The 57,671-nt window shown below is 34.9% G+C and carries 60 protein-coding genes and 3 pseudogenes (1 of these 63 running past the window's edge); 50 read left to right on the forward strand and 13 right to left on the reverse strand.

The genetic code is table 11. From position 1 onward, the window contains the following. The 3 genes from U860_RS0115185 to U860_RS0115195 all read left to right on the forward strand — a co-directional run. A partial coding sequence (locus tag U860_RS0115185) for a hypothetical protein (protein WP_025149214.1) occupies positions 1-1,285 on the forward strand: 1,285 nt, incomplete at its 5' end. Positions 1,286-1,458: 173 nt separating this feature from the next. Further along, complete coding sequence (locus U860_RS0115190; RefSeq protein ID WP_025149215.1) at positions 1,459-4,809, forward strand: glycosyltransferase; 3,351 nt, start codon at positions 1,459-1,461, stop codon at positions 4,807-4,809. 263 nt (positions 4,810-5,072) lie between these two features. Next, positions 5,073-5,348, forward strand: coding sequence for a metalloregulator ArsR/SmtB family transcription factor (locus tag U860_RS0115195; RefSeq protein ID WP_025149216.1), 276 nt, complete (start codon positions 5,073-5,075; stop codon positions 5,346-5,348). A gap of 278 nt (positions 5,349-5,626) precedes the next feature. Here U860_RS0115195 and U860_RS0115200 read toward each other — a convergent pair whose 3' ends face one another. Then, a complete protein-coding gene (locus tag U860_RS0115200; RefSeq protein ID WP_025149217.1) occupies positions 5,627-6,829 on the reverse strand; it encodes an ankyrin repeat domain-containing protein in 1,203 nt (400 codons plus the stop codon). Positions 6,830-7,089: 260 nt separating this feature from the next. Between U860_RS0115200 and U860_RS36445 the strand changes: the two are divergent. Both U860_RS36445 and U860_RS35160 read left to right on the forward strand, forming a co-directional pair. Continuing rightward, a pseudogene (locus U860_RS36445) lies at positions 7,090-7,221 on the forward strand (hydantoinase/oxoprolinase family protein); the annotation flags it as partial. Between the two features lie 80 nt (positions 7,222-7,301). Further along, on the forward strand, positions 7,302-8,102 hold the full coding sequence (locus U860_RS35160; protein ID WP_025149218.1) for a hypothetical protein: 801 nt from the start codon (positions 7,302-7,304) through the stop codon (positions 8,100-8,102). A 297-nt stretch (positions 8,103-8,399) separates the two neighbouring features. Here the strand turns inward: U860_RS35160 and U860_RS0115215 are convergent, their stop codons facing one another. Then, positions 8,400-8,723, reverse strand: coding sequence for a helix-turn-helix domain-containing protein (locus U860_RS0115215; RefSeq protein WP_025149219.1), 324 nt, complete (start codon positions 8,721-8,723; stop codon positions 8,400-8,402). 124 nt (positions 8,724-8,847) lie between these two features. Between U860_RS0115215 and U860_RS0115220 the strand changes: the two genes are divergently transcribed. The 4 genes from U860_RS0115220 to U860_RS0115235 all read left to right on the forward strand — a co-directional run bounded on the left by U860_RS0115220 (position 8,848) and on the right by U860_RS0115235 (position 12,639). Further along, the gene (locus U860_RS0115220; RefSeq protein ID WP_025149220.1) at positions 8,848-9,381 is read left to right on the forward strand and encodes an NAD(P)H-dependent oxidoreductase; all 534 of its coding nucleotides are present in this window, start codon (positions 8,848-8,850) and stop codon (positions 9,379-9,381) included. A gap of 135 nt (positions 9,382-9,516) precedes the next feature. Then, a complete protein-coding gene (locus U860_RS0115225; protein WP_025149221.1) occupies positions 9,517-11,019 on the forward strand; it encodes a class I adenylate-forming enzyme family protein in 1,503 nt (500 codons plus the stop codon). 144 nt (positions 11,020-11,163) lie between these two features. Next, positions 11,164-11,727 carry a GNAT family protein gene (locus U860_RS0115230; RefSeq protein WP_025149222.1) on the forward strand — a complete coding sequence of 188 codons (564 nt, stop codon included), beginning with the start codon at positions 11,164-11,166 and terminating at the stop codon, positions 11,725-11,727. A gap of 12 nt (positions 11,728-11,739) precedes the next feature. After that, entirely contained in the window at positions 11,740-12,639 is a 900-nt protein-coding gene (locus tag U860_RS0115235) for a PhzF family phenazine biosynthesis isomerase (protein ID WP_025149223.1), read from the forward strand. A 31-nt stretch (positions 12,640-12,670) separates the two neighbouring features. On the opposite strand, the gene U860_RS0115240 is transcribed toward U860_RS0115235, so the two are convergent. Next, positions 12,671-12,880 carry a hypothetical protein gene (locus U860_RS0115240; protein WP_025149224.1) on the reverse strand — a complete coding sequence of 70 codons (210 nt, stop codon included), beginning with the start codon at positions 12,878-12,880 and terminating at the stop codon, positions 12,671-12,673. Between the two features lie 84 nt (positions 12,881-12,964). On the opposite strand from U860_RS0115240, the gene U860_RS0115245 reads away from it, so the two are divergent. The 6 genes from U860_RS0115245 to U860_RS0115270 all read left to right on the forward strand — a co-directional run bounded on the left by U860_RS0115245 (position 12,965) and on the right by U860_RS0115270 (position 17,208). Then, positions 12,965-13,714, forward strand: coding sequence for a Nif3-like dinuclear metal center hexameric protein (locus U860_RS0115245; RefSeq protein WP_025149225.1), 750 nt, complete (start codon positions 12,965-12,967; stop codon positions 13,712-13,714). 5 nt (positions 13,715-13,719) lie between these two features. Further along, a complete protein-coding gene (locus U860_RS0115250; RefSeq protein ID WP_025149226.1) occupies positions 13,720-14,211 on the forward strand; it encodes an NUDIX domain-containing protein in 492 nt (163 codons plus the stop codon). A 110-nt stretch (positions 14,212-14,321) separates the two neighbouring features. Beyond that, positions 14,322-15,188 (forward strand): phosphotransferase, encoded by an 867-nt coding sequence (locus U860_RS0115255; RefSeq protein WP_025149227.1) that lies wholly within the window; start codon positions 14,322-14,324, stop codon positions 15,186-15,188. A 27-nt stretch (positions 15,189-15,215) separates the two neighbouring features. Further along, positions 15,216-15,773 carry a hypothetical protein gene (locus tag U860_RS0115260; protein WP_025149228.1) on the forward strand — a complete coding sequence of 186 codons (558 nt, stop codon included), beginning with the start codon at positions 15,216-15,218 and terminating at the stop codon, positions 15,771-15,773. Positions 15,774-15,801: 28 nt separating this feature from the next. Further along, positions 15,802-16,626, forward strand: a complete 825-nt coding sequence (locus U860_RS0115265) for an MBL fold metallo-hydrolase (RefSeq protein ID WP_025149229.1) — start codon at positions 15,802-15,804, stop codon at positions 16,624-16,626. Between the two features lie 15 nt (positions 16,627-16,641). Then, positions 16,642-17,208, forward strand: coding sequence for an SGNH/GDSL hydrolase family protein (locus U860_RS0115270; protein ID WP_025149230.1), 567 nt, complete (start codon positions 16,642-16,644; stop codon positions 17,206-17,208). A gap of 48 nt (positions 17,209-17,256) precedes the next feature. Here U860_RS0115270 and U860_RS0115275 read toward each other — a convergent pair whose 3' ends face one another. Together U860_RS0115275 and U860_RS0115280 are read right to left on the reverse strand one after the other, a co-directional pair. Next, the gene (locus tag U860_RS0115275; protein WP_025149231.1) at positions 17,257-17,673 is read right to left on the reverse strand and encodes an SRPBCC family protein; all 417 of its coding nucleotides are present in this window, start codon (positions 17,671-17,673) and stop codon (positions 17,257-17,259) included. 120 nt (positions 17,674-17,793) lie between these two features. Further along, entirely contained in the window at positions 17,794-18,804 is a 1,011-nt protein-coding gene (locus tag U860_RS0115280) for an aldo/keto reductase (protein WP_025149232.1), read from the reverse strand. 458 nt (positions 18,805-19,262) lie between these two features. Between U860_RS0115280 and U860_RS0115285 the strand changes: the two genes are divergently transcribed. The 5 genes and pseudogenes from U860_RS0115285 (at position 19,263) to U860_RS0115305 (ending at position 22,811) form a co-directional block, all read left to right on the forward strand. Then, entirely contained in the window at positions 19,263-19,607 is a 345-nt protein-coding gene (locus U860_RS0115285; protein ID WP_025149233.1) for a winged helix-turn-helix transcriptional regulator, read from the forward strand. A gap of 219 nt (positions 19,608-19,826) precedes the next feature. Then, on the forward strand, positions 19,827-20,153 hold the full coding sequence (locus tag U860_RS0115290; RefSeq protein WP_025149234.1) for a helix-turn-helix domain-containing protein: 327 nt from the start codon (positions 19,827-19,829) through the stop codon (positions 20,151-20,153). Positions 20,154-20,186: 33 nt separating this feature from the next. After that, a pseudogene (locus tag U860_RS0115295) lies at positions 20,187-20,618 on the forward strand (class I SAM-dependent methyltransferase); the annotation flags it as partial. Positions 20,619-20,980: 362 nt separating this feature from the next. Then, the gene (locus tag U860_RS0115300) at positions 20,981-22,042 is read left to right on the forward strand and encodes an oxidoreductase (protein ID WP_025149236.1); all 1,062 of its coding nucleotides are present in this window, start codon (positions 20,981-20,983) and stop codon (positions 22,040-22,042) included. A gap of 31 nt (positions 22,043-22,073) precedes the next feature. Beyond that, positions 22,074-22,811, forward strand: a complete 738-nt coding sequence (locus tag U860_RS0115305) for a GntR family transcriptional regulator (protein ID WP_025149237.1) — start codon at positions 22,074-22,076, stop codon at positions 22,809-22,811. Between the two features lie 79 nt (positions 22,812-22,890). Here the strand turns inward: U860_RS0115305 and U860_RS0115310 are convergent, their stop codons facing one another. Continuing rightward, positions 22,891-23,235: a helix-turn-helix domain-containing protein gene (locus U860_RS0115310; protein WP_025149238.1), complete on the reverse strand. Its 345-nt coding sequence runs from the start codon at positions 23,233-23,235 to the stop codon at positions 22,891-22,893. Positions 23,236-23,912: 677 nt separating this feature from the next. On the opposite strand from U860_RS0115310, the gene spxA reads away from it, so the two are divergent. The 4 genes from spxA (at position 23,913) to U860_RS0115330 (ending at position 25,618) form a co-directional block, all read left to right on the forward strand. Then, entirely contained in the window at positions 23,913-24,308 is a 396-nt protein-coding gene (spxA, locus tag U860_RS0115315; protein ID WP_025149239.1) for a transcriptional regulator SpxA, read from the forward strand. A 49-nt stretch (positions 24,309-24,357) separates the two neighbouring features. Beyond that, positions 24,358-24,492: a BA3454 family stress response protein gene (locus U860_RS0115320; protein WP_025149240.1), complete on the forward strand. Its 135-nt coding sequence runs from the start codon at positions 24,358-24,360 to the stop codon at positions 24,490-24,492. Positions 24,493-24,708: 216 nt separating this feature from the next. Continuing rightward, entirely contained in the window at positions 24,709-25,122 is a 414-nt protein-coding gene (saiR, locus tag U860_RS0115325) for an Rrf2-family transcriptional regulator SaiR (RefSeq protein ID WP_025149241.1), read from the forward strand. Between the two features lie 163 nt (positions 25,123-25,285). Next, on the forward strand, positions 25,286-25,618 hold the full coding sequence (locus U860_RS0115330; RefSeq protein WP_025149242.1) for an IDEAL domain-containing protein: 333 nt from the start codon (positions 25,286-25,288) through the stop codon (positions 25,616-25,618). Between the two features lie 211 nt (positions 25,619-25,829). On the opposite strand, the gene U860_RS0115340 is transcribed toward U860_RS0115330, so the two are convergent. After that, complete coding sequence (locus tag U860_RS0115340) at positions 25,830-26,312, reverse strand: VOC family protein (RefSeq protein ID WP_025149244.1); 483 nt, start codon at positions 26,310-26,312, stop codon at positions 25,830-25,832. A 629-nt stretch (positions 26,313-26,941) separates the two neighbouring features. Here U860_RS0115340 and U860_RS0115345 point away from each other — a divergent pair. Both U860_RS0115345 and U860_RS0115350 read left to right on the forward strand, forming a co-directional pair. Further along, the gene (locus U860_RS0115345; RefSeq protein ID WP_115610320.1) at positions 26,942-27,457 is read left to right on the forward strand and encodes a heme-degrading domain-containing protein; all 516 of its coding nucleotides are present in this window, start codon (positions 26,942-26,944) and stop codon (positions 27,455-27,457) included. A 43-nt stretch (positions 27,458-27,500) separates the two neighbouring features. Beyond that, positions 27,501-27,974, forward strand: coding sequence for a tautomerase family protein (locus U860_RS0115350; protein WP_025149246.1), 474 nt, complete (start codon positions 27,501-27,503; stop codon positions 27,972-27,974). Between the two features lie 56 nt (positions 27,975-28,030). On the opposite strand, the pseudogene U860_RS33415 reads toward U860_RS0115350, so the two are convergent. Then, positions 28,031-28,266 (reverse strand): annotated as a pseudogene (locus U860_RS33415) (hypothetical protein). A gap of 486 nt (positions 28,267-28,752) precedes the next feature. On the opposite strand from U860_RS33415, the gene U860_RS0115355 reads away from it, so the two are divergent. The 5 genes from U860_RS0115355 to U860_RS0115375 all read left to right on the forward strand — a co-directional run bounded on the left by U860_RS0115355 (position 28,753) and on the right by U860_RS0115375 (position 33,584). After that, complete coding sequence (locus U860_RS0115355; RefSeq protein WP_205206319.1) at positions 28,753-29,916, forward strand: MFS transporter; 1,164 nt, start codon at positions 28,753-28,755, stop codon at positions 29,914-29,916. Between the two features lie 16 nt (positions 29,917-29,932). Continuing rightward, positions 29,933-30,772, forward strand: a complete 840-nt coding sequence (locus U860_RS0115360) for an aldo/keto reductase (protein WP_025149248.1) — start codon at positions 29,933-29,935, stop codon at positions 30,770-30,772. A 237-nt stretch (positions 30,773-31,009) separates the two neighbouring features. After that, entirely contained in the window at positions 31,010-31,429 is a 420-nt protein-coding gene (locus tag U860_RS0115365; protein WP_025149249.1) for a MarR family transcriptional regulator, read from the forward strand. A gap of 143 nt (positions 31,430-31,572) precedes the next feature. Then, positions 31,573-32,646, forward strand: a complete 1,074-nt coding sequence (locus tag U860_RS0115370; RefSeq protein WP_025149250.1) for a hypothetical protein — start codon at positions 31,573-31,575, stop codon at positions 32,644-32,646. Between the two features lie 338 nt (positions 32,647-32,984). Then, positions 32,985-33,584 (forward strand): nitroreductase family protein, encoded by a 600-nt coding sequence (locus U860_RS0115375; RefSeq protein ID WP_025149251.1) that lies wholly within the window; start codon positions 32,985-32,987, stop codon positions 33,582-33,584. Positions 33,585-33,888: 304 nt separating this feature from the next. Here U860_RS0115375 and U860_RS0115380 read toward each other — a convergent pair whose 3' ends face one another. After that, positions 33,889-34,887, reverse strand: coding sequence for a zinc-dependent alcohol dehydrogenase family protein (locus U860_RS0115380; protein WP_025149252.1), 999 nt, complete (start codon positions 34,885-34,887; stop codon positions 33,889-33,891). A gap of 6 nt (positions 34,888-34,893) precedes the next feature. Continuing rightward, positions 34,894-35,190, reverse strand: a complete 297-nt coding sequence (locus U860_RS33420) for a MerR family transcriptional regulator (RefSeq protein WP_345840340.1) — start codon at positions 35,188-35,190, stop codon at positions 34,894-34,896. Positions 35,191-35,650: 460 nt separating this feature from the next. Here U860_RS33420 and U860_RS0115385 point away from each other — a divergent pair, with 460 nt between their 5' ends. The 9 genes from U860_RS0115385 (at position 35,651) to U860_RS0115425 (ending at position 47,007) form a co-directional block, all read left to right on the forward strand. Next, positions 35,651-36,604, forward strand: coding sequence for an LLM class oxidoreductase (locus U860_RS0115385; protein WP_025149253.1), 954 nt, complete (start codon positions 35,651-35,653; stop codon positions 36,602-36,604). A 13-nt stretch (positions 36,605-36,617) separates the two neighbouring features. After that, on the forward strand, positions 36,618-37,571 hold the full coding sequence (locus U860_RS0115390) for an NADP-dependent oxidoreductase (protein WP_025149254.1): 954 nt from the start codon (positions 36,618-36,620) through the stop codon (positions 37,569-37,571). 89 nt (positions 37,572-37,660) lie between these two features. After that, the gene (locus U860_RS0115395) at positions 37,661-38,209 is read left to right on the forward strand and encodes a glucose-6-phosphate dehydrogenase (RefSeq protein WP_025149255.1); all 549 of its coding nucleotides are present in this window, start codon (positions 37,661-37,663) and stop codon (positions 38,207-38,209) included. A 487-nt stretch (positions 38,210-38,696) separates the two neighbouring features. Beyond that, on the forward strand, positions 38,697-40,181 hold the full coding sequence (gene zwf / locus U860_RS0115400; RefSeq protein ID WP_025149256.1) for a glucose-6-phosphate dehydrogenase: 1,485 nt from the start codon (positions 38,697-38,699) through the stop codon (positions 40,179-40,181). A gap of 39 nt (positions 40,182-40,220) precedes the next feature. Then, positions 40,221-42,215: a transketolase gene (gene tkt / locus U860_RS0115405; protein ID WP_025149257.1), complete on the forward strand. Its 1,995-nt coding sequence runs from the start codon at positions 40,221-40,223 to the stop codon at positions 42,213-42,215. A 127-nt stretch (positions 42,216-42,342) separates the two neighbouring features. After that, complete coding sequence (gene gnd / locus U860_RS0115410) at positions 42,343-43,236, forward strand: phosphogluconate dehydrogenase (NAD(+)-dependent, decarboxylating) (RefSeq protein ID WP_025149258.1); 894 nt, start codon at positions 42,343-42,345, stop codon at positions 43,234-43,236. Between the two features lie 50 nt (positions 43,237-43,286). Continuing rightward, the gene (gene fsa / locus U860_RS0115415) at positions 43,287-43,955 is read left to right on the forward strand and encodes a fructose-6-phosphate aldolase (RefSeq protein WP_025149259.1); all 669 of its coding nucleotides are present in this window, start codon (positions 43,287-43,289) and stop codon (positions 43,953-43,955) included. 311 nt (positions 43,956-44,266) lie between these two features. Continuing rightward, positions 44,267-45,808, forward strand: a complete 1,542-nt coding sequence (gene gntK, locus U860_RS0115420) for a gluconokinase (RefSeq protein WP_025149260.1) — start codon at positions 44,267-44,269, stop codon at positions 45,806-45,808. A 137-nt stretch (positions 45,809-45,945) separates the two neighbouring features. Next, the gene (locus U860_RS0115425; RefSeq protein WP_025149261.1) at positions 45,946-47,007 is read left to right on the forward strand and encodes a lactonase family protein; all 1,062 of its coding nucleotides are present in this window, start codon (positions 45,946-45,948) and stop codon (positions 47,005-47,007) included. 129 nt (positions 47,008-47,136) lie between these two features. On the opposite strand, the gene U860_RS0115430 is transcribed toward U860_RS0115425, so the two are convergent. Beyond that, positions 47,137-47,313 (reverse strand): DUF1272 domain-containing protein, encoded by a 177-nt coding sequence (locus U860_RS0115430; protein ID WP_002172718.1) that lies wholly within the window; start codon positions 47,311-47,313, stop codon positions 47,137-47,139. A 195-nt stretch (positions 47,314-47,508) separates the two neighbouring features. Between U860_RS0115430 and U860_RS0115435 the strand changes: the two genes are divergently transcribed. After that, positions 47,509-48,363 (forward strand): pentapeptide repeat-containing protein, encoded by an 855-nt coding sequence (locus U860_RS0115435; RefSeq protein WP_025149262.1) that lies wholly within the window; start codon positions 47,509-47,511, stop codon positions 48,361-48,363. Positions 48,364-48,446: 83 nt separating this feature from the next. On the opposite strand, the gene U860_RS0115440 is transcribed toward U860_RS0115435, so the two are convergent. After that, positions 48,447-49,346: a DMT family transporter gene (locus U860_RS0115440; RefSeq protein ID WP_025149263.1), complete on the reverse strand. Its 900-nt coding sequence runs from the start codon at positions 49,344-49,346 to the stop codon at positions 48,447-48,449. A gap of 204 nt (positions 49,347-49,550) precedes the next feature. Between U860_RS0115440 and U860_RS0115445 the strand changes: the two genes are divergently transcribed. The 6 genes from U860_RS0115445 to U860_RS0115470 all read left to right on the forward strand — a co-directional run bounded on the left by U860_RS0115445 (position 49,551) and on the right by U860_RS0115470 (position 53,724). Further along, positions 49,551-49,901, forward strand: a complete 351-nt coding sequence (locus U860_RS0115445) for an SH3 domain-containing protein (protein ID WP_025149264.1) — start codon at positions 49,551-49,553, stop codon at positions 49,899-49,901. Between the two features lie 209 nt (positions 49,902-50,110). Continuing rightward, on the forward strand, positions 50,111-50,518 hold the full coding sequence (locus tag U860_RS0115450) for a MerR family transcriptional regulator (protein WP_025149265.1): 408 nt from the start codon (positions 50,111-50,113) through the stop codon (positions 50,516-50,518). A 119-nt stretch (positions 50,519-50,637) separates the two neighbouring features. After that, positions 50,638-51,960: a hemolysin family protein gene (locus U860_RS0115455; protein ID WP_025149266.1), complete on the forward strand. Its 1,323-nt coding sequence runs from the start codon at positions 50,638-50,640 to the stop codon at positions 51,958-51,960. A gap of 53 nt (positions 51,961-52,013) precedes the next feature. Then, positions 52,014-52,427, forward strand: coding sequence for an ATP synthase subunit I (locus U860_RS0115460; protein ID WP_002172713.1), 414 nt, complete (start codon positions 52,014-52,016; stop codon positions 52,425-52,427). 231 nt (positions 52,428-52,658) lie between these two features. Next, positions 52,659-53,207 carry a DUF2179 domain-containing protein gene (locus tag U860_RS0115465; RefSeq protein WP_025149267.1) on the forward strand — a complete coding sequence of 183 codons (549 nt, stop codon included), beginning with the start codon at positions 52,659-52,661 and terminating at the stop codon, positions 53,205-53,207. Between the two features lie 193 nt (positions 53,208-53,400). Then, positions 53,401-53,724 carry a VOC family protein gene (locus tag U860_RS0115470; RefSeq protein WP_240184476.1) on the forward strand — a complete coding sequence of 108 codons (324 nt, stop codon included), beginning with the start codon at positions 53,401-53,403 and terminating at the stop codon, positions 53,722-53,724. Between the two features lie 222 nt (positions 53,725-53,946). Here U860_RS0115470 and U860_RS0115475 read toward each other — a convergent pair whose 3' ends face one another. After that, a complete protein-coding gene (locus tag U860_RS0115475; protein ID WP_025149268.1) occupies positions 53,947-54,816 on the reverse strand; it encodes a cation diffusion facilitator family transporter in 870 nt (289 codons plus the stop codon). A 253-nt stretch (positions 54,817-55,069) separates the two neighbouring features. Here U860_RS0115475 and U860_RS36450 point away from each other — a divergent pair, with 253 nt between their 5' ends. The 3 genes from U860_RS36450 to U860_RS0115485 all read left to right on the forward strand — a co-directional run. Beyond that, positions 55,070-55,213: an HAD hydrolase family protein gene (locus tag U860_RS36450; RefSeq protein ID WP_275887053.1), complete on the forward strand. Its 144-nt coding sequence runs from the start codon at positions 55,070-55,072 to the stop codon at positions 55,211-55,213. A 261-nt stretch (positions 55,214-55,474) separates the two neighbouring features. Next, positions 55,475-56,554: an endospore germination permease gene (locus U860_RS0115480; RefSeq protein ID WP_025149269.1), complete on the forward strand. Its 1,080-nt coding sequence runs from the start codon at positions 55,475-55,477 to the stop codon at positions 56,552-56,554. A 56-nt stretch (positions 56,555-56,610) separates the two neighbouring features. Next, positions 56,611-57,671, forward strand: partial view of a spore germination protein gene (locus U860_RS0115485; RefSeq protein ID WP_025149270.1) — the 5' portion only. The gene runs 418 nt beyond the window's last position; the window shows 1,061 of its 1,479 coding nt (coding positions 1-1,061); it begins with the start codon at positions 56,611-56,613; its stop codon lies beyond the right edge, outside the window.

A 57,671-nucleotide genomic window follows, 5' to 3' on the forward strand; every position in this document is an offset into this window, starting at 1 on the left:
GCTGTTTTTCTACAACCAACCTGAAGAAAAAGTATTTGCTTATGTCTCAGTTGATATAAATCCAAGTTTAGAGGTGAGCGTAACAAAGGATCTTCGTGTTATAGATTTGCGAGCTTGTAATGATGATGGAAGGCGTATTTTAAATGAAATGAAGCGATGGGAAAATAAACACCTGCAAGACGTAATACGTACTATTATAAAGAAGAGTCAAGAGGATAAGTACTTAACGAATGATAAGCAAGTTATGCTAACAGCTGTTACAAAGGACAAGTCGCTAGAACCACAATTGGAAAAGGCTATGCAAGAATTAAAGAAAGAGTATGAGATAAAACATATTACAGTCGTATATCAAACCAGTACGATGCAAATGCGAGAGAATGCCAAGAAAGCAGGGGTTGGCACAGGTGTTTATATAAAACAAGAGAATGAGAAGCGGAAATCACTTACTCCTCCTGCGCCGCCGTCTAATCAAGAGGAGCGCGATGAGGAGATACATTCGCAACAAAAGTCATCTCCTGATACATCATCGAATTCGTCACCTGTAAAAGAAGAAGGATACGAGAAGCAAAAGTATATAGAACAAAAGCAATCCAAGGAACAGCAACCTAAGCAAATAAAAGAAAATAATAGATATCAGGAAGAAAACAACGGTAGAGGGTCTCAGCAAGGAAGTAATGGAAACCAGCAAGAAAACAACGGTAGAGGGTCTCAGCAAGGAAATAATGGAAACCAGCAAGAGAACAACGGAAGAGGATCTCAGCAAGGAAGTAATGGAAACCAGCAAGAAAACAACGGTAGAGGGTCTCAGCAAGGAAATAATGGAAACCAGCAAGAGAACAACGGAAGAGGATTTCAGCAAGGAAATAATGGAAACCAGCAAGAGAACAACGGAAGAGGATCTCAGCAAGGAAATAATGGACATCAGCAAGAGAACAACGGTAGGGGATCTCAGCAAGGAAATAATGGGAACCAGCAAGAGAACAACGGAAGAGGATCTCAGCAAGGAAATAATGGACATCAGCAAGAGAACAATGGTAGGGGATCTCAGCAAGGAAATAATGGGCATCAGCAAGAGAACAATGGAAGAGGATCTCAGCAAGGAAATAATGGACATCAGCAAGAGAACAATGGAAGAGGATTTCAGCAAGGAAATAATGGACATCAGCAAGAAAACAACGGTAGGGGATATAAACAAGAAAATAATGAGAATCAGCAAGGAAATAAAGGTAATATAAACGAAAATAACGGGTCTGCAAATGAGGACGAAAACATTCCTGCCACATAACATCAAGGGAATGGAAAGAAGAATCCATAAAATGTTGAAGATGGGGATTCGTTTAATTTCAAAGCTAAAAGGAATTTATTATTCTATATTCCTATTAAGCTATTTTCGTATCCTATTAATATAGTTTGCGTTTGTACTTAGAATAAGGCGAAAAGGAGTATGTAGAAGATATAATGGAGAAAAAAATTCAACAAGAGAAAGATAAATCAAAACCTGTTTTTTATGATCCTAAAGGAAGAAGAAAAATAGCTTTTAGTTGGTTTCTATGTATCTCAATAGTTAGCATAAGTATTGTATTTTATTTTTTCTTTCAAAGTATTTTTTCAACACCAGAAATTCCAAATATGAATCCTACTGTAAAAGAGGATACTAAACTTGTACCTATTAATCAAAAACTTAGCGACCAGCAGTTAAAGAAAGAAGAATTCAAACCTAATACCGAAATGAAAAACGATGAAAGTTCGGTGAATTCAACGAACGATAGCAAACAACCTAAAGAAGTTTATGGTTTTTATGTAAACTGGGATGAAAATAGTACAGCTTCTTTAAAAGAAAATATCGATTCATTAACCACGTTAGTACCGGAATGGTATCACTTAAAAGCAGACTTAACAATTAGTAGTGAGATAAAAACTGAGATTGTAAAGTTAGCAGAAAAAAATCAAGTGAAAATTATGCCTTTACTTACTAACTATACAGAGGAAGCTTCTGGTCCTGATGGTGGGCTTATTCATAAGTTATTGAATTCCCCAGGTGGTGTAAAGACAAAGTTTATTAATGATTTAGTAAAGCAAGTTGAAAAGAATCAATTTTCGGGTATTAATATTGACTTTGAGGCAATACCTGAGGGCGATAGAGAAAACTTAACAAATTTCATGAAAGAACTTACTACGGTCTTTCATAAACATCATTTGCTCGTTACGCAAGATGTTCCTGCTAATGATAAAGCTTTTGATTATGGTGCGTTAGCCAAAGTGATAGATCGAATGATTGTAATGATGTATGACGAGCACTATGGAGCAGGGGAACCAGGACCAATTGCTTCAAATAAATGGTTCGAACATACGCTTAATGAACTAGATATTCCGTCTGAGAAACTTATAGTCGCTTTCGGTAACTATGGATATGATTGGAAAGTAAATAGTAAAGAACCTGCGAAGCCTTTAACTTTCTCAGAAGTTATGACAATGGCTCATGATTCGAATATAAAAATTCAATGGGATAAGATTAGTGGAAACCCTTATTTTAGGTATAAAACAGAGGGGGAAGAACATAATGCTTGGTTCTTAGATGGTGTTACTCTTTATAATCAAGTAAAAATCGCAATGAACAACAATGCAAAGGGGTTTGCATTATGGAGATTAGGAGCAGAAGATCCTACTATATGGAAAGTGTTAAAAAATCCTATTGAGGTACAAAATAATCATGATGCATTACATAAAATCGCTAGTTTGGATGAAGTGAATTATTCTGGACAAGGTGAAATTTTACAGATTGAGAATGAAAGAAAAAATGGATTGAGAGATTATAAAGTAGATAAAAATGGTTATTTTACAGATGAAGTATATCAATCACTATCATCTGCATACGAAGTGCAACGTTATGGAAAACCAAAAGGAAAACAAGTAGTATTAACATTTGATGATGGACCAGATCCTAAATACACACCGGAAATTCTAGATATATTAAAAGAGAATAAAATAAAAGCAGCCTTTTTTATACTTGGTGAAAACGCTCAGCTAAATGCTAGTATTGTAAAAAGAATATACGATGAAGGGCATGAAATTGGTAATCACACCTTCAAGCATCCTAACGTAGCTAATACGTCTTTACTACGAACAAAAGTAGAACTGAATACGACACAACGTTTAATTCAGGAAATAACTGGACATTCTACTGTTTTATTTAGGCCGCCATATGAAGCGGATGCTAATCCAGATTCATCAAATGAAATAATGCCTATTTTGCGTGCGCAAAATATGAACTATACAATGGTGGCAGAAAAAGTTGATCCTGAGGACTGGGCAATGCCATCAACCAATGAATTGGTAAAGCGTGCTCTTAACCCCATTTATAAGGGAGAGGGAAATGTTATTCTTCTTCATGATGCAGGAGGGAATCGTACCCATACGGTAGAGGCGCTACCGATGATTATTAAAGACCTTAAAAAGCATGGATATAGTTTTGTAACAATTTCAGATTTAATGAATAAAGAACGAGATGAAGTTATGCCTCCTGTTTCTTCTGAGGGTAAGCAATATTTACTTTACAATAAAGCTATCTTTTCAGGAATGGGATATGCAAAGCATATATTAACAACTATTTTTTATATTGCTATTGGATTAGGTATTTTCCGATTCCTATTTTTAATATATTTTGCATTCAAGCAGAAAAAGAAAGTAAGCGCTCGCTTATTTACTAATTCTTCTTATCAACCTTTCGTTAGTGTTGTCATAGCAGCATATAATGAAGAAAAGGTAATAGCCAAGACGATTCGCTCAATTTTGGATAGTAATTATAGAGAGTTTGAAGTTATTGTTGTGGATGACGGATCGAAAGATGGTACGTCAAAAGTAATTCAAGAAACATTTCATAAACACCCTAAAGTTCGTTTAATTCAGAAAGAAAATGGTGGGAAATCATCCGCAATGAACTTAGGATTTCAACAATCACGAGGAGAAATCATTGTTACTTTAGACGCGGATACTATTATTGCGCAAGATGCTATTTCTCTAATGATCAGACACTTTGAAAATCATAACGTAGCGGCAGTTTCAGGCAATGTAAAAGTGGGAAATAGACGGAATTTGTTAACTACTTGGCAACATGTTGAGTATATTACAGGATTTAATTTAGAACGCAGAGCTTTTGATGAATTAAATTGTATTACAGTAGTTCCTGGAGCCATTGGAGCATGGCGTAAAAAGAATGTAGTTGAATCTGGATATTTAAGTGAAGATACATTGGCAGAAGACACGGATCTTACTATTACATTTTTACGTCAAGGACATAGAATTGTATATGAAGAAAAAGCGTATGCTTTTACGGAGTCACCTGAAGATGTGAAAAGTTTGATTAAACAGCGATATCGTTGGTCGTATGGTACACTCCAATGTCTTTGGAAACATCGAAAAGCATTGTTTAATACAAAGCATAAAACATTAGGATTTATTGCGTTGCCTAATATGTGGTTATTTCAATATGTTCTGCAATTCATTGCACCTTTAGCAGATATATTAATGATTATGGGGATTTTTGGTAGCAATCCGCTCAAAGTGTTAGGATTTTATCTTGTATTCTTTGTCATAGATCTTCTTGCTTCACTATTTGCATTTAAATTAGAGAAAGAGAACCCAAAACCATTAGCATGGTTAATTTTACAACGCTTTATTTATCGTCAATTTATGACTTATGTTGTCATTAAATCTATATTCTCATCGATTCGAGGAGTAGCAGTAGGATGGAATAAACTGAAGAGAATGGGGAGTGTTAAACATTCTCCAGAACATAAGGAGGCATCATAAGAGAGCAGATTATCTGCTCTCTTTTTCATTGATTTTAGTTAGTTGAATCTAGAGTAGATGTAACATAAAACCTTCTGCTCCCATAACGAAATTTCTATTCATTACTGATTATTGAAAGTGAGACATTATGCTAAGGCCCCCCTTTAGTTTCGGACTAAAGGTTTTTTTATAGTTTTTTTTAAAATGACGGACACAAAATCGTATATCCTTTCGAATTATATATATGGATATCATTAATGTTTATATAAAAGGGGAGAAAAAATATGAAAGAAACAAAAGAAATGTATGAAGAAAACGCTGAAGTATTAAAGGTATTGGCGCATCCTGTCCGTTTATCCTTAGTAAAAATAATGCTTGCAAAAGGCCCTACTAATGTAACGACAATGTATGGGGATTTACAAATGCCCCAAAGTACAATTAGTCAACATTTATCCAAACTAAAAGCTGCTAAAATCGTTACAGGTACTCGGAAAGGATTAGAAATTTATTATGAGGTAACGGACAATCGTACAAAATCAATATTATCATGTTTAGTTTAAATGCTGACTTACTAGATTTCAAAGTAACAAATTATATAACTATCCATAGCACTAATTATGCAAATAGCACAGTCGTCCTGTTGAACAGTTTTTCTGTTTTTCTTAGCGTGAAGCTAGCAAAATTAAACTATTTCAAAATGAAAAAACGCTATTCTTTCTGTAGAATCATAGGAAAGAATAGCGTTTTTTCATTTTAAGGAGTATCTTTTATATTAGCTTGATAGCGATATAGTATTATCTCTAAAATACAAAAATATTGATTTTGCTTTCATTCTATCTCATAAATGCGAGCTCATCAGGTCGACTATCTCATCGTATCCAAGGCGTCTGGCTGTTTCAATAGGGGTTTCTTTTAATTTTTCATTATTTGGCATGCTGTATAATGTTGCTCTCGCATGCAAGTTCGGTTGATGTTTTAGTAACACTCGAACAACTTCAATAAAGCCTCGTTCACATGCACTATGTAATGGTGTGATTTTTCCTTGTCCTGTACTATGGATATTAGCTCCATTTTCTAACAACAGCGCTGCAATCTCTGGTTTATTGCGGTCGCAAGCAAGGCTTAATGCACTTCTTTTGTATTCTTCTAATAATTCCATATCAATACCGTTGTCTATTAAAACCTTTGCCGCTTCAAGATTGTTATCCTCCACTGCGTAGTGGAGAGCTGAACGTTTCCTGCTTGTCACCGCATTTATATTTGTAATCCTGTCCAAAATATATTGAACAATTTCTTGATTACCAGAACTACTGATTAAATGAAGAGGCGTGACTTTTCCGACCATAATTTCATTTGCATTTTCGCCTTTACGAATTAAATATTTTACAATTTCCGCGGTACCTTTTCCGCATGCTAGGGCAAAAGGTGTTTCCCCATGATATTTAATCTTCAAATCTGCTCCCGCTTCCACTAGTAATGTAACTATCTCAATATTGCCATTTAGACAAGTAATGTGAAGTGGAGTCTTTCTATCAGGTCCTTTTTTATTTAATGCAGATGGTTTAATATTTACTAATTTTTCTTTAACTGTTTCTATGTCATTCCTCATACAAGCATAGTTTAACGTTTTCTTAAAACTTTCTGCTTTAATAACGCTTTGCAGTTGTGATTTCCCAAAATCAGAGGTTGGTTCAATATGATAACGGGTGTATGCAAGCCAAAGTAGTGCAGAACTGCACTCTAAAGTAGGATTTAAATCGTCATAATAATCAACCTCATATAAACCATTTGCTTTGACAGTTAAAACAAACGCAGTCCAGTTTGGTTCTCCAGTATGACGTACTCTTTGAATATTGTTCATAATTTCATTAGATGGAAGTCCTTCTGATCCATGTTCAAATACTTTAACAGATTCATAATGAAAGTAACTATACGTCGTGATAACCCCATTGTAAAATGCAAATAACATCGATTTCTCAGCTGCATTGGGTATATGCTTTAACATGATTTCGACAAGTGTTTTTATATATTGATTTTTCAATTATTTCACCTCTATTAATAGTTTCACAGTATCGTTGTAATTAATCTGCTTTTCTAACAAACTAATAATAAAATATAAACATCACTTTCCGTAATTCTTGATATTTATTTGGTCTTTACATATATAATAACATTCTTCTTAGTTTGCTGGTAAAACGGCCTTCATGTTTACTAAGTTATTTAGTCTTTATGTACAAAGTTTGTGAAATATTATGAAACCTCAATTGGCTGCAATAAAATTCATCAGGTTGATGGTAATGAGGAGTAACGAATGACCTTGGCGTGTTAACAAGAGGATTTCCAAGATTGGATTCTTTAGCGGTAACTATTGGTGGTGTAAATATTAATTTTAGGATGCCTTTTATTTTATCAATTGGGCTGGGCGGTGGAACTCGCATTTTTTGAATAGAGGATATCATTTGTATTTGATATATAATGGTAAGGAAACACAAATAAGGGGTGGAAATATAGAAATGGAATTATTTGATTACTATAAGCGAAAAGGGAAGTTTAAACTGTTAATTGGAACGGGTATTTTTATTCTTGCGTTATGCGCTGTATATGACGATTGGGGACGTGTTAATTGGGGACAGATTATCTTTATTGTTATCGCTTCTTCTATCTTTTTTGGAATTGGATTTTGGCAGTTAAGAAAAGGAAATTTGATACAAAAAAATACTGTGAAAAGTAATGCAACGTTTTGGGATGTTGATACTTTTGTCGTATTAGAATTACCTAAACGAAACAAGCAATTTGGTTTATATCATCCTGATGGTGGATATATTGCAGGAACAAAGATGGTTTCATCTAACATTCTTTTTTCAGTGATACCTTTTTTACATAATAAAGATGTTTATGGATTAGAAACGAGTAGCGGGGAAATTCTAGCATATTTTCATACTGAAGTGGACGGATATGATTGGGTAATTTATGATTCGAATTATAACCAGATGGGTATGTTTAAAGAAAAAATGATACAAGGATTTACTATGATACGTGGTACTTTGATGACTGATAAATCTACAAAATTGTCAGATGTAGAAGTCGAGTTTGATTTTATTCAAAGCACTCTCCGTACAATAGATGGACGTACATTAGCAATCGGTAAGCAAGGATATATGCCTATAGAATGGAGTGAAAGGTTCATGGGTCTAAATGTACCTACTATTACATTAGGTTCTAATGCGTCTAATAATGAAAAAATTCTCGGTCTAGGGGTGCTCCTGTATAGCTTACGCACAATTGAGATTAGAAAAAGTAGAGCGAGCGTTTAATACGGGAAATATAGTATTTATATACGAAACCTTACAAGAATCTCATTTTTCTAATTATAGCTTCTTAGCTTGATAGATGTGGGGTCACGTCCCATGTCCATCAAGTTAAGAAAACAAGTTACCCCAAAAACGATAAAAATGATCTTCGGTGCTATAAAAACACAAAATTTCCATTTTGGGGGACTTTAAAACCGTAGCTTGATGGGCATGTTACGGTACCCTATTATAAAATCTTAGAAGAAATCTTGGGATTGCTAATATGAACGTAGAGGATGAAACAAAGTTGATAGGGTTCTTTTAGTCATTTAATCTTTTTATCTGATGATCTTTTCCCCATTCAAATAGTTCATCCATAATTTGCATTAAAGATTTTCCATATTCGCTTATTGTGTACTCAACCTTTGGTGGTACTTCTTGATATACAGTACGATGGATAATTCCATCAGCTTCAAGTTGCCGAAGTTGTTGTGTAAGAACTTTTTGCGTAATGTTTGGGATTTCTCGTTTTATTTCATTCGTTCGCATTTTTCCATCCATCAAAACACATAATATATGAACTTTCCATTTTCCACCGATTACTTCGAGTGTCGTTGCGATTGGACAATCATCATTTGGATTCATATAACACCTCCAAAGGTACTTTAAGGTTCCTATAGCACTTGAAAGTACGTACTTTCCAATTATATGTGACTCATTCATACTAATACTAAAGGGTTTGAATTATTTATAAGGGGGAAGAAAATATATGAAAACACTTGTAATTGTAGCACATCCTGATATTGAAAAGTCTCGAATTAATAAAAGATGGGTAGAAGAACTTGAGAAATATTCGGATGAAATAACGGTGCATGAATTATATAAAGCGGCACCAAATTGGGAGTTTAATGTTGAAGAAGAACAAAAGCTGTTAGTAGAGCACGACCGATATATATTTCAATTTCCGCTCTACTGGTATAGCTCACCACCATTATTAAAAAAATGGTTCGATGATGTATTAACATATGGATTTGCTTACGGATCTAAAGGGGATAAAGTGAAGGGGAAAGAGTTTGGTGTAGCTATTTCTATAGGTGGATTAGAAAATGACTATAAAAATAGCGGAATTACGATGGATGAGTTGACGAAACCATTTCACGCTACCTGCTTATATACAGGAATGGAATTTATGCCATCATTTTATTTATATGGTGCGGAATATAAACTAAGTGATAAAGAGATTAATAAAAGTGCACCGGAGTATGTGCGATATGTGATGAATAAGGAGTATTCTAATATATAAGGGGAAATAGCCATTTACTTGTTAAGTAGATGGCTATTTTTTTATTCGCTTTATATTAACTAAGTGTAATCTTTAGTGAATTAATAGTTAATATGGTAAAATAAAAAACCTAACATATATAAAGGGGAGTTTTACTTGAGAACGATGCAGCAATTATTACAAAAAAGATCCATGCAATCACCAAATTTGGAAGCGCTTGTTGGGGGAGAGAAAAGATATTCGTTTCAACAATATAATGAACGAGTAAATCAACTTGCGCATTACTTGTTACATAGCGGTGTGCAAAAAGGGGAGCGCATAGGAGTTTTATGTAAAAACAATCACCCGCTTCCAACAATTATGATGGCAAGTTTAAAAATTGGAGCGGTATTTATTCCGCTTAATCATCAGCTTACTGCTTATGAATTAGAATCGATTGTAAAAGAAGCGAGATTAAAAGTGTTAGTTATTGATGATGAATTTAGTGAAGTTGTATTAAAGGTTGATGCAGTTAAAGAAATTCCTAATGTAATTGAAACAACAAAAGAAGGTTTCGGTGCTTTTGAATTAAAACTACAAGAACAGCCAATAACAGAACCGAACGTGGCAGTTTATGAAGACGATGATGCTATTTTCTTATTTACTTCAGGAACGACTGGAAGTGCAAAAGCCTGCGTAATTGGTCATAAAAACTTACATCGCTATTTTACCGAGATTGCGGGGCAAAGAGAAATTCCAGCAGGTGAACGCTTTTTATCAGTGCACCCATTGTTTCATATGAGTGGCGTGCTTTCTATTTTAAATTGTATTTATCATGGCATTACGATGATCTTCTTAGCTGATTCGAATCCTACTCTTATTTGGGATAAGATTGAAGAAGAGAAAATTACTACGATGCTTGCGTTCCCAGCCGTTTATAGTTATATGCTTGATGAACTTAATAAAAAAGAGCGTAACATTTCGACTTTGAAAGTAGCACAAAGCGGTGGTACAAAAGTACCAGAAACGCTCATTCAAAAATATATGGAAAAAGGAATATATATGGTGCAAGGCTATGGTAGTACAGAAGGTTGGGTAGTAACCTCATGGCATCCAAATATGGGAAAAGAAAAAATGTCTTCTGTAGGGAAAATACTTAAACATGTAGAGTTAAAAATTGTTCATCCAGAAACGGGTGATGAATTAGCAACGAATGAAGTTGGAGAGATCCACGTAAGAAGTCCTTACATGTTTAAAGGATATTGGAACAACGAAAAGGCGACAGAGAAGGTAGTGAAAGATAATTGGTTTAACATGGGTGATGCCGGCATGATAGATGATGATGGATTCCTACATATTATGGGAAGATATAAAGATGTTATCGTGCACGGTGGTGACAACGTATATCCAGATCAAGTAGAAGATGTAATTCATGAAATAAATGGTGTTCTAGAAGTTGCAGTAGTTGGAGTCCCAAATGACTTTTGGGGGGAGATTCCAACAGCTTACACTGTAAAAGACATTAAAACATCTTTAACAGAAGAAGAAATTATTCAACATTGTAAAAGAAAACTAGCAAACTATAAAATACCAGAAGTTGTATTTATGGACGAATTACCGAAAAACGCTTTAGGGAAAGTGTTGAAGAGGGAATTAAGAGGAATTGTACTTGTAAAATAAAAAATGATTAAACGATGAGGAATCCAGTTATGTACAAAGCATAACTGGATTTTTGTTTATAAAGAACATAATAATTTACTAGATTTTGTATTTTGTGTAAGATAATAAAGAATATTCAATCAATAATTGAGGGAAGAGATATAAATGAAGCTGCCACTATTACAAGTAGAGACAGAGAGACTTATTATTCGTCCATTTCAAAAAGAGGATTATGAAAGTTGGCTAGATGGATTCAATAAGAGGTTACCATCTCAACATAAATATGATGATGGCTATCATGATATGTCGTCTTCAACGAAAGAATGGTTTACGGAATGGATAAGAGGTTTTGATGAAGCGGCACATCGAGATGAAATGTATATATTAGGTATTTTTGTGAAAGAAGATGGTGCGAATATTGGAAAGCTAGAGCTCATTAAAATTTTACGTATGGACTATCAATGGGCAATGATGGGGTACTCTATTCATAATCAATATTGGAAAAATGGATACGGAGTAGAAAGTGTAAAAGCTGCACTACCGTTATTTTTTAATAGTCTTCAATTTCATAGAATCGAATTACATATAAATGTTGATAATGAGCCATCCATTCGTTTGGCAGAAAGAGCGGGATTTTCTTTTGAATGCAAAAGAGTGGCATTTTCTTTGGAAAATGGTAAGTGGGTGGATTTCCTTGTTTATTATAAAAATAATGAAATGAACAAGTAAGGGGATAAAGAAATGAAAAACATAAACGTACTTCATTACGATGCATTTACGAATAAACCGAATAAGGGAAATCCAGCAGGTATTGTATTAGAGGCAGAGGGATTAACGGAAGAGGAAATGCAGCGTATTGCTGAAAAAGTTGGATTTAACGAAACATCTTTCGTTCTTTCTTCAGAAGTAGCTGATATAAGAATGCGCTATTTTACCCCTGGTTATGAAATGGATTTATGTGGTCATGGGACAGTTGGTACTATATATGCCTTGCGCGAAAGAGGTTTATTAGAAGAGAAAACAAACCTTACGATTGAAACGAAGGCAGGGATTTTACCAATACAAATAGGTGCGAATGAAACTGGAGAAAGCTTTATTAAAATGAGACAAGCAACACCTAAGTTTAAAGATTTTACAGGTTCAAAAGAAGAATTAGCTCATAGTATTGGTTTGGAGGTAAACGATTTAGATGTAAGTCTACCAATTATATATGGAAGTACAGGTAATTGGACTGTAATTGTACCTATTAAAAATCTTGATGCATGTGAGAGAATGAAACCTAATAATGATGTATTTCCATCGGTTTTAAAAGAAGTACCAAAGGCTTCTATTCATCCAGTTTGTTTAGAAACTTATGATGAACAGGTACAAATGCACGGTCGTCATTTTTCATCACCTTATTCTGGAACAATTGAAGATCCAGTGACAGGAACGGCTTCAGGTGTAATGGGAGCCTATTATGCGACGTATTTGGAGAAAGATTTTGATCATGAATTGGAGTTAATTGTTGAACAGGGACAGGAAATAAATAAAGATGGTCGTGTAACGGTTTATGTAACGAAAGATGTAGAAAATGAGAAGTTACAAATAGATATTGCTGGAACTGCTGTGTATGTGAAGGAGTTTGAAGTTTCAATTTAAAAGAGAAAAGCCGGTCGTATAGCCGGCTTCCTTATCTGTTCAACACTTCAATATACGAAGCATCTCCAGTTGTTCTTATAGTAGAGCGGAAATTGTTATTTTCTAATGTTTCAGCGACTTGTTTTAATTGCTGTGCATCATCATGGTGAATGAGTAAACTATCTGCACCACTTTCTTCTATATGAATATGTTCGACATTTCCAATCGCTTCATGTATAGCTTTTAAAAATTCTGGTTTCATAATGTCCTCCTATATGTATGTAACGTTGTTATTTAGTATTTCCTTATTTATGAAATATAAAAGTAAATGAAAGGAGAAATGAAAATGAATATAACGCAGTTTAATGAACATATTACATCACTTTTTGAAGAACACCTTAATAAATACGGTGATGATGAGTATGGTTTTACTCACATAAGTAAAGAGGAATTTCACAAAATAGGTTACACAACAAATTTGACGCTAGAAACAATTGAAGAAGCATACAGAAATGGTGTCGATATGATACTTACACATCATGCACCGTGGAGCTTTTTATTCGGTATGGAAGAGGCTTGTATTGAGAAACTAAAACAATATGAAATGAATCATTTTTGGATTCATTTGCCGTTAGATTTCGTAAAGTTTGGCACGTGTACGTCGTTGTTTAAAGAAATTGGGATAGATACAATACTGGAATATTCCACGTATGAGGAAGAAGAGCTACCGGGAATAGGAGAATATGAAGAAGCGATTCCATTTTCAAAATTAGTTGAAAAACTTGAAGAGAAAATGGAAGAGAGTGTGAAGAGTTGGGAAAATCACGATAGACCAGTGAAACGAATTGCGATTTTAACGGGTGCAGGGAACAATACAAATCTTATTGAGCGTGCACTAGCAAAAGGTTGTGATACGTACATAACAGGAGAAAAAACATTATATACGGTGCAACATGCAAAATTTAAGGGGATTAATTTAATTGTAGGTAGCCATACGTTTACAGAAGTATTTGGTGTAGAAAGTTTAGCTCGTAAATTAAAAGGAAGAGATTCTACAATTGAAATTACTAGATTAAATGAAGAGCATTTGGAGTAAAGAAAATGGTCACAATATACGCCAATTATGGGGAAGCAAAAGTGAAATTAACGTGGAAAAAAGATTGTACATTACTCGAGTACGAAAAGATTACGAGCGTGCATGGCTTTTGTTTTTATCATGATAAAGTGTTGCTAATTGATCATCATAATCGTGGTTGGGACTTTCCTGGTGGACATATAGAGGAAGGGGAGCTACCAGAAGAATGTTTTAAAAGAGAAGCGTGGGAAGAAGGGTATGTAAAAGGAGAATGCACTTTACTTGGATATATTATCGTTGATCATAGTGATAATCCAAATTGGAATGCAGATAGCCCGTATCCGAAAGTAGGATATCAGCCGTTCTATCGAATAGATATAACCGAAGTATATGAGTTTAATGGTGAATATGAGTCCGATAACAGGATGTTTATTAGGGTTGAAGAAGTCGCATCGCTTTATCATAAATGGAATGAATTATGTGATGAAATATTGAAAGAGGCAGTCTTAATAAAATAAAAATCAATCTTTGTTATATTAAGATTTTAGGAGGTTTTTCTTTATATTTGTCAAATAATAGTAAGGGTGTCTTTGAATTGAGGGAATCTTCGGAATTAAGGGTGGGGGAAATGGACATTTCAATAATCGCTGAACAACTAGTTAATGAGAAGATTATTTCATATTATCCGAAAAGCATTAAAGTGTTGAACGGGGGAACGACAAGTACTGTATATTTGTTGGACGAAAAATACGTTGTAAAGTTGAATAAATCGGAAGTGGTACGTGAAGAAGCTGATTTTCTTTCTTTTTATGATGGGAATACTTTATTTTCAACACTTTTGTTTAAGGATCCTTTAAACAGATATATTGTGTATTCCTTTCTTGTAGGGACTACCTCGTGCGAACTTGGGTATAAGAGGAGCACACTTTGTACACTTGTAAAAGAAGTAAATAATACGTATGAAATAGTTCCAGAGGTAGATGGATGGGGCTGGAAAGATAGTCCGGTTCAATCTTGGGCAGAATTTTTATTAACAAATGTAATGGAAGCTCGTGAAAATTTGAGGCAGTACATAAGTGATGAAGAACATCAGCTTGTTCTTACACTTGTAAATAGTCCAAAAAGAAGTACTGGAATGGATAGGCCGTTTTTAATACATGGTGATCTTGGATTCCATAACTTTATATTTCGGGATAATAAGTTATATGGTGTGATAGATCCTTTACCAGTCTTAGGAGATCCTATATACGATTTAATTTACGCGTTCTGTTCAACTCCGGAAGATTTAACGAAAGAAGCGATTGGTTATGTGATGAAGCAATGCATATTTTATAAAGAAGAACGAGAGTTGTATGAGGAAATAGTCATAGGCTTATATTTACGTATAGATACGTGTATAAGACACCACCCAAAAGATTTAGAAGATTACTTAGTAGCTTGGCGTTATTGGATGAATGAGATTATGTTCGATAGCGAAAATAAGACGACATTATAGCACTTATATTTTGGGGGAGATATAGAAATGAACGTTTCAGAAGTGAAAAAAGATTTAGCGCAAAAAACGAAAAGGGGATTTCCTGTTGTACTAGCGGGTTTTCTATTTTGGATTATAGCAAGTATAACTGGTGTTGTTCTTTCTGAAAAACAAGTTGTGTGGGTATATTTAATTGGTATGGGCTGTGTATTTCCTTTTGGCTTAATGTTAGCTGCCATATTAAAAATTGATATGTTTGCGAAAGGGAATCCGTTAGGGACTTTAGGTGGAGTAATTGGTGCGATAAATGTATTAAATATTCCGCTTGTATTGCTTGCATATTTTCAATTTCCAGAGTGGTTACCTTTTGTAGTGGCGGTGTTAGTGGGAGTTCATTTTTTACCGTATGTATGGATTTATGAGAGTAAAAGTTATGGATTATTATCAGTGGGGACTGTATTAGTAACGTCAGTATGTGGGATTCTTTTTGCGGAAAAAGGATTTACTGTAATTCCACTAGCCGTTACAGTTGTCTATTTAATTACGCTTATAAGCCTATCAATTGAAAATAAAAGGGCAGAAAACTATCAACAAATATCGGCTTAATAAAAAATATAGAGATAGGAGAATAACTATGAAAAATTTCGTTTGTACAACGTGTGGCGTTCAGTATGCAGCGAGTGTAGAGGAACCGGTAAGTTGTCTTATTTGTGATGAGGAGAGACAATATATTAATCCGAAAGGGCAGTCTTGGACGACTTTAGAAAACTTGCAAACTAGTGATACATATAAAAATGAAATTATAGAAGAAGAAAATGGGCTTTATAGTATTACGACAAAACCAGAATTTGCGATCGGTCAAACGGGATATGTAGTAAAAACGGAATCGTATCGTTTACTATGGGATTGTATTACTTATTTAGATGAAACGACAATTGAGAAGATAAAAGAGTGGGGCGGATTAGATGCGATTGCACTATCTCATCCGCATTATTATTCAACTCAAGTAGAATGGGCAGAGACATTCGATGTACCAATTTATATACATGAAGACGATAAAGAGTGGGTTATGCGCCCGAGTAGTCGTATTATTTATTGGTCTGGCGAGTCTTTACAATTAGCGGATGGAATAACTGTACATCGTCTCGGAGGACATTTTAGTGGTGGTTCTGTATTACATTGGAAAGAAGGAAATGATGGGAAAGGTATTTTACTAACAGGTGATATTATTCAAGTTGTAGCGGATCAGCAGTGGGTAAGCTTCATGTATAGCTATCCAAACTTAATTCCATTACCGGCGAGAAAAGTTGAGGAAATGGCGAATCGAGTAAAACCGTTACAATTTAATCGTCTATATAATGCTTTTCACCGAGTAGTAAAAGAAAATGCAAATGAGGCAGTTGAACGTTCTGCGGAAAGATATATTAAAGCGATAGAAGGAAAGCTATTTCATACGTAAAGGAGTGCTAGATTAATGAAAACGTTAGTATGCTTTGGTGATAGTATTACAGCTGATGAAATATTTTTCGATGGAACGCCGAGATTAACACCACGTTTGCAAGAGGTGTTTCCTAATTTGAAGGTAGTTAATGCGGGTGTTCCAGGGGATAATACATTTGATGCGTTAAAACGTATTGAAGAGGATGTATTATCATATAAACCAGACTTTGTAACAATTTTTCTAGGTACGAATGATGCAGTCTCTTTTGCTCAAGTGCCATTACAAGCATACAAAGAAAACTTAGAGAAGATTGTGGATCAGATTTCATCAGAAAAAGTACTACTCATTAGTCCTGCACCAGTTGATGAAGAAAGACAGTATAATAGAACAAACAAAATACTCCGTCAGTATGCAGAAGTAGTAGAGGAAGTGGCGAAAGAAACAGGAAGTCATTTTCTAAATTTGTATGCTGAAATGATTCAAGAATCGAATTATAAAAGCTTCGTAGAAGATGATGAAAAAGATGGATTACACTTTGGACCGGAAGGTTATGAGTATTTAGCGAAGTTAATTGGTGAAAAGTTAAAAGGGATTTTATAAAAAGCAAAGCGATATCGCTTTGCTTTTCACGGTTTCTTTTTAAAGGAATCAATCTAGAAATACTTGTTGCAATGCCTTCAGACCATCGGTGTAGATTCCATGAAACAGATTAATTGCCTCTTCATCACTAACCCCTACAGGAGTGAAATTACCAGACCACTCTACTAACGATGTGTTACTTTCAGTACCTTCTTTAACCTGGATCGTGGATTGATAATTAGTGACTGGGAATGGTGCATTCATAATTGAATACGTGTAGTAGCGCTCCTTATCATTGAATACTTCTAAGCGCTCTATAATCGTATCACCATCTGGATTAGCTAGATGACGTACACGACCGCCTTCAGTTACTTTACTGCTAGGTATATAAGGTAACCAGTCTGGAAGGGAGTTGAAACTTCCAATTAATTGCCATACTTGTTCAGGTGAAGCAAAAATTGTCATAGATGTAGTAGTATGTGCCATATCCATTACGCTCCTTTTATCTCGCTATTTGCGGGTAATAAGACTCTCACCTCAAAATTCAGCGAATATGAGGTGGGGAGTCGGTCTGCCCGTAAAATCCCCACTGATTAAAGTTTCACTTTATTTCACGTTGATTGGTAGTGGTGCATTAGGTGCTACTAGTTTTTGTTCGCGCATTTCTTCCCAGAATGCTGCTGGAATCACTGTGTTCAATGCAGCTTGGTCTTCTGCAATTCGTTCAGGTTTACTTGCACCAGGAACAACAGCAGCAACTGCTGGATTAGCTAGTGAAAATTGCAATGCAGCAGCCTTGATGCTGATTTCGTGACGGTCTGTAAGAGCTTTGATTTTCTCAACTTTTGCAATAATTTCTGGTGACGCTTTTTGGTATTCGAAGTGAGTACCTCCAGCAAGAACACCTGAGCTATATGGGCCGCCAACAACAATATCCATATTATGCTTTACAGCTGCAGGCATTACTCGTTGTAAGGCACGCTCGTGGTCTAATAATGAATAACGACCAGCTAACAAGGATATATTTGGCTTCGCTTCTTCCAAATCAAGCATAAGTTCAATTGATTCTACTTTGTTTACTCCAAGTCCCCAACCTTTAATGACTCCTTCTTCACGTAAACGTGTTAGCGTACGGAATGCTCCTGTTCGAGCCGTTTCAAATTGTGAAATCCACTCGTCGCCATAAAAGTCTTGTGCTAAATCATGAATAAAAACAAAGTCTAGATGATCTGTTTTTAAACGTTTCAAACTTTGCTCAATAGAGCGAAGGGTTGCATCTGCGCTATAGTCATTGATCATTTTATTTTTACGACCAAATTCGAAAAGTCCGCCTTTTTCACCTAAATCACGTGCAGATGGATCTTCAAGTTCATCCGAAATAGTTCGACCTACTTTTGTACTTAAAAAGTAATCATCCCGATTTCTTTTCGACAGTGCTTCACCAAGACGAATCTCTGCTAAGCCAGATCCATAAAGTGGAGCTGTATCAAAATAACGAACGCCATTTTCCCAAGCAGCATCCACTGTAGCGATTGCTTCTTCTTCTGGGATATTACGGTACATATTACCTAGTGGTGCTGTACCAAAACCAATTTTTTCTTGTAGTAAATTACTCATTAAAGATATCCTCCTAAAATTTATTTAAAAATTGATTAATCAGTGTGAATGGATGTGAAAATCAAAAACTGATCAAATCACATGTCATTTCATCGTCTGATAAAATGCATTATAAAAGTATTGAAACAGTTAAAAAAGTACGCACTTTAAAGTACGATGGGTACTTAAAGGTAACATAGGTAATTTCTAATACTGTATTGCTCACTCAACTCTTACATATGCTATTATGAAATGTATTTAACATAATAAAAAGTACGTACTTTAAAGTATTATAGATACTAAAAAGTAATTTAGGTACTTTTTAGTGCCGTACTACTCATTTACTGTTTACGTATGCTATTATGAAACATGTTTACCACAATAAAAAGTACGTACTTTAAGGTGCTATAGATACTTAAAAGTAACATTTAAAATTTTTAGCTTATTTGTCTTATAAAATTATTAAAGGAGATTTTTATATGAAGACATACAATATCCCTGTGGAGGCAACTTTAGAGGTTATCGGTGGAAAATGGAAAGTTGTTATCCTTTGTCATTTAAAGAAAGACAAAAAGAGAACGTGCGAATTAAAACAATTAATGTCTGGTGTTACACAAAAGATGTTAACACAACAATTACGTGAACTAGAAGAAGATGGTGTAATCCATAGAGAAGTGTATAACCAAGTACCACCAAAAGTAGAATATTCTTTAACTGATTACGGTCGTTCTTTAGATTCTATACTCGATTCCCTTTGTAATTGGGGAGAATACCATCTCGAGAAGAATGGGAACACGTCCATGCTTATTACAGCAGCCGAATAATAAAAAAGGAAAAAACGAACAGAAATATGTTCGTTTTTTCTTTTTGTTTTGCAATGTCTATAGAAGGAGATTTTATAAATGCGTTTTTAAGTGGCATAATTACTTTTCGGTAATATAGGTACTTTTTTGTACTGTAGGAACTAAAATGTGCCGTATAGAAAATTATTTAGTTTTACGCAACAATAGATAAGGAATTTATAAAAAAGGAGAGGAGATTGCGTGAAACAATATAATATACCTATAGAAGCAACTTTAGAAATAATCGGTGGGAAGTGGAAGGTCGTCATTTTATGTCACTTAACTAAAGGAACGAAGCGAACGAGCGAGTTACAACGGCTGATTCCTGAAATTTCTGTTAGAATGTTGACGCAGCAACTACGTGAGCTGGAAGAAGACGGTGTGATTACACGTAAAATTTACAAACAAATTCCCCCTCGAGTAGAATATTCCCTAACTGATTATGGGTGGTCTTTACAAAATGTATTAAATTTATTAACCGCATGGGGAGAACGATGCATAGATAGAAAAAACAATAAAGTTAAGTGAAATCTCTATATGTAATACTGAAAACACCACCTAATGACGAGGTGGTGTTTTTCAGTTAATAAACTACTAAACGACGGTGGGATTTCTCTTCTTCATTGTATTACTTCGCCAACTAATGGTGGGGCTACTAATGGTTGGATTGAAAAATATATATTCCCTGGTGGATATGTTCCTGCTGTTAACGAATTAATCACGAACATGACAAACGAACAATTTTTCATTGTTGATGTTGAAAGCTTACGTAGACATTACGGTAAAACATTACAGCATTGGGCTCGGAATTTTGAAAACGTACTGGAGGAAGTTCACAAAACGAAAGATGAGCGATTCATTCGTATGTGGCGCTTATATTTAAATGCATGTGCAGCTTCATTCTTTACAGGTAATATTGATTTACATCAATTTGTATTTACAAAAGGCGTTAATGATACAATTCCTATGACACGTTCTTATATGTATGAATAAGAGCATGTAATCTAATAGCTCTTTACTCATCAAGTTTAAATAAAATGATGGTAGGACATAAGTCCATAACTTAAAGTCGAGATAGAAATCAGAAAATGATTTTTATCTCGACTTTTTTATTTAATATTTTAGATGCTTTTCAGCATGTTGAAAATATAAATTGCTTTTGCGATTTCTCGTGGAATGGGATTTCTATAACTATAAGAGCTATGGAGAATAAAACTGAAAAAGTATGTAATGAAATGAGCATGTCAAAAGGTTAATTTAATATATAACTTTAAAAACAAAACTATATACTTTTGATTGTAAAAATATATAATAAATATAGGGGCGAAAATTTATGAGCAAGGAAGTTGAAGAACATGACATTAACAATGGGCTTTATTGGATTTGGAAAATCAGCGAACCGTTATCACCTACCTTATGTAAAAACACGTAAAAATATAAAAGTAAAAATGATTTTTGCACGCCAAATTAATGAAGAATTAGCGGCTCCATATGAGGAAAAAGGTGTTTACTTCACTACTGATTTGGACGAATTGTTGAATGACAAAGAAATTCAAGTGGTGACGATCTGCACGCCAGCGCATACGCACTACGAATTGGCGAAAAAAGTTATACTTGCTGAGAAATCAGTTATCGTTGAAAAACCATTTTGCGATACAGTTGAACATGCTAAAGAATTATTAGCTTTAGGCCGAGAAAAAGGTGTGGTAGTTATGCCTTACCAAAACCGCCGTTTTGATGGTGATTTCTTAGCTATGAAGCAAGTTGTTGAACAAGGATTCCTCGGTGATATTGTTGAGGTTGAATCACATATTGATTATTTCCGTCCTGGTTCAATCACTCACGAAGGTCCAAAAGAAGAAGGTTCATTTTACAGTTTAGGTATTCATACGATGGACCGCATGATTTCACTATTCGGCCGTTCGGATACGGTGACATACGATATTCGTAATAATGAAGTGGAAGGTGCGGTTGATAACTATTTCGATGTTGGTCTACATTACGGAAATCAACTGAAAATTAAATTGAAAACCAATCATGTTGTAGCGAAAGATTATCCACGCTTTATCGTTCATGGAACAAATGGATCATTTATTAAATACGGTGAAGATCAGCAGGAAAATGATCTGAAGGCGGGTATTATGCCTGAGAGTGCAGGATTTGGTGAAGATTCACCGATGTACTATGGAGTTGCTAAATATCGTAACGCAAACGGTGATTGGATTGAAAAACAAATTAAAACGCCGCTTGGTGATTACGGTCGTTTCTATGATGCAGCGTACGAAACAATCGTAAATGGTGCAACAAAACTTGTGAAAGACGAAGAAGCGATAACGAATATTGAAATCTTGGAAAACGGATTTGCTGTACCATCACCTTCAGTTTACAAACTTGAAGCTTTAAATTGGAACGAATAGAAGGTAGTTAAGTATAAAAGGAGGTAGGGAAGTGGCAAGTGGATCAACTCAAGTAAAATACCTCGGCATTTATCAAAAAATTAAACAGCAAATTTTAGACGGTGAATATAAAATCAACGAAAAAATTCCGAGTAGCCCCGTCCTTGCTGAAGCATTTGGCGTTTCAGCCCTTACTATAAAAAAAGCGCTGGATCTGTTAGTTAGAGACGGCTACATCATCCGCCGGCGCGGAAGCGGAACAGTGGTTCAAGATTGGCGTCAGCAGGAAAAGGCACGAATGATTCAAACCTTAACAGGTACAAAAGCCATTTACGGCAGTGAGGTAGAAAGTAAAATTATCGAGTTTACGATTGTCGGTGCCGATGAAATAATTGCTGAAAAATTAGGGGTTTCAGTCGGTGATTTCGTCTATAAAATCATCCGCCTCCGCATCATCCATAGTATTCCGACGATTATGGAGCATACATGGATGCCTATTTCGGTCATCCCAGGTGTTGAAGCTTCGGTTTTAGAGGTGTCGATATACTCGCACATTCAAAATAAACTTGGTCTAGAAGTGGGAACATCCGTTGTTAGGATCAAAGGAATTCGTCCAGATGATAGAGAAAAGCAGTTTATGAATTTAACAAATCAGGATTTCCTAATGCGAGTCGAACAAGTGGCCTACTTGACGGATGGACGAACATTCGAATATTCTTACGCCGATCATCTGCCAGAAACCTTTGAATTTGAAACAGTGATTACGGCAAAAAGTTATAAAGAGTCATAAAAAATGGTTGAGGCAAGTATTGTCTCAACCGTTTTTTTTTATGTCTTCATAGAATTTACACATATAGTAGGAACAGTTATTATTCATCGGCTGTAATAAGCATGGACGTGTTCCCGTTTTTTTCAAGATGAACTTCTCCCCAAGTGCAGAGGGAATCTAGTATTGCTCCTAAAGACCAACCATAATCAGTTAAAGAATACTCTACTTTCGGTGGTACTTGGTTATATACTTTTCTTTGGATTACATCGTCTTCTTCTAGTTCACGTAATTGCTGTGTTAGCATTTTTTGTGTAATACCAGGCATTAAACGTTTTAATTCACTCGTTCTTTTTGTTCCTTTCTTTAAATGACAAAGAATAACAACTTTCCACTTTCCACCAATAACTTCTAAAGTCGCCTCTACAGGAATATTGTATGTCTTCATAAAAAACCCTCCTTTGATGAATTTAGATTTCAGTTTTGGGGCTAAATACGTTTTGGTACTAAAAATATTCCTTTTTAGTACCTATACCACTTTAAAGTGCGTACTATTTATTGTGCTAAATATAGTTCATAATAACTCATATAAGAGGGAAGTGAGCAGAACTGTACTAGAAAGTTCATATGTTACTTTTTAGTACCTATAATACTTTAAAGTGCGTACTTTTTATTATGCTAAATATATTCCATAATAGCACATGTAAGCAAGAAATGAATAAAATGTACTTTAAAGTACATTTGGAATGGGTCCAATTGAGTTAGTTTGCATCAACTTTATGAGGAAAGTCACACAAAAGAAAACTATTTGTTATGTCGATAGAATAAATCCAACATTTAACAGTTGATTAATAGAACTGTAAAGTTTAAATTTACAGTATGGTTTTTGGAAGTGAATTGTGTGAGGTATAGGCATATTGCCACCGTCTGTAAAATGTAGTTACAGTAATTTTATTAAAGCATCATTTTAAAAAGAAATGGATAGTTAAGATAAATTAAATATTGCCGAATAAATAATATTACGTGAATTTGATTCTAAACTGTAATTTTTTTTAATACATTTCAATAACCCATACTTGAAATAATTGTGTATTTGATACAAAACATTAAAGGAGTGTTTAAAATATGGTAATTCTATATACGACAGCAAGCTGTGGTTCATGCCGAAAAGCAAAAGCATGGCTCGAGGAACATCAAATTGATTATATTGAAAAAAACATCGTATCAAATTCTATGACAGTCAATGAACTTAAATCGATTCTTCGTTTAACTGAAGATGGTGCTACTGAAATTATTTCAACTAGATCTAAAACTTTTCAGGAATTAAATATAAATATCGAGGCACTTTCGCTTAATGAATTTTATAAACTAATAATTGAGTATCCTCAAATGTTACGTCGGCCAATTATGCTTGACGAAAAAAGATTACAGATTGGTTTTAACGAGGAAGAAATTCGCAAATTTTTACCACGTAGCGTTCGGACATTTTTGAACATTGAATTGCAAAAATTGGCTAATTAATAAGTAATATTTTGTAAGGAAAAGTTTTTTTGAGAGGAGGAAACAGGAGATGATTGAAGTATTTGTTACAGTTAATTATAAAAATAGAAATTACCAAACAAATGTTATTGTGAGTAAAGATACGATATGGACAAAAATTAAACAGTTAGCAGAAGAACAAGTCAAGAAACAATGGAATCTTTAAATTTATTTTCAGACTTAAAAAGCATAAATGATAAAAGATAGTTCAAAAAGCTAAATGAAACTAATAGACATTGGTGAGCTCGTATAGAATATAATGGAATTTATTTCTTCAGGGTAAGAATTATATATATCTTAACGTTTGACAAACCTATCTGTAATATTTATAGTTACAGTATGTTGAAAAGTGATTAGCAATTTATATCGTAGGAGGAAGACCATGAACAGTGACTTTACCTTGGCCATTCACAGTTTAACTTATCTAGCTCTACAGCCAGATCGGATGTCAACAAGTAATGCTATTTCAGAAAGTGCAGGTGTTCACCCAGTACGCATTCGCAAAGTGCTAAGTTTGTTAAAAAAACATAAGTTTATACAATCAAAAGAGGGGATTGGTGGAGGATTTATTTTCGCTCAAGATTTAAGTGAAGTTAACCTTTGGCATATTTATCAAATAACCTCAGAAGGTGCTTTGCAACCTAAATGTCCAGAATCGAACGATCAGTGTATTGTAGGTTCGAATATGCGAAAAGTCCTTTTTACTATTTTCTTAGGCGCTGAAGAACATCTAGGTGAATATTTAAAGAACTATACAATGAAAGAAGTAGTTGATCTTATCAATCAAGAACGATAAACGGCTTAATTGTTATATAGCCGTGGAGTTCTAATGTCTAAATGTAATGAAAAACATTACAGTTTGATTTATTTTATATATCTTGTTTACTGTTATTTAAAAATGGAGAACTATTCTTATTGTTTTAATACTAAAATCATTTGTAAGAAGGTGAAAAAGTATGATGTCAAATAATAATCCTGTTTTAAAAGTAGGAGATTGGGTTCGAGGAATATCAGTAGAGGGTGAACTAATACTTGGTTACATTGAATCATTTGATAACGTAGGGGAAGTAGTTAAGGTTAATGTTGTTAAATGTGACAACAAAGACACAATAAGTAAAACAATGTCCTTTTTAAGTAAACACGTAAAAAAACTTCCTGAATCAAAGGCAATAAACAAGGAGCAAATCCTATTTCTTATAGATCTAGCATTATTAACAGGAGATGAAGAATGGTTTATCGGACTTTCTTCAAAATTAAACTCGATAAACGAGCTAGTTAATGGAGGAGTTTAAAAATTATTATAAATATAATTTCTTTCGGAATCTTTAGTTGTGATAAAATCAATTCTTTGGTTTTAAAAAGTTCCATTTTTTCGCGATTAGCGACAAAAAGCCACCTTTCACATAAGGTGGCTTTTTCGGTATTCATATGAGTAAAATATAGTATCTTTTCGCAAGGCCATTGTAATACTGCAAAAAATGCAAACACCTTGATTTATATTAATTAGTCACGTCTAAATGGACCTTTTGGAGTGATAAGCTCTAAATTAGTACCATCTGGATCACGGAAGTAGGCAACGCCTGTACCAAATCCAGATTTCAAGCCATCTTCTTCCTGGAAGACAATCGGCTCACCATCTGGTTGTACCCCAATTGCTTTTAGACGTTCCACAGCGGCATCAATATCTTCTACTTCAAAACAAAGATGCATCGCACTAATTTGATTATTTGAGTAAGATGCTTTATCTGATTTAGGGACAACATATTCTAGAATGTCGATATTCAAATTGTCTAAGTGAAGGTTTGCATACTTAATACGAGTATCTTCAAGTCCTTGGGTTTGCGCCATTCTTTTTCCGCCGATTTCATCGATGTTCGATACTTTTTTACCTGTTAACGCTTCATAAAAAACGATAGATTTTTCTAAATTACTTACGGTAATTCCGACGTGATTTACTTGTGAGAAGCCTGCTGTGTTTTCACTCATCTTTGTTGCCTCCTATTTTTTGATAGCATAATTGTAAAAGTTATAAAAATAGATTTCCAATGATAATATGACAAACGATGTTCCTTTAAAAATGTATTCTTTTCATCAACGTTTTACTGTAATTAAAATGAGCCTTTAATAGTAGTTCTATTCTAAGTCTTTTGTAACAAGACAGGAAAGAGTTTGTGCATTTATGTAAATGTATCGTGAATGAATGTTTTTATTATGAATAAAGAAAAGGAAAATATAAAAGTTGTTTTTCGGCCAGAAAAGAATCTAATACCTACTAGGTTCTTTTTGTTTCACTTGATAAAAAACTTTGATGAAATTGGATTACAACCATTGAGCAAAAGAGTTAATTATTGAAAATATTATTCTTTAGTACATACATTTTTAATATGTTAAATATATTTCATAATAGTCTCTGTAAGAGGAGGATAAGTAGAAAAGTACTTTAAAGTACCTATAGCACTTTAAAGTGCGTACTTTTTATAACATTGAATATCATTCATAATAGCACCTGTAAGAAGAAAGTAAGCTTTACGGTATTAGTTACTCGATGTTACAGCAGTTTATTTAGATTCAGAATAATTGAAAGTTAATACTTTAGAACGCGATAATTCCCCAAAATGCTAATATGGCATAAAACGATTATGGAGGTTGAAGATATGAGCACTTCAAAGTTGAGTGAAATAAGTAAACAAATTTTAATAGAGGAGGAAACACTTCAATTTTCTTCTTTTACAAATGAAGATGCTTTGCAACTAGGTTTATTTATCGTTGAAACAGCAAAGCAAGAGGGGAAATTGATTGCTGTTGATATAACCAAAAATGGTGTGCAATTATTTCATTTCAAGATGACAGGGACAACTGAGGAAAATACGAAATGGATTGAGCGTAAAAAACGGGTCGTTTCCCTGCATAATCATAGCTCGTATTATATGCAGATACAAAGTGAAATAACTGGAATTCCATATAATGAAAAATATCTTTTAGATGCTTCAGAATACGCTGCGTTTGGGGGATGCTTTCCTATCCAAATAAAAAACGTGGGGGTTATCGGAATGGTTACAGTCTCAGGATTACCACCAGAAGAAGATCATGAATTGGTTATAAGAGCAGTTAAAAACCATTTAAACCAGTAGTTGTAGTTAGTGAGTAGATAATCAATTTTAGGGGGGCAATACTATGCCATTAATCGAGCTAAATACTTGGCCGACCATGTCAACAGAAGAAAAACAGGAATTCATTTATGCAGTAACTGAACTTACAACAAAATTATTAAAGATTGTCCCTGACAAAATTCAAGTGTTGATAACGGAACTTGAGAAAGAAAATTGGGGAAAAGCTGGGGCTGTAGCAAGTGATGCTACCTTTGCTGAGAAAAGTAGAGTGTCCAATTGGGAGACAAAAGAGTCTTACTATACACTGGATAGTACCGTTGATGGAATGGGTATTATCAAGATTGATATATGGAATACATTTGATCAAGATACAAAGGATAAGTGGGTAAAAGAGCTTACACAACTAACATCTAAATATACTCATGCACCTTTGGATAAAGTCCTTATTCTTATTCGCGAAATGATTCCAGGAAACTGGGGACAAAGTGGTATAACGGGGGCCGATAAAGATTTCCTTTCCAAAAGTCGTACATTTTAATCGTTAAATAAAAAAGGCAAAAATGAACATATTCCTGTTCGTTTTTGCCTTTTTTATTATTGGTCTGCGGTAATGAGCATGGATGTATTTCCAGCCTGTTCGAGATGACATTCTCCAAAAGTACAATGAGAATCTAATATGGGCTCTAAAGATCAATTGTAATCAGTTAAAGAATATTCTATTTTCGCTTGTTCGTTTGTTTTCCTTTTGTTAAGTAACAAAGGAGAACAAACTTACATTTTCAAGAGATACTATCTAACGTTGCCTCTATAGGAAGATTGTATTTCCACATATGAAACCTTCCTTTGGTGAATGCAGATTTCAGTTTTTGAACAAAATAAGCTAGACTGTGCAAATGTTACTTTTTAGTACCTATAGTACTTTAAAGTACGTACTTTTTATTATGTTGAATATCATTCATAATAGCACATGTAAGAACGAAACAAGCCTTACGATACTAGTTAACTATGTTATTTTTTAGTATCTATAATACTTTAAAGTTTGTACTATTCATTATATTAAATATATTTCATAATAGTACATGTAAGAGAAAAGCGAAAAGTACGGTACTAAAAAGTACCTATAGTACTTCGAAGTGCGTTCTTTAAAAAAAGAATGAAACCATTCATAATAGTGTTTGTAGAGATTAAATATATTTTTTAGAAGATAAAAAGGCGTTTTTATCGCACTATTATGATAGGAATTATAGGGGATAGGGGAAACTCAATTGAATTCATATACAGTATCTTCTTCAGCAACTCAAACAAATAGAAGAAGTATGCTTGCGTTATTAGCGCTAGCAATTAGTGCATTCGGGATTGGGACAACTGAATTTGTAAGTGTCGGTTTATTACCATCCATTTCAGAAGATTTAAATGTCTCGGTTAGAACAGCTGGTTTAACTGTTTCTTTATATGCGTTAGGAGTAGCGTTTGGTGCTCCAGTATTAACGTCGTTAACAGCTAATATGTCGCGAAAAACGTTATTAATGTGGATTATGATTATTTTCATTATTGGTAATGGAATCGCAGCGGTAGCAACAAGCTTCACTGTATTACTTATTGCGAGAATTGTGTCTGCGCTTTCGCATGGTGTGTTTATGTCAATTGGCTCAACGATCGCTGCGGCACTTGTACCAGAGGATAAACGTGCTAGCGCAATTGCCATTATGTTTACTGGAGTAACAGTAGCAACTATTACAGGTGCACCAATTGGAACGTTTATTGGTCAACAATTTGGCTGGAGAACATCATTTTTGGCAATTGTGGTAATTGGAATCATTGTCTTAATCGCAAATAGTATTCTAATTCCTTCTAATATGAAAAAAGGTACGTCTGTATCATTTCGTGATCAATTTAAACTGATTACGAACGGAAGACTATTACTTGTATTCATTATTACCGCATTAGGATATGGGGGAACATTCGTAACATTTACGTATTTATCTCCGTTATTACAAGAGGTAACAGGGTTTAAAGCAAATACGGTTACTATCATTTTGTTAGTGTATGGAATCGCAATCGCGATAGGGAATGTAATTGGCGGGAAATTATCGAACCATAATCCAATTCGAGCGCTATTTTACATGTTCTTTATTCAAGCGATTATATTATTTGTTTTAACATTTACAGCGCCATTTAAAGTTGCTGGGTTAATCACAATTATTTTTATGGGACTATTCGCATTTATGAATGTTCCGGGGCTACAAGTATATGTCGTAATGTTAGCTGAACGATTTGTACCGAGTGCTGTCGATGTTGCATCGGCAATTAATATTGCGGCGTTTAATGCTGGGATTGCTCTTGGTGCTTATTTAGGTGGTCTTGTAACGAACTCGTTAGGGTTAATTCATACAGCTTGGGTAGGTGGCATTATGGTAGTAGGAGCTGTTATTTTAACAGCGTGGAGTATGGCATTAGAAAAACGAGATCAAGTAAAATAAAAGGAGAGAAAATAAAATGAAAAATTTACAAAGTAAAACAACATTGCATAACGGTGTAGAAATGCCTTGGTTCGGTTTAGGTGTATTTAAAGTAGAAGAGGGACCAGAACTTGTAGAAGCTGTAAAAGCAGCGATTAAAGCAGGATACCGCAGCATCGATACAGCTGCGATTTATGGAAATGAAAAAGCAGTAGGTGAAGGGATCCGTGCAGGAATCGAAGCAGCTGGGATTTCAAGAGAAGAATTATTTATCACTTCAAAAGTATGGAACGCAGATCAAGGATATGAAGCAACACTTGCTGCATATGAAGAGAGCTTAAAAAAATTAGAGCTAGATTATTTAGATCTATATCTTGTTCACTGGCCTGTTGAAGGGAAATATAAAGATACGTGGAGAGCATTAGAGACACTTTATAAAGAAGAGCGTGTACGTGCAATTGGTGTAAGTAACTTCCAAATCCATCACCTGAAGGATGTAATGGAAGGTGCAGAAATTAAACCGATGATTAATCAAGTCGAATATCATCCGCGTTTAACGCAAAAAGAACTACAAGCTTTCTGTAAAGAGCAAGGTATTCAACTGGAAGCATGGTCACCGCTTATGCAAGGTCAATTATTAAATAACGAAACATTACAAGAAATTGCTAATAAATATGGTAAGACAACAGCTCAAGTTATTTTGCGATGGGATCTGCAAAATGGAGTGATCACAATTCCAAAATCAACGAAAGAACACCGCATTATTGCAAATGCTGATGTATTTAATTTTGAATTAACAAAAGAAGATATGGAAAAAATCGATGCGTTAAACGAAAACCACCGCGTTGGTCCAGATCCTGATAACTTCGATTTCTAATAAAAATGAGAAAAAAGAGTGCAAAAGTTGCACTCTTTTTTTATATTTTCTATTCAAGAAAGTGTTTCTATTTATTTGAATATCGTTTATATCATAACTTTTAAATTGCGTTACGCTATCTAGAGAATTGATTCTAAAACAGAATGAATGGGGACAGTATAAAGTTTGACATATAATAATGCATTCTATAATATATGTGCTATAGCACGTATATTTCGAGTTATTTGGAGGTGGCATATGGACCTATATGATTTAACAGGATATCTTGTTCATCGCACTGATGTGAAGTTAACAAATTATTTCATGAAACAATTAAAGCCTTATGGTGTTACTCCGGAACAATGGAGTCTTATTAGTATTCTTGATAGTCAAAGAGGTATGACCCAAAAGGATCTAGCCCAAACAATTGATAAAGATCATAGTACGATTGTAAGGATGATACATTCCATGGAAAGAAAAGGGTTTGTCGTGAAGAATTTTAATGAACAAGATAAACGTTCACATTACATTTTTTTGACTGAAAAGGGTGAAGAGATAAAAAAAGATATTTTACCTGTAGTTAAAAATGCTAACGATTTTGTAACAAGTAGTTTAACTAACGAAGAGGTTCAACAGTTAAAGGTATTGTTAAATAAATTATATAATGTAAGTTATTAGTCAGATATTCCTTATAAAATAATTTTATAAGGAATAAAATCTGCCATTTATGTGCTATAGCACATAAATGTCATCTCTTAACTTGTAACGTCCAAAATCTAAATAATACAGTAGATATATTATGAAACGAGGAGATTTTAGTTATGGAAAAATTCATATTAGCGTTTGATAGAGAACTTGTAATTGCAGAAAAAAAAGACTCAACATGGAGCGTTCACTCGCAGTTTGTAGGTGCTAATCCAGTTGCGTTAGCTTCTGATCCAAGCGATCCAGAAAGAATGTATTGTGGTACTTTTGATAGAGGATTATGGAGAAGTATAGATGGAGGAAGTTCATGGGAAGCAATTGGTACGTTACCTTCTTTTGGTGAAGTGTTTCCAGCTAATACTATTAATATGAGATCTATTACAGCAGTTTCTGTATCTCCATCGAAGGGTGATGACGGTAACGGGATAGTATATGTAGGAACTGAACCAAGTGCAATGTTTGTATCCAAGAATGGAGGAGACAGTTTTGAGTTACTAACCGATTATCGACAAATGCCATCGTATTCATCGTGGTTCTTTCCTCAAAGAACATATACACACCATGTAAAACATATTGAAATTGATGCTACTAATCCACAAACCATTTATACGACTATTGAGGTAGGGGGATTAATCAAAAGTGTAGATGGCGGTATTACATGGACTGAGGAAAAAGAGGGGAACTATCCTCAAGATATCCACGTTCTTAAATCGCATCACAATGCGCCAAATCGTTTATACGGGGTTTTAGGGGATTCATTCTTGAAGGAACCAGGTCAAGAGTATGCGGAGAGTTGTGATGGAGGTAAGACTTGGAGCTATATTTGTAGTGGGTTAAAGCATCATTACGCATATCAAATGGCGGTTAACTCAACTGATCCAGAAAATATTATTATTGCGACATCTTCAAATCCACACGTAGCGCATGATTACAATAATGGAAATTGTGAATCATTTATTTATAGAAAAGAAAAAAAACAGTCTTGGACAGAAATGAGTTCAGGTTTACCAGCTCCTAAAGGCACAATCATACCAGTTTTAAAGGCAATAAACGACGGAACGTTCTATCTGTTTAGCAATAAAGGGGTTTATCAGTCATTAGATGGCGGTTCAAATTGGACATCATTAGAGATTCCTTGGGAGAAAAGATTTATGGAACAACATCCTTATGAGATGTTAATTATTAAATAATCGGCGGGAATAGTTTTTACTATTATTCATTAGAAATGTTTAGTTAAATTTAAATGTTAATATCTTTTATTGAAGGTATTCCGAATCCAGATGAAATTTGATGATCAAAGTAGCTACAGTTCATATTTGTGTAAATATGAAACAAGCAGGATACATTAATAGAGAATGGATAAAATAGTACCAAACGATGACTAGATTTTATCAATGATGTTATAAGACTTAGATTTAGAATGATTAACAATTGGTGCTAGGGAGTCTAATGATTAAAAAATTCAAATCATATTATCTTCGAGATATATTATTTTGAAGGATATTAGAACTTAGGAGGAGATAAAGTTATGACAAAAGATTTTTATACTGCACTGAAAGAAAGACGTACTTACTATGGGATTAATAAAGAGGTACAAGTATCAGATGAAAGAATTAAAGAAATCGTGGAGTTTGCTGTGAAATATACTCCATCAGCTTTCAATTCTCAAACTGCGCGATTAGTTGTATTATTTGGTGAAGCTCATAATAAATTATGGGATATTACAACTGAAACATTAAGAAAAGTAGTTGGAGATAGGGATTTCTCAGGAACGCAACAAAAAATGGATTCCTTTAAAGCTGGTTATGGAACAGTACTATTCTTTGAAGATGAAGCTGTAGTTAAATCACTTCAAGAAAAATTTGCTGCATATGCTGAAAACTTCCCGATTTGGTCAAACCAAGCATCAGGTATGCACCAATTAGTTGTGTGGACGGCATTAGAAGCAGAGGGATTAGGAGCATCTTTACAACACTATAATCCATTAATTGACGATGAAGTGAAAAAAGAATGGGATATCCCTGCTAATTGGAAACTTATTGCACAAATACCATTTGGTAATCAAACAGCTGAACCAGGTGAAAAAGAATTCCAACCGCTTGAAGAGCGTGTGAAATTTCATAAGTAATATTCTAATTTAATAATCTAAATGTGGTTTGAAAATAAAGCTTCTAGTTACAACAGATGTATTCGCCCTTTTTAGTAATGGGGGATATATTTGTCATTGGTGAAATTCGCTAAAAAGACTATTGTATTTTCTAAAAGAACAAGGCGATCATTTTTGATCGCCTTGTTTAACATTTGTACAATTTATAATGCAAATATTTATTAGCCCGTAAGGTTAATAATCTAAATTCTTAAACTAGCAATAAAGGAGTTTTTAGCACTCTGTTACTTACAAACACGGATTAATTTTTATTATCGAGTCATTGTTACCAAACGTTTTTCAACACTATTTTTCCTATTGCTTCATTCGACTCCATATACTCATGTGCTTGTGCAACTTCATCAAACGTAAAAGTTTTAGAGTCTAGCAATGGTCGAAGTTTTCCTTCTTCTACCATTTGAGTAAGTTTAGTTAAAATCTCCCCGCAAGCGTCACGTTTATCTTTATGTAATATTTTTAACGCCATAAAAGTAACGTGCAGAGAGAGTCCTTTTGCGTGTAAAGAAGAGAGATCATGGGTTGAACGAGCTGCAATAGTTACGACAGTTCCATTGACCGCGGCAGCTTCAAAAGAATTATCGAGATTCTTGCCACCTACCGTATCAAATATAACTTCAAATCCGTTTCCATTCGTATGTTTTTGTACATATTCTTGAACAGATTCTTCTTTATAATTAATAGCTATGTCGGCTCCTAGATGATGCGCTATTTCAATTTTGTTCTGCTGAGAAGCTGTTGTAAAAACTTTAGCACCTGCCCATTTAGCCAGTTGAATGGCTACGTGTCCTACGCCACCAGTAGCTCCATGAATGAGGACATTTTGACCAGGTTTAATATTTGCACGATCAAATAAAGATTCCCAAGCCGTAATTGCAACTAATGGTAGAGCAGCTGCTTCTTCCATTGTTAAATTTTTAGGTTTGTGAGCAATTAATCGAATATCAGCAAGCATAAACTCTGCAAGTGCACCACCAGTAGTTCCTTTAAAACCTCCGGCACACCCATATACTTCATCGCCAAGTTTGAATTTCGAAACACCTTCGCCTACTTCTATCACAATACCTGCTACATCCCCGTGCAATATAGCTGGAAATTCAGGAGCAACTGATGAAACAGCGCCACTGCGTATTTTCGTATCGATTGGATTTACACTTGTCGCTTTTACATGGATTAGAACATGTCCTGGTAAAAGTATCGGTTTTGAAAACTCTTCTAATTGAAATACAGATGAATCCCCAAAAGAATGGATGATTTGTGCTTTCATTGTTTATTACCTCCTGTTCGTGGTTATAGCATAGCAAAGTACAAAAAATAAGTATAATATTATGAATTTGGCTAGTGAGAATTTCATATATTCTTGTATTTTATTTAAGGGCATTTGTGTTCTCTTAAGATGATTAATGAAAAGTATTCGATCTATATCTAATTGAACATATTGCCTATTATTATTCTCATTTCTTTTAGCTGGGGGAAGAAGGCTGATTTTTTCGTAGTACCGGATTGTGTCTGGACTTAATCCTGTTTTTTTGCAACATCTGATATTGTGAATATATAGTTCATTTGTAATTACTCTCCTTTCACTACAAGTGTATTGCTTGGAGTTAACTCCAAGTCAATCATTTTTTTGAGGAGTTTATATAAAGAGAAGAGGTTTGCGTGAAATAGTGTAACGTACCTGCAGAAGCAACTTTAGACGTTGTTGAAGGAAGGGAGGTCGTCATTTCATGCAGCATGATTTATTGATTACATTTATAATCAGGTATTTGGTATAGGTACTTTTAAGTGCCTACATCACTTTAAAGTACGTACTGTTATTAATGTTATGACCGTTTTATAATGACATTCGTAGCACAAAGTTATAACGATTACGTTTTAGGTATTACGATTACAATCGTATTTTATTTAGACAAAACTGCAACAAATTTTTAGGGCTGTGGTGTACAGGATTAACTATGAATTTTGAGAAGAAAAACCAAAAATAAAGAAAATTATAGATTTATATTAATGAAAGAAAGTGAGTGAAACACATGGAAAAGTTTGCGAATCATTTTGGATATAATCGTATGTTTGCGAAAGAACGACTTACATTAGGAGTTCACATTCCTATTGAAAATTATCAGTTTCATGCACCAACAATGGAAAAACAAGTAGAATTGGTACAAAAAGCGGAACAATATGGTTTTACAGGCGTATGGCTTCGCGATGTTTTGCTGCAAGACCCTGACTTTGGCGATCCTGCAACAGGTCAAATTTACGATATGATGATTTATTTGACGTATTTAGCAAGCCAAACAGAGAAAATTGCATTTGGAACGTCGGCAACTGTATTGTCACTTCGCCATCCACTTCGTGTGGCGAAAGAAATTGCTACATTGGATCAACTATTTCCAGAAAGAATTATGCTCGGCGTTTCATCCGGTGACCGACGTGCTGATTTTAAGGCGTTAGGTGTTAGTCATGAAACACGAGGCGAAAAGTTTAGAGAAGCGTTTGCTTACTTGGAAGACATTTTGTATAAAAACTTCCCATCTATCGAGTCGAATCTAGGAGAAGTGCATGGGGCAAATTTAGTTCCAAAACCGTCTAAACGTGTTCCAACCTTTATCACAGGTTTTAGTCAGCAAACGATGGAATGGTTTGCTGAACATGGTGATGGATGGATGTATTATCCACGTAGTCCAGTACATCAGGCTGCAGCAATTGGACAATGGCGAGAGCTAGTAGAGGACTATCATTCAGATGTATTTAAACCATTTATACAGCCAATGCATTTAGACTTGTCTGAAGATCCAAATGAACGTCCTACACCAATACGTTTAGGCTACCGTACAGGGCGTAAGGCGCTAATTGAATTACTAGATTTATACCGAAGTATCGGTGTTAATCACTTGTTCCTTGCTCTATTTGATGGTAAACGCCCGGCTAATGAAGTGTTGGATGAGCTAGGGGAAGAAGTACTTCCTCATTTCCCTGCATTGTAAAGGAGTGGAAAGAATGAAAGCAATAGGACTTATGCAATATGGAGATGAAAGTGTACTACAAGAGATGGAAATGCAAACACCTCTATTAGGAGACAACGATGTACTGATTGAAGTATATGCAGCTGGTGTAAATCCCGTGGATTGGAAAATACGTGAAGGTTTACTTCAAGACGTAATTTCTTATGACTTCCCGCTCGTTTTAGGATGGGACGTTGCCGGTAAAGTTATTGCCATAGGGCCAAACGTAACAGCATTTAAAGTGGGTGATGAAGTATATAGTCGTCCGGAAATTGAACGAAATGGCACTTATGCAGAGTACGTGGCAGTCGATGAGAAGTATGTAGCGAAAAAACCGAGAAATCTATCCTTTGAAGAGGCGGCATCAATCCCTCTTGTAGGATTGACAAGTTGGCAAAGCTTAGTGAAATTCGCCAATATTCAAAAGGATAATAAGGTCATAATTCATGCGGGATCCGGAGGAATTGGCACGTTTGCTATTCAGTTGGCAAAAAGCTTCGGTGCACATGTTGCAACTACAACTAGTACAAAAAATATACAGTTTGTAAAGGAGCTAGGCGCTGATACTACCATCGATTACAGAACAGAAGACTTTTCTCTGCTTCTGCATAATTACAATATTGTATTTGATGTATTAGGTGAAGATGTACTAAGGGACAGTTATAAAGTACTTGCACCAAATGGAAAGTTAGCGTCCATTTATGGTCCAAAGGGTATAGAAATCCCGCAAACTGAAATATCTATAGAGAAAAATATTCAGACTGATCATATATTTACTGAACCTAACGGATATGAACTTTCTCTTATAACAGAATTAATTGAGAGTGGGAAGATTAAGCCTGTTGTAACGCATGTGTTGCCTTTACATGTAGAAGGTGCAAAAGAAGCACACCGCTTAAGTGAGTCAGAACGTGTTCTTGGCAAAATTGTATTAAAGAAACATTGGTAAAGTATGAGATTTTAGAGACAGTATTGTGCTAAGTAGCGACTGAGCTTATATATTCTTTTCTAGAAATTGTTTTAAAAAGGAGATAGCAAATGGATTCAATGACATTTCTTTTATTCGGAGCGACAGGGGATTTAGCGAAACGTAAAATTTACCCTGCTTTATACAACCTATTTAGTAATCAAAATATACCGCAATCTTTTTCTATTATTGGTATTGGCAGAAGGGCAATGTCAGATGTGGAATTTCAAACAAGAGTAGAACAATCCCTTGCTACATTTTCTAGACGATCTACTGATGATCAGTCAGGAGTAAAAGAATTTATTAGCGCATTTCGTTATTGTCAATTAGATGCAGCGAATACAGATGGCTATCGAGATTTATTGGGGCTTGTAAAGCGACGTGAAACAGAATTAAACATTCCTGAAAACCGCATGTTTTACCTATCTGTTGCACCAGAGCTTTTTGATGTGATTGCTTTAAATATTAAGGAGAGTGGATTGTGGACTACAAAAGGATTGAAACGTCTTATTATCGAGAAGCCGTTTAGTCATAATTTTAAATCCACTTGCGAGTTAAATGCAAAGCTAAGTAAAGGTTTTGACGAAGCTGATATTTATTGTATTGATCATTATCTTTAAAAATGAATGGATATATTATAGAAATACGCAAAAAAGCATTCTTTATATAGATTTGTATTCAAGATTTTGCGAGTGATGAAGTTAATATGGGTACATCATTTAATAAATAGACAAAAACTGAAAAATATTATGAATTTAAAAATCTTTAATTCGAGATATTTTCCTTGACGATAATAATTTATGTAGTTAATATACTAGGCGTAAGGTTATTTAATAACAAAAAGTAATTAAATATATATTATTAAGTTCAATTCGATAAATAAGTAAGTTGTGATAGAAATGCTTTGAATTGCCACTATTAATATTGGGGACAATTAGAAAGCGAAAAGTATAAAAAGAATTGGAATTTGATAACTCTTTATTTTTTTGTAAAAACATGAAGTTAGAAGATAAGAAGAAGCAAGAATGAATCAACAAGAGTATTAGCTTCTGTACAATTCATTTTTAATATATTGACAATGATTATACACCACGAGGGGGACTGAAATTGGAATCAATGACCTTTGTTTTATTTGGAGCGACAGGGGACTTAGCTAAAAGAAAAATTTACCCCGCACTATATAACTTATATAGAGATCAAAAGCTTCCAAAGCAAATATCCGTTATCGGGCTTGGGAGACGTCAAGTATCTCATGTAGATTTTCAAGAAAGAATAAAAGAATCAATAGAGACGTTTTCCCGTCATAGGGAAGAAGGTACTCCAGAACTTGAAGGTTTTTTAGATAATTTTCGCTATTGTCCATTAGATGTGAGTAAGCCGGAAGACTATGAGAGGTTATTACAAGTAGTTCGTGAAAGGGAAGAAGAACTAAATATAAAAGGTAATAGAATGTTTTATCTTTCAGTTGCACCTGATTTTTTCGAGACAATTGCTTTAAATATTAAGGAAAGCGGACTTGATAGAACGGATGGATGGAAACGCCTGATGATTGAGAAACCGTTTGGACACGACCTCAAATCTGCTCGTGAGCTTAATGATAAGCTGAGTCGAACGTTTGAAGAAGATGAGATATACCGTATTGATCATTATTTAGGTAAGCCGATGATTCAAAACCTTGAGGCACTAGAATTTGCAAATCCTGTTCTCCAATCGATTTGGAACAAAGAACATATAGCGAATGTACAAATCACAGCTAGTGAAACGGTTGGGGTTGAAGAAAGAGCCGGATATTATGATCAGGCGGGAGCAATTCGTGATATGGTTCAAAATCATATATTACAAATATTAATGATGACTGCAATGAATCTGCCGGAAAAGATTAGTGCATCTGAAATTCGAGAGGAAAAACGAAAGGTAATGGAGGCGCTTCGTAAAGTGAAAAAAGAAGACGTTCAGAACCATATCGTACGCGGACAATACGTTTCAGGAGAAATAAATGGTCAACAAGTTGTAGCATATAAAGAGGAACCAGGAGTAAATCCTTCTTCTAACACAGACACATTTGTTGCCGCTCGCTTATGGATCGATAATCCATTTTGGACTGGCGTTCCCTTTTATATACGAACAGGTAAAAGAATGAAAGAAAAGTCTACTCGTATTGTAATCGAATTTAAAAATACGTTAAAACAGCAATATCAAGATAATAATCCAAAGGCAGAGCCTAACTTATTAATAATTGAAATTAGCCCAGGTGAGAATGTTTCACTACAGTTAAATAGTAAAAATCCATTGAAAAATGGAGAGATTGAACCGATTCGTATTAATTTTACATGCGAGCAAGTTGAATTGGGGGTACCTGAAGCTTATGAAAGACTCATCCATGATGCTGTGAGTGGAGATTCTACATTCTTTGCGCATTGGAAAGAAGTTGAATTGTCATGGGAATGGGTACAGCCAATTCTTGAAGCATTCGAGGAAAACTTATTGCCGCTTCATGAATATCAGTCTGGTTCATATGGTCCAGATGCGGCTAATGAACTATTACAAGAAAGTGAATTTAAATGGTGGTTAGATCAAAAAACGGAAAAATAAGCACATTCTGAAATGAAGGTATTTAGGGGGACAATTACTATGGCACAAAACATGAATCAATTAGCAGTTAATACACTTCGTACTTTATCGATTGATGCTATTAACGAGGCAAATTCAGGTCATCCAGGTCTTCCGATGGGAGCAGCACCAATGGCTTATGCATTATGGGCGAATCATTTAAATTACAATCCTAATAATCCAGAATGGTTTAACCGTGATCGTTTCGTTTTATCAGCAGGACATGGATCTAGTCTATTATATAGCCTACTTCATTTAGCTGGGTATGACGTTTCAATTGATGACTTAAAAAAATTCAGAAAGTTAAATAGTAAAACACCAGGACATCCTGAGTTTGGTCATACTCCTGGAGTTGAAGCGACTACAGGCCCATTAGGACAAGGGATTGCCAATGCTGTAGGAATGGCAATGGCGGAAGCTCATTTAGCAGCGAAGTTTAATAAGGATGGTCACTCTATTATAGATCACAATACGTACGCTTTAGTTGGAGATGGTGACTTAATGGAGGGTGTCTCTTATGAAGCGATGTCAATAGCAGGACATATGAAACTTGGTAAGTTAATTGTACTGTATGATTCAAATGAAATTTCACTTGATGGTGAATTAAACATTGCTTTCTCTGAAGATATTCAGAAAAGGGTAGAATCTGCACAATGGCAGTATGTAAGAGTTGAAGATGGGAACGATGTTGAGGCTATTACAAGAGCCATTAAATTAGCGAAAGACAATACGGACCAACCTACCCTTATAGAAATTAGAACAATTATAGGTTATGGAAGTCCAAAAGTTGCTGGAACAAACAAAGCACATGGTAATCCGCTTGGAGTAGAAGAGGCGACAGCGACAAAACAAGTGTATGGTTGGAATTATGAGGGAAATTTCTTTGTACCTGAAGAAGTTAAAGCTCATTTTAATGAACTTAAACAAAAAGGTATTGAAAAAGACAACGACTGGAATGAGCAGTTCAAGTTATATAGAGAAGCGAATCCTGCACTAGCAGATGAATTAGAAAAAGCGATTACAGGTGAGGTTTTAATCGAAGCGAATGACATTCTATCCTTTGATACTGATAAAGCTATTTCAACTCGTGTTGCAAGTGGAGAAGCTATTAATCATTATGTGAAATCGATACCTTCTATTTTTGGTGGAAGTGCAGATCTTTCGCATTCTACTATGACAGATATAAAAGGTGAAGCAGTGTATGCAGTAGAATCGTTTGCTGGCCGAAATGTATACTTCGGTGTACGTGAGCATGCAATGGGAGCGGCAGCTAATGGGATGGCACTTCATGGAGGAGTAAAACCTTTCGTAAGTACATTCTTTGTATTTAATGATTATCTTCGTCCATCAATTCGACTTGCTGCATTGCAAAAGCTACCTGTTACTTATGTATTTACACATGATTCGATTGCTGTGGGAGAAGATGGTCCAACGCATGAACCAATTGAACACTTGGCAGCTCTTCGGGCAATTCCTTGTCTAACAGTTATTCGTCCGTCAGATGCAAATGAAACAGCGAGTGCTTGGGCTTATGCTTTACAACAAACGGATGGTCCCGTGGCTTTAGTACTTAGCCGTCAAAATTTACCGGTGTTTGATGAAATGAAAGCGAACATAGAGAACCTCTCTAAAGGAGCTTATGTATTAACGCAAACAAATGAAAATCCGGATGTGATTTTAATTGCGACAGGTTCTGAAGTATCCTTGGCTGTTAGTGCGAAAGCGAAATTAGAAGAAGAACATGTTTCTGTTCGTATCGTTGCAATGCCGAGCTGGGCGTTGTTCGATCGTCAATCGAAAGAATATAAAGAATCAGTTCTTCCGTCTTCTGTAACAAAACGAGTATCTCTTGAGATGGGTGTATCTCTCGGCTGGGAGCGTTATGTAGGACAGGAAGGGAAAATATTATCGATTGAAACATTTGGAGCTTCAGGAACTGGAGCTGAAGTCATGAATCTATTTGGATTTACGACAGAAAATGTTGTTCAAATTATACAAAATGTATTGAAATCTTAAGCTATGACTGTGAATACCTTTCTGGACATATCAACTTATAAGTGCTGAAAATGATATGTCAAAAAGGTATTCAAGATTGTAGTGATATGGATTTTTAATAAAAGGTGATTTAAGGAGGAACTATATTATGCAAGTAGGATTAATTGGTTTAGGTAAAATGGGATTGAATTTAGGGAAAAATTTAATTGATCATAAACATCAAGTGGCAGCATTCGATTTAAATACGAGTGCAGTGGAAGAAATGAAAGAGTATGGGGCTACAGGTGTATCTAGTTTAAATGAACTTGTTCAGTCATTAGAATCACCAAGAATTCTTTGGGTTATGGTTCCGCACGCTGTTGTTGATTCTGTTATTAATGAGGTTACACCGCTGTTATCAAAAGGAGATATATTAATTGAAGCTGGTAATTCACATTATAAAGAGTCTATCCGCCGATATGAGCAATTAAAGACAGAGGGTATTCACTTTATGGATGCAGGAACTTCTGGCGGAATGGAAGGCGCTCGTAATGGTGCTTGTTACATGATCGGAGGAGATCAAGAAGCTTGGGAAATCGTTGAACCTATTTTCCTCGATACAGCTGTAGAAAATGGATACTTATATGCTGGAAAAGCTGGTAGTGGTCACTTTTTAAAAATGGTTCACAACGGAATTGAATACGGTATGATGGCTGCTATTGGTGAAGGATTTGAGATTTTAGAGAAAAGTGAATTTGACTACGATTATGAAAAAGTATCAAGAGTATGGAACAACGGTTCAGTAATTCGCTCATGGTTAATGGAATTGACTGAAAATGCATTTTCTAAAGATGCAAAACTAGATGAAATTAAGGGAGTTATGCATTCTTCTGGTGAAGGAAAATGGACAGTAGAAACAGCATTAGACCTTCAAACAGCAACTCCTGTTATCGCAATGTCTCTATTAATGCGCTACCGCTCATTAGACAATGATACGTTTACAGGAAAAGTTGTAGCAGCCCTGCGCAATGAATTTGGCGGACATGCAGTCGAAAAGAAATAAAAATCCTAAAGTTATAACTCGTAACGTTTAAAAAATGGAGGGAATTGATCATGAAGTTTTTTATTGATACTGCAAATCTTGAGGACATAAAAAAAGCATATAAACTGGGAGTTTTAGCTGGTGTTACAACCAATCCTTCTTTAGTAGCAAAAGAGGGCATCAAGTTTGAAGATCGTATTGCAGAAATTTGTCAGGCAGTACCTAAAGTCGAGTCTGTTTCGGCAGAAGTAACTCCAGATGCTATTACAGCTGAAGAGATGATTGCCCAAGCAGAAGAATTGATTAAAATTAACGGTGGCGATAAAAACATCACGATAAAACTTCCGATGACGCTAGCAGGATTAGAAGCTTGTCGCTATCTTACTGAAAAAGGTGTTAAAACGAACGTTACACTTATTTTCACTGTGAACCAAGCTCTTTTAGCGGCTCGAGCAGGTGCAACGTATGTTTCTCCATTTTTAGGTCGCTTAGATGATATTTCTGAAGATGGCGTACTATTGGTTGCTAAAATTGCTGAATTATTCTTTATTCATCAATTAGATACACAAATCATTGCGGCTTCTGTCAGGCACCCGGATCATGTAACTCGTGTAGCGATGGCAGGTGCTCACATTGCAACAATTCCTTATAAAGTAATTGAACAACTTGCTATGCATCCATTAACAGACCAAGGTATTGAAAAGTTTGCTACGGATTGGGCGAAAGCGCCTAAATTATAATGAAGTGAAGTTTTCACCAATTGCTTTTTCACGAGAGGACCACTCTCTATGTGACTTCATCCTGTAAACTTAATCTCGAGTTTGGCATCTTATTACGTGAAAACGGCAATATAAAAAGAAACGATTCATTTTCAAAATAGCACAATAGTTATGAAAAGGACCTCCTTATGAGAGTAAAGTTTGTTAGCACGTAGCTCTCATAAGGGAGAGTCTTTTTTCGTATAAATCATGGGCTCTCAAGTATGTATATTTAATTAAGGAAGAACTTTGTGGGTGCTCTTTTTTTATAGGAATATTTTGAAAGGGGTTACATTGTGAGTTCAAAATATATGATTGGTGTAGATATTGGAACAACTAGTACAAAATCAGTTTTGTTTTCGATTGATGGGTCTGTTATTGCAAGCCATGGGATTGAATATCCTTTACATTCTCCCACGCCAGAAACAGCAGAACAAGATCCGGAAGAGATTTTTCAAGCAGTGATACATACTATAAAAGAAATTGTACAATCAAGTAATATACAGCCGATTGATATTCTTTGCGTCTCTTTTAGTTCGGCAATGCATAGCGTCATTGCTGTAGACGAAGAGGGGAGTCCGTTAACGAGATGCATCACTTGGGCTGATAATAGAAGCGCAAGCTGGGCAGAGAAAATAAAGAATGATATGAATGGTCATGAAATTTACCTTCGTACTGGGACACCAATTCATCCTATGTCACCACTTTCGAAATTAGTTTGGCTTCAGAATGAGCATGCAGAATTGTTCGCAAAAAGCTATAAATTCATTTCTATTAAAGAGTATGTTTTTTATAAGTTATATAAGGAATATGTAATTGATTATTCTATAGCATCAGCAACAGGAATGTTCAATTTAAAATCTTTAAAATGGGATGAGGAAGCTCTACATGTTGCAGGAATTTCAGATGAAAAGCTTTCTAAACTAGTTCCAACGACGCACAGCTTGAGAGGGTTAAATGAAGAGCTTGCAAGAGAAATGAACATACACGTTTCTACTCCTTTTGTAGTAGGAGCTAGTGATGGCGTACTATCGAATTTAGGGGTAAATGCGATAGAGCCTGGGGTTGTTGCTGTTACAATTGGTACGAGCGGTGCGATACGTGCTGTAACAAATCATCCTGTAACAGATCCAAAGGGTAGGATTTTTTGTTATGCGTTAACTGAGGAACATTGGGTAATTGGTGGGCCAGTTAATAACGGTGGTATGATTTTCAGGTGGGCCCGTGACCAGCTGAGTACTATAGAGGTTGAATATGCGAAGCGTTTAGGAAAAGATCCATATGAAGTGCTTACTGAAATAGCAGCAAAAGTTAACCCTGGATCTGACGGTTTATTATTTCATCCGTATTTAGCAGGAGAAAGAGCTCCTTTATGGAATGCAAATGCGCGAGGTTCTTTCTTTGGACTAGGATTGCATCATAAGAAAGAACACCTTATCCGTGCTGTTTTAGAGGGGATCATTTATAACTTGTATACTGTTCTTCTTGCTTTAAAAGAGCTCATTGGCGAACCGGGAAAAATTCAAGCAACTGGAGGCTTTGCAAGGTCAGAACTTTGGAGACAGATGATGGCGGATATCTTTCATCAAGACGTATATGTTCCTGAAAGTTTCGAAAGCTCTTGCTTAGGAGCTGCTATCCTCGGTTTATATAGTCTAGGTGAAATAGATACATTACACGTAGTTTCTGAAATGGTAGGTGCAAATTTTTATCATGAGCCAAACATGGAAAGTGTGGAAAAATATAAAGATTTAACACCAATCTATATTCGTCTATCCCGTCACTTGGAAGAAGAATATGAAAGTATAGCAGCTTTTCAGAAAAAATGGGTTTAGAGGCTGTTTCGCAGAAAAATGTGGTAACTTATAAAGAGGTACTCCGATTTTTTAGGATATTCTTTCAATATAAAATAGTTTAAGGCTGCTTAGTAAGAAGTATGAAGAACGAAAACTATAGGGAGAGGGTTATGAAAATGATGGATAACAAAAAGTTTATTGGATATGTTGGAACTTACACGAAAGAAAATAGTGAAGGAATATATACTTTTACTTTAGATACGGAAGCAAAAAAAATTAGTAATGTAACACATGCGGCCAAGCTGGATAACCCTACATATGTAACCATTAACCGAAATAATCAATATCTCTATTCTGTTATAAAAGAAGGAGAAGCTGGTGGTGTAGCTGCTTATTCGATTGACAACCATACTGGAGAGCTTAAGGCAGAAAACAGACAAATAGTAGAAGGTGCCTCTCCTTGTCATATTAGTGTTGATAGTAGAAATCGTACGGTAGTTACAGCAAATTACCATAAAGGAACGATTGAGTCTTTTGTAGTAAATGAAGAAAATGGAACTGTAAATCCTGCTGTCTCTATTATTACACATAAAGGTTCAGGTCCGAATAAAGAAAGACAAGAAAAACCACACGCACATTATGCGGGATATACTCCTGATGAAAAATATGTGGTGGGTGTTGATTTAGGGATTGATAAATTAATTACGTATGAAATAAAAGATAGTACTCTAATAGAAGTTAATAGCTTGTCTGTGAACCCAGGAAGTGGCCCAAGGCATATTACTTTTCACCCGAATGGAAAATACGCCTATGTGATGACAGAGCTTAGTTCTGAAGTCATTGTATTATCATATCACTCGGAAGAAGGGGCCTTTACAGAATTACAGTATATTACTACTGTTCCAGAAGAATTTGATGAAAATAGTCAAGGAAGTGCCATACACATCTCTTCTGACGGTCGATTTGTGTATGCAGCGAATCGTGGTCATAATAGTATTGCTGTTTTCAATGTGGATCAAAATTCAGGTCAGCTTACATTTGTTGAACATACATCTACAGAAGGAAATTGGCCGAGGGATTTTGTATTAGATCCTACTGAAAAGTTTCTTGTTGCTACAAATGAAAAGTCACATAGTCTTGTGCTATTTTCAAGAAATGAAACTACAGGGAAGCTAACTCTTTTACAATCGGATGCTGTTGTACCAGAGCCTGTTTGTGTTAAATTTTTAAATGTTTAACGTGCGTTGATAAAGGGCAAGGGATGGAAGCTCAATTCATGTAGAAATGTAGTTCTTTGTCGAAACGTCGATATAATTTCATATATCAAAAAAGAAACGTAAAAAGCAAAGCGATCATCGCTTTGCTTTTTATTGTTTCTTTTTTGGTCTACGTACTAACTCCCCACCACAGTTCGGGCAAACATTTTGTCTTTCCTCTGTACATGGTGCACAAAATGTACATTCATACACGCATATGTATGCTTCGGAATCGGGCTGAAGGGAATCGTCGCAAATTTGACAGTTTGTTTTCATTTCTAGTGCCATAGTATCTCTCCTTGTTGTTTGAAAGTTCTTAATTTAATTATAATTAATATTGTAGAGGAAGTCCTTTTTAAATGAAAGGAAATAAACGGATTAAGTTGTTGTTTGAGATGAAATATGCCGGTTTATTTTAAAATTGATTATTTAGTGCAGTTGGAATATTATGAAATAGTCAAAAGACAACAGGGGGTATATATTTTGACTAATAATAACGATTATTTTTATGTAGAAGAGAATATAAATTACAATAGTTTAAAAGCAGACTGTGAAAAATGTTTTGGTCTATGCTGTGTAGCGTTACCGTTCGCAGCGTCAGTAGATTTTGCGGTGAATAAAGATGGTGGTAAACCTTGTTCAAATTTACAATCAGATTATAAATGTAGTATACATAAAAGTCTTAGAGGAAAAGGCTATAAAGGTTGTACAGTGTTTGAATGTTTCGGTGCTGGGCAAAAGATTTCTCAAGTTACGTTTAAAGGAATTGATTGGCGGAAAGATGCTCAGCATGCTAGAAAAATGTATGATGCTTTTCCGGTTATGCATCAGCTTCATGAAATGCTTTGGTATTTGAAGGAAGCCGTTCTTTTAAAGGTGACGCAAACGATTCATCATGAGCTTAGTAAAGCGATTGAAGAGACGGAACGCCTTTCAAATTTAAGTGCCGATGAGTTAATGAAAGTAAATGTTCCATTACACCGTGCAGAAGTGAATGTTCTCCTTCTGGAAACGAGTGAACTCGTTTGGAGGGGAATGAATTCTGCAAATAAGAAAAGAATTAGTCACCGAGGTGCGGACCTAATGGGAGGAAATCTTAAAAAGAAAGATTTACAAGGAGCGAATTTAAGAGGTGCTTATCTTATTGCGGCAAATTTACGAGATGCTAATTTAAGAGGTGCTGACCTCATAGGTGCAGATTTGCGAGATGCAGATATTAGAGGAGCAGATTTTACAAATAGTATTTTTCTTACGCAAGTCCAGATTAATGCAGCAAGAGGGGACAAACATACAAAATTGCCGAAATTATTGTCTCGTCCAGCGCATTGGACTGTGTAAATTGCATGTAGTGGTTTGCAAAGTAATATACCAATTTGTATTGGATTTTACAAACAAGATCCAATTATACGAACAGGCAGAGATTAAATCTCTGCCTGTTTTTTCTTTTCAAGCGTAGTAATTATAACGCTGCATATAATAAGAATACCACCAATGAAAAAGTTACTGCTTAACGTCTCGTTTAATAAGAACCAACCAAGCAATGATCCAACGATAGGTTGGAAGAAGAAAAATAATGAACCGATGCTAGCATCCATTAACTCTAACCCTTTATTCCAAAGGAAAAATGCACCTGCGGTTGAGACGATTCCTAAATAGAGTACGCCTAATAATACGTACATGTTCACGTGTTCAATAGGAGTTGATTGAAATTCCCACACCATACAAGGTGTTATAAAAAAGAGTGAAAAGAAAATAGCGTACGTTGTAATAACTAAAGATGAAAATCGAGCTGAAGCGATTTTTACATAAATGGATAGTAAAGCCCACGTAATAGCGGCTCCAACTAAAATGATTGTACCGATAAAATAGGAGCCAATTTCAATATCCCATCCGATAACGATAATGACACCGATTGTTGCGATGATAGTTGATAACAGTCTACGAGCAGTTAGTTTTTCTTTTAAAATGAGCGCTGCAAATATGACCATAAATGCAGGTGTAGCTGACGTTACTAAAGAGCCTGTATGAGCGTCGGATAATTTTGTTCCGATAAATTGACATGTGATCGAAATGAAGTACCCGATGAATCCAATCCAAGCGAATAGTAACCAATCTTTTTTCTGGATGGTTATTTTTTTCTTTTGCTTTCTTTCTGTTGTTTTCAAAAGCACGTATAAAACAACAAAAGCGATAATAAAGCGTAGCCAAACGAGTGTTAGTGGCGGGATAAAGTAGAGTACATATTTGCTAACAACATACATACCGCCCCAAATACTTGCTGCTAGTGATAAACATATAGCTCCTAAAATTGTTTGTTTCATTTGAATTACCTCCGTCTATTTTTAGGGTGATGATAAATTCCCTAAGACGAGGCATAGTGTATGTGTTATATGAATGCCCGTCTTAGTTTATAGACGGCCTACAGGTTGATCGTTTTCGAATGAAGTGTTGTAGTACATATGCATATTCCTCCTTCTTATTTTATAATGATATTATAACTTAATTTTCTGATTTTTTAAGGTGTTATGCAATATATTGTTATGAAATCACATGTTAGTAACTATCCTGACCCAATTTGTTTAGATGAGGGGGATTTCGTTTCTATTGGTGAAAAGTATAAGGGACCAGAAAACTGGGATGGCTGGGTGTATTGTTCAGAAGAGAAATATAAAAGAAAAGGTTGGGTACCAGAACAAATTATAAGTAAACGTACTGATGGAAGTGGAGCTATTATAAAGAGATATACTGCAAAAGAATTAAATGTGAGTAGTGGAGAAATACTTATTGGATTAGAAGAATTAAATGGATGGCTCTGGTGTGAAAAGATAGATGGTGAAGTTGGATGGGTGCCGAAAGAAAACTTGAGGCGAAATTAGGACACATATCTTTTGTTCATGAGGATATTAGTTGTAGATTAAAAAAAAATAGATTGCTAGAGAAAACGATAGTTTATATATTTTTGAATAGTATAAGATGAGAAATGAAATTTTGTATATCGTGAATAATAAACCGTCACGTTTGACTGTACAGTTTATGTGTTGTATGATGTTAGTACTATAAACAAGGGGGGAAGATCGTTGGGAAGGTGTATCGAATCGGACAGTTGGCTCTCATGGCTCACGTGTCGAAACGAACGATTGATTATTATACGAATCTAGGTATCTTAAAAGCGGAGCGATCTCAATCTAATTATCGCTATTACGACGAAACAGCATTTGAAACATTACAATTTATTGAGAAGTGCAAAGAAATGCATATGCCGCTTTGTGAGATTAAAGAGAAAATCGAGGAGAAGAAGAAGCTGCTCGGTATCAATGAACACGTTTCGAAACAAGTGAATGAAGTGACAGACCATATTCATAGATTAGAAGCAGAGCTAACGGAGTTAAAGCCTCTTTTAGATGAATTGACTGATTCACAACGTGAAAAAATATCGAAATCTTTATCAGGTCAAACGACAGCTTTAATACAGACACTTGCTCTATTATTATAGAAAAAGTGAAATCCGACCTCTTTAATTTTTGTATCGGGCTATGTTTTCTAACGAATAAATAAGAAAACATTATAGTATACAGGAGGTGGACACCTTAGTTTTTTAACTAAGGGTATTCATTGGAAATATTTAATTTAGTCATGGTTGCGATTTTAATCGCATTTACTGGATTTTTCGTAGCAGCAGAGTTTGCGATTGTAAAAGTACGTTCAAGTCGCATTGATCAGCTTGTTGCGGAAGGAAAACGCGGTGCATTAGCAGCGAAAAAGGTAACAACAAATTTAGACGAATATTTATCTGCTTGTCAATTAGGTATTACAGTTACAGCGATGGGACTTGGTTGGTTAGGTGAACCGACGATAGAAAAATTATTACACCCGTTATTTGAGAAATTGAATTTAAATCCTTCTATTTCACAAGTATTAACGTTTGGTCTTGCATTTATGACGATGACGTACTTGCACGTTGTAGTCGGGGAATTAGCTCCGAAAACGATGGCAATTCAAAAAGCTGAAAAAGTGACATTGTTATTTGCGGGTCCGTTAATGATGTTCTATAAAGTTATGTATCCATTTATTTGGGTATTGAATAGTTCTGCTCGCGTTGTAACTGGCTTATTCGGTTTGAAACCAGCTTCTGAACATGAAGTAGCTCATACAGAAGAAGAGTTACGTCTTATTCTTTCAGAGAGTTATGAAAGTGGAGAAATTAATCAAGCTGAATACAAGTATGTAAATAATATCTTTGAATTTGATAATCGCATTGCGAAAGAGATAATGGTACCACGTACAGAAATCGTTGGTTTCTATCTTGAAGATTCAGTAGAAGAACACATGAAAGTAATCCAAAATGAACGATACACACGTTATCCGATTTTTGGAGAAGATAAAGATGATATTATCGGTATGGTCAATGTAAAAGATTTCTTTATTCGATATATGAACAACGATAAAGAAGATTTATCATCGATTCGCACGTATATGCGTCCGATTATTGAAGTTATGGAAACAACTCCAATTCATGATTTATTACTGCAAATGCAGAAGAAGCGAATTCCAATGGCTGTTTTATATGATGAGTACGGAGGGACAGCTGGAATTGTAACGCTTGAAGATATATTGGAGGAAATCGTCGGCGAAATTCGTGATGAATATGATGAAGATGAAGCACCACCAATTCAGCATGTGAACGAGTACCATAAAATTGTTGATGGAAAAGTGCTCATCACAGAAGTGAAAGATTTGTTTGGATTACACATTGAAGAAGACGATGTGGATACAATCGGTGGATGGATTATGATGCAAAATCATGAAATTGAAGAAGGACAATACGTTGAAGCAGAAGGCTATGAATTTAAAGTGTTAGAAAAAGATGCTTATCAAATTAAACGTGTTGAAATTCGGAAAATGGACCATCAACAAGAGAAAGCAGTAACTGTGTAAGTTGCTGCTTTTCTTCTGACACATCATAAAATGTGAAATTAGGAGCGGATATTTTGATTCAAGTAGCCTTACGTGTATATCGATTACAATTGTATACGATCTTTAGTGGTTTACTACTAATGTGGGCGGTTACTCCGTTTGGAAAACAAGTGACAGGGTTTGGTATCGGTTTAGCGGTAAGTGCATATTGTCTTTGGTTATTAGCTCGCAGAGTGGAGAAAATAGGAAGAAGTATTGTGCTGAAAGAAAAGGCTCCTGGATTAGGAGTTTTAAACCGATTTGCAGCCGCGATATTAGGGGCTATCATTATGTATGAAATTGAGCATGAAATGGAAATGTGGGCATTTGGTACAGGGATTTTAGGTGGGCACTTTTTAATGATTGCGAATTTAGCCTATGCGAATATGCAGCTAGTGAAAGAAGAAGAGAAGCAAAAGAAGAATGCTTCACAAAAAATAGAGTTATAATGAAAGGAACCTTATCGGGTTCCTTTTTTGAGTTTGATAATAAATTGCACAATAGTTAATATAATATGTACGATTCAATGGTGCAATCGAATTAACGATAAATATAATACGCTCCTTTTTTAGGTTTTTCAATAGTATGGAAAATAATAAAAAAAAATTTAAAAACCCATCGATTTCTAAAGCTTATGTATGTTATCATGACAAAAGAATTTGTGAAAGAGGTGGATACCAATGTTACAAGCGTTACTTATTTTTGTGCTTCAAATTATTTACGTTCCAATTTTAACAATCCGTACGATTTTGCTTGTAAAGAATCAAACAAGATCCGCTGCTGGTGTAGGATTGTTAGAAGGAGCCATTTACATTGTCAGTTTAGGTATTGTGTTTCAAGATTTATCAAATTGGATGAATATTGTTGCCTATGTCATCGGCTTTAGTACGGGACTTTTATTAGGCGGTTATATAGAGAATAAATTAGCAATTGGATATATTACGTATCAAGTTAGTTTACTAGACCGTTGTAATGAATTAGTAGATGAATTACGCCACTCTGGATTTGGCGTTACAGTATTTGAAGGCGAAGGAATTAATTCAATACGTTATCGCTTAGATATCGTTGCAAAGCGTTCTAGAGAGAAAGAACTGTTAGAAATTATTAATGAAATTGCGCCGAAAGCGTTTATGTCATCTTATGAAATCCGCTCATTTAAAGGTGGATATTTAACGAAAGCGATGAAGAAGAGAGCGTTAATGAAGAAGAAAAATCATCATGCATCGTAAATAAAAGGGAGCAGCTGAAAAGCTGCTCCTTTTTATTTTATATAAACTAGCGGTCATTCAATAATTTAATTGGGGGTAGTGTCAGGACTTTGCGCTTTTACAACTGTATATCTAACCTGTTTAAAGTTTACCATTAACATAAAAGTAAAACTTTCCGCTTTGTTGTTTCCAGCCATTTAAGTGGTACAAAACTTTGTTCAATAAGGAATCAGACTTTTTCCCGCACGAAGGATTTGCAGAATGGGAACGCATTCAAGGCTGCTGGATACAGATTGCAGAAGGCATACCTTCTGCAGGTAGTGGACCTCTTCGTTTAGCGATAATGGATATTGAGGCTGAACGGACAAGGATAGTCAGGGAATTAAATGTAGCAAAATTCGAGATGCATTCTCGTAAAGAAGTACCTGTAAAATGCGGAACATTTAGTGATCCGTGGGGGAATCGACTAGGATTTTTTGAATACTTAGATAAAAAAGAACAAAATGAACGGATTAAGGCGATTTTCAAATTAACCTAATTAGGCTGCTGAATAAAACAATAAATTCGATTATAGTCTAGAGTTTAGGAAGATAGTTAAAGTTATAATAAAAATTTCATTTTAGCAGAAAGTGAGAAGGTGATAAGCGTTTTACTATTATAGGCTTATTTGCAGGTCGTGAGAATAGTACCTACACGACCTACAATACCCTATAAGCGTTCTTTTTTCTAATTACTTTAAAAATTTTAATGGTTTTTCAAGTTAATATATTAAAATTTCATGTTCTGGTTCTAAATGTATTAGTATGTGAGCACGATTAAATTGTTTCTTAATATTTTGCTCTATCCGATCACATAACTCATGTGCTGTTTCAATGTTATAGTGAGATGAAACGACAAGATGAAAATCTATGTATTCAGTTGGACCTGAACGCCTTGAACGAAAATCATGAAACTCAATATATTCATCTTTATAATATTCTATAATTTTTATGATTTTTTGTTCTTCTTCTGGTAATAAACGTGCATCAATTAATGGGGGAAAGGACTCTTTCATTAATTTGAAGGCCTCAGTCATAATATAAACAGCTAAAATAATTCCAATGATTGGGTCTAGAAAACTCCATTCAGTTAGACTAACTAGAAATAAGCTAATTGCAACACCTAAGGAAGTGTAAACATCAGTGAGTAAATGTAGTGCATTAGATTTCATTGCAATAGAATTTGTTTTTTCAGCAGTTTTGTTAACAATACGTGATACTACAAAATTGATGAGTGCTCCAATCAACATAACAACTATTCCTAAAAATGGGAGCCGAATTGGTTCGGGGTGTATCAATTTAAGGACACATTCATAAATAATCCAAAAACCAGCTATAAAAATTAGTAATGTTTCGATTGTTCCAGAAATATTTTCTACTTTTCCATGTCCATAGGGATGTAATTTATCCGCCGGTTTATTTGAAATTCGGACAGAAAAGAAAGCGATGATTGAAGCTAATAAATCTAAAGAGGAATGAATGGCTTCGGAAAGAATAGCTACTGAACCAGTAAATATACCAATAACAACTTTTAAAATAACAACAAAAGAGTTACTTAATACTGACAAAAAAGCTACTTTTGATGAATTCATTGTTACATATTCCTCCTACCTTTTATTAATTATTTTTTATGTTATCAGTTCAAAATACAGTGGGTCTATAGCAATCTTTTTGCGAAAGACAATAAAAATTGAAGCGGTTTCAATATGTTTCCCTTGGGCATATTTAATTGTTAATGAAAAAATTGAAATATAAGTTAGTAGAATGAATTAAAGACAGGCAATAAGAGGAGCCTAGTGCTTTTGATAAGTCATCTTCGGTGCAAAACTAAAAGCTAACGCTCCAATCACGGCAAAAGGCGTTTCTAAAGAACGAGCTGTAAGGGAAATCTGCACTCAAAATAACATTTCTATGGGTAACATAATGGTCTTTGAAGACGATTGGAATGATTTTAGCTGCTGTGGGACCTGCGTGAGGGACTGCACTTAATCAAATAGCTGAAGAAAAGGCGAAAGTAAAATAAAAAAGGAAGTAAGGGGTGTATTATACTATCTCTTACTTTCTTTTATTTTAAATTTCGATGTAACGAATTGTTTAACTGTAGGGGAATTTCTAATAGTTTAAATATATCTTTATACTGTTGGGAAAGTTTGATTGTTCATGCCTCTAAGCGCTAACCATTGCGAATAAAGATGTCATGTATCAGTTATACTATGTAATATTTCTTCATTACAAAATATGGTGGTAAGTATGACTAAGCAAACAATTACTTTATTTCAAGTTTCTATGATACTCATTGGTAGTATCGGGATAATCAATCATGTCATTATGATTCCTATGTTATTAGATAGCTCGGGTAGAGACTCGTGGATTTCAATCCTATTAGTAAGCGTTTTATACTTGATTTGGATTTCATTAATATTCATCATTTATAAAAACATAAAAAATGAACATTTGTTTTTGTGGTTAAAAATTAATTTTGGGAAATTCATTATATATCCAATAATATTCATAGTTGTACTTTATTTGATAACAATTGGTGTCGTTGCACTAAAAGAAACATTAACCTTTTTCTCTTTTTATTTACCAGAAACACCTCGGTTTGTATTAGGAATACTTTTTTCAATGATTTGTTTCTACAATGCTGAAAGAGGAATTCAATCTATTGCACTTACAACAGGTGTTTTGTTACCTATTGTATTTCTACTTGGTTTTTTTGTAATGTTTGCAAATATTCCGCATAAAGATTATTCTTTACTTCAGCCAATGATGGAAAATGGAATGAAGCCAGTATTTAGGGGGATGGTTTATCCTGCAGCAGGATTTCTAGAGTTAATTTTTATTCTTTTTTTACAACACCACATTTGTTCAAAAGTCAAATTATATCAACTGATTGCTTTGGGTATTGTTATTATTGGTATCACAATAGGCCCAGTTATGGCAGCTATTATAGAATTTGGTCCTTTCGTAGCAGCAAACCAACGATATCCAGCATTTGAAGAATGGAGACTTGTGTCAATAGGAAGGTATATTGAAAATTTAGACTTTCTCTCCGTGTATCAGTGGCTTGTAGGGATCTTTATTCGTCTGTCACTTGTTGTTTTTCTTATTCCAGATTTGTTATCAATTACAAAGCGGAAAACGAGAAATGGGGTTATGTTTGCAATACTTTCATGTATTTTATTAATAAGTATACTACCCATCAGTGACTCTAGTTTCTATTGGTTTGTATCTCAAATTGTTTTACCAGTTTCAGCATTAGGGCTATTTTTGTTTTCTATCTTACTAATAGTGTTTGTATGGGTTGTTACATATAAGAAAAGCTCTTGAAAGAGTATGAGAATGTATTTTATATAAGGTTGCTGAGTTTGAAGGAGACAACGTAGATGAACAAACGAGTAGAATTAAACGAGAAGATAATACTAGAGTGGTTTGAAGGATGCAACGATGTAAAAGTAATAAAGCGTGAATTGGATGAGAAAGAAAAAACGAGGTCAGTATTGTTTATGTATTGTCAAAACTTAATTGACAATACAAAATTAAAACAAGCCACATCATCTCAAGTTTGCAAAGAGCTTTTAAGTAATTCGATAGAAGAATTTAACCTTTCAACATTAATTCCCCAGTTATCAGTAAAGAAATTAGATATAGTAAATTCGAATGAAACTATCTCTCAGATTATATTTGAAGGTAACCTCCTCATTATTTTTGAAGAATCTAAACAAGGATATATAGTTGATATTGCCCAAATACCTACAAGATCCGTTGAACAAACAAATACAGAGATGACCATTCGTGGTGGACGTGATGGATTTGTTGAAGAGTTAAACACAAATATAGGATTAATTAGAAAAAGACTAAAAACGAGTTCTCTTAGTCATGAAGAATTTATTATTGGAGAAAGAACACAAACTAAAGTAGCACTTTTGTATTTAAAAGATATCGCATCCCAAGATATAATCAATCAAGTTCGATTAAAATTAAGACAAATTAAAATAGACGGGGTTGTTTCAAGTGCACAAATTGAAGAATTAATCACAAATAATCAATTTAGTGTTTTTCCTTTAGTTGAATATACAGGGCGACCCGATTATGCTGTGAATTGTTTGTTATATGGGCGTTTTGTTTTACTAGTTGAAGGGTCACCAACAGTCACTATTGCACCAGTTACATTTCCTTTTTTTGTGAATACATCTGAAGATCAAGATTCTTTCTATATAATCGGTAGCTTTGTACGACTTGTAAGTCTTTTGGGGATAGCAATATCTATATTTCTTCCAGGAATTTGGATAGCGCTAATTACATATCATCCGGATCAGATTCCCTATACATTGTTAGCTACATTAAGTTTATCAAGAGAAGGGATTCCTTTTCCTGCTCCTTTAGAAGGGCTAATTATGATGACCTTATTTGAAATTTTGAGGCAAGCGGGATTGCGTGTTCCTGC

Source organism: Bacillus sp. H1a (assembly GCF_000633475.1).
Classification (GTDB): domain Bacteria; phylum Bacillota; class Bacilli; order Bacillales; family Bacillaceae_G; genus Bacillus_A; species Bacillus_A paramycoides.

Bases quoted from the DNA above. Each gene is read 5' to 3' on its own strand.
- U860_RS0115190 (WP_025149215.1), top strand. From the start codon at position 1,459: ATGGAGAAAAAAATTCAACAAGAGAAAGATAAATCAAAACCTGTTTTT.
- U860_RS0115195 (WP_025149216.1), top strand. From the start codon at position 5,073: ATGAAAGAAACAAAAGAAATGTATGAAGAAAACGCTGAAGTATTAAAG.
- U860_RS35160 (WP_025149218.1), top strand. From the start codon at position 7,302: ATGGAATTATTTGATTACTATAAGCGAAAAGGGAAGTTTAAACTGTTA.
- U860_RS0115215 (WP_025149219.1), bottom strand. From the start codon at position 8,723: ATGAATCCAAATGATGATTGTCCAATCGCAACGACACTCGAAGTAATC.
- U860_RS0115220 (WP_025149220.1), top strand. From the start codon at position 8,848: ATGAAAACACTTGTAATTGTAGCACATCCTGATATTGAAAAGTCTCGA.
- U860_RS0115230 (WP_025149222.1), top strand. From the start codon at position 11,164: ATGAAGCTGCCACTATTACAAGTAGAGACAGAGAGACTTATTATTCGT.
- U860_RS0115235 (WP_025149223.1), top strand. From the start codon at position 11,740: ATGAAAAACATAAACGTACTTCATTACGATGCATTTACGAATAAACCG.
- U860_RS0115240 (WP_025149224.1), bottom strand. From the start codon at position 12,880: ATGAAACCAGAATTTTTAAAAGCTATACATGAAGCGATTGGAAATGTC.
- U860_RS0115245 (WP_025149225.1), top strand. From the start codon at position 12,965: ATGAATATAACGCAGTTTAATGAACATATTACATCACTTTTTGAAGAA.
- U860_RS0115250 (WP_025149226.1), top strand. From the start codon at position 13,720: ATGGTCACAATATACGCCAATTATGGGGAAGCAAAAGTGAAATTAACG.
- U860_RS0115255 (WP_025149227.1), top strand. From the start codon at position 14,322: ATGGACATTTCAATAATCGCTGAACAACTAGTTAATGAGAAGATTATT.
- U860_RS0115260 (WP_025149228.1), top strand. From the start codon at position 15,216: ATGAACGTTTCAGAAGTGAAAAAAGATTTAGCGCAAAAAACGAAAAGG.
- U860_RS0115265 (WP_025149229.1), top strand. From the start codon at position 15,802: ATGAAAAATTTCGTTTGTACAACGTGTGGCGTTCAGTATGCAGCGAGT.
- U860_RS0115270 (WP_025149230.1), top strand. From the start codon at position 16,642: ATGAAAACGTTAGTATGCTTTGGTGATAGTATTACAGCTGATGAAATA.
- U860_RS0115275 (WP_025149231.1), bottom strand. From the start codon at position 17,673: ATGGCACATACTACTACATCTATGACAATTTTTGCTTCACCTGAACAA.
- U860_RS0115280 (WP_025149232.1), bottom strand. From the start codon at position 18,804: ATGAGTAATTTACTACAAGAAAAAATTGGTTTTGGTACAGCACCACTA.
- U860_RS0115285 (WP_025149233.1), top strand. From the start codon at position 19,263: ATGAAGACATACAATATCCCTGTGGAGGCAACTTTAGAGGTTATCGGT.
- U860_RS0115300 (WP_025149236.1), top strand. From the start codon at position 20,981: ATGACATTAACAATGGGCTTTATTGGATTTGGAAAATCAGCGAACCGT.
- U860_RS0115310 (WP_025149238.1), bottom strand. From the start codon at position 23,235: ATGAAGACATACAATATTCCTGTAGAGGCGACTTTAGAAGTTATTGGT.
- spxA (WP_025149239.1), top strand. From the start codon at position 23,913: ATGGTAATTCTATATACGACAGCAAGCTGTGGTTCATGCCGAAAAGCA.
- U860_RS0115320 (WP_025149240.1), top strand. From the start codon at position 24,358: ATGATTGAAGTATTTGTTACAGTTAATTATAAAAATAGAAATTACCAA.
- saiR (WP_025149241.1), top strand. From the start codon at position 24,709: ATGAACAGTGACTTTACCTTGGCCATTCACAGTTTAACTTATCTAGCT.
- U860_RS0115330 (WP_025149242.1), top strand. From the start codon at position 25,286: ATGTCAAATAATAATCCTGTTTTAAAAGTAGGAGATTGGGTTCGAGGA.
- U860_RS0115340 (WP_025149244.1), bottom strand. From the start codon at position 26,312: ATGAGTGAAAACACAGCAGGCTTCTCACAAGTAAATCACGTCGGAATT.
- U860_RS0115345 (WP_115610320.1), top strand. From the start codon at position 26,942: ATGCTAATATGGCATAAAACGATTATGGAGGTTGAAGATATGAGCACT.
- U860_RS0115350 (WP_025149246.1), top strand. From the start codon at position 27,501: ATGCCATTAATCGAGCTAAATACTTGGCCGACCATGTCAACAGAAGAA.
- U860_RS0115355 (WP_205206319.1), top strand. From the start codon at position 28,753: ATGCTTGCGTTATTAGCGCTAGCAATTAGTGCATTCGGGATTGGGACA.
- U860_RS0115360 (WP_025149248.1), top strand. From the start codon at position 29,933: ATGAAAAATTTACAAAGTAAAACAACATTGCATAACGGTGTAGAAATG.
- U860_RS0115365 (WP_025149249.1), top strand. From the start codon at position 31,010: ATGGACCTATATGATTTAACAGGATATCTTGTTCATCGCACTGATGTG.
- U860_RS0115370 (WP_025149250.1), top strand. From the start codon at position 31,573: ATGGAAAAATTCATATTAGCGTTTGATAGAGAACTTGTAATTGCAGAA.
- U860_RS0115375 (WP_025149251.1), top strand. From the start codon at position 32,985: ATGACAAAAGATTTTTATACTGCACTGAAAGAAAGACGTACTTACTAT.
- U860_RS0115380 (WP_025149252.1), bottom strand. From the start codon at position 34,887: ATGAAAGCACAAATCATCCATTCTTTTGGGGATTCATCTGTATTTCAA.
- U860_RS0115385 (WP_025149253.1), top strand. From the start codon at position 35,651: ATGGAAAAGTTTGCGAATCATTTTGGATATAATCGTATGTTTGCGAAA.
- U860_RS0115390 (WP_025149254.1), top strand. From the start codon at position 36,618: ATGAAAGCAATAGGACTTATGCAATATGGAGATGAAAGTGTACTACAA.
- U860_RS0115395 (WP_025149255.1), top strand. From the start codon at position 37,661: ATGGATTCAATGACATTTCTTTTATTCGGAGCGACAGGGGATTTAGCG.
- tkt (WP_025149257.1), top strand. From the start codon at position 40,221: ATGGCACAAAACATGAATCAATTAGCAGTTAATACACTTCGTACTTTA.
- gnd (WP_025149258.1), top strand. From the start codon at position 42,343: ATGCAAGTAGGATTAATTGGTTTAGGTAAAATGGGATTGAATTTAGGG.
- fsa (WP_025149259.1), top strand. From the start codon at position 43,287: ATGAAGTTTTTTATTGATACTGCAAATCTTGAGGACATAAAAAAAGCA.
- U860_RS0115425 (WP_025149261.1), top strand. From the start codon at position 45,946: ATGATGGATAACAAAAAGTTTATTGGATATGTTGGAACTTACACGAAA.
- U860_RS0115430 (WP_002172718.1), bottom strand. From the start codon at position 47,313: ATGGCACTAGAAATGAAAACAAACTGTCAAATTTGCGACGATTCCCTT.
- U860_RS0115440 (WP_025149263.1), bottom strand. From the start codon at position 49,346: ATGAAACAAACAATTTTAGGAGCTATATGTTTATCACTAGCAGCAAGT.
- U860_RS0115445 (WP_025149264.1), top strand. From the start codon at position 49,551: ATGCAATATATTGTTATGAAATCACATGTTAGTAACTATCCTGACCCA.
- U860_RS0115465 (WP_025149267.1), top strand. From the start codon at position 52,659: ATGTTACAAGCGTTACTTATTTTTGTGCTTCAAATTATTTACGTTCCA.
- U860_RS0115475 (WP_025149268.1), bottom strand. From the start codon at position 54,816: ATGAATTCATCAAAAGTAGCTTTTTTGTCAGTATTAAGTAACTCTTTT.
- U860_RS0115480 (WP_025149269.1), top strand. From the start codon at position 55,475: ATGACTAAGCAAACAATTACTTTATTTCAAGTTTCTATGATACTCATT.